Source organism: Flintibacter sp. SJQ-8, from assembly GCF_054108085.1.
In genome coordinates this window covers 55,396-109,965 of the sequence record NZ_JBPJWR010000008.1, presented here as the reverse complement: position 1 = coordinate 109,965, position 54,570 = coordinate 55,396, and the positions used below count along the sequence as shown (strand labels likewise).

At 58.7% G+C, this 54,570-nt stretch carries 56 protein-coding genes, 1 tRNA gene and 2 pseudogenes (1 of these 59 only partly in view); 26 read left to right on the top strand and 33 right to left on the bottom strand.

Annotation, left to right across the window (positions count from 1 at the left end; genetic code table 11):
* Positions 1-15: 15 nt before the first annotated feature.
* From ACSAMP_RS05350 to ACSAMP_RS05295, 12 genes are all read right to left on the bottom strand, one after another.
* A complete protein-coding gene (locus tag ACSAMP_RS05350; protein ID WP_147562119.1) occupies positions 16-795 on the bottom strand; it encodes a DUF6353 family protein in 780 nt (259 codons plus the stop codon).
* 141 nt (positions 796-936) lie between these two features.
* Positions 937-1,227 carry a C2 domain-containing protein gene (locus ACSAMP_RS05345; protein ID WP_418690840.1) on the bottom strand — a complete coding sequence of 97 codons (291 nt, stop codon included), beginning with the start codon at positions 1,225-1,227 and terminating at the stop codon, positions 937-939.
* Between the two features lie 36 nt (positions 1,228-1,263).
* Positions 1,264-1,440 (bottom strand): hypothetical protein, encoded by a 177-nt coding sequence (locus tag ACSAMP_RS05340; RefSeq protein ID WP_227109839.1) that lies wholly within the window; start codon positions 1,438-1,440, stop codon positions 1,264-1,266.
* Positions 1,441-1,488: 48 nt separating this feature from the next.
* Positions 1,489-2,310: a DUF6353 family protein gene (locus ACSAMP_RS05335; RefSeq protein WP_457799758.1), complete on the bottom strand. Its 822-nt coding sequence runs from the start codon at positions 2,308-2,310 to the stop codon at positions 1,489-1,491.
* A gap of 19 nt (positions 2,311-2,329) precedes the next feature.
* The gene (locus tag ACSAMP_RS05330) at positions 2,330-2,653 is read right to left on the bottom strand and encodes a hypothetical protein (RefSeq protein WP_418690842.1); all 324 of its coding nucleotides are present in this window, start codon (positions 2,651-2,653) and stop codon (positions 2,330-2,332) included.
* A 56-nt stretch (positions 2,654-2,709) separates the two neighbouring features.
* Positions 2,710-2,783: transfer RNA gene (locus ACSAMP_RS05325), tRNA-OTHER, on the bottom strand.
* A 52-nt stretch (positions 2,784-2,835) separates the two neighbouring features.
* A complete protein-coding gene (locus ACSAMP_RS05320; protein ID WP_147562115.1) occupies positions 2,836-3,024 on the bottom strand; it encodes a hypothetical protein in 189 nt (62 codons plus the stop codon).
* 98 nt (positions 3,025-3,122) lie between these two features.
* Positions 3,123-3,272, bottom strand: coding sequence for a hypothetical protein (locus tag ACSAMP_RS05315; protein WP_227109840.1), 150 nt, complete (start codon positions 3,270-3,272; stop codon positions 3,123-3,125).
* Positions 3,273-3,337: 65 nt separating this feature from the next.
* Positions 3,338-3,697, bottom strand: coding sequence for a hypothetical protein (locus tag ACSAMP_RS05310; protein ID WP_147562114.1), 360 nt, complete (start codon positions 3,695-3,697; stop codon positions 3,338-3,340).
* Between the two features lie 57 nt (positions 3,698-3,754).
* Positions 3,755-4,048 carry a hypothetical protein gene (locus ACSAMP_RS05305; RefSeq protein ID WP_147562111.1) on the bottom strand — a complete coding sequence of 98 codons (294 nt, stop codon included), beginning with the start codon at positions 4,046-4,048 and terminating at the stop codon, positions 3,755-3,757.
* Positions 4,049-4,222: 174 nt separating this feature from the next.
* Positions 4,223-4,654, bottom strand: coding sequence for a hypothetical protein (locus ACSAMP_RS05300; RefSeq protein ID WP_418690843.1), 432 nt, complete (start codon positions 4,652-4,654; stop codon positions 4,223-4,225).
* 49 nt (positions 4,655-4,703) lie between these two features.
* Positions 4,704-4,919: a hypothetical protein gene (locus tag ACSAMP_RS05295; RefSeq protein ID WP_418690844.1), complete on the bottom strand. Its 216-nt coding sequence runs from the start codon at positions 4,917-4,919 to the stop codon at positions 4,704-4,706.
* Between the two features lie 183 nt (positions 4,920-5,102).
* Between ACSAMP_RS05295 and ACSAMP_RS05290 the strand changes: the two genes are divergently transcribed.
* Both ACSAMP_RS05290 and ACSAMP_RS05285 read left to right on the top strand, forming a co-directional pair.
* On the top strand, positions 5,103-5,456 hold the full coding sequence (locus tag ACSAMP_RS05290; protein ID WP_457799214.1) for a transposase: 354 nt from the start codon (positions 5,103-5,105) through the stop codon (positions 5,454-5,456).
* Entirely contained in the window at positions 5,450-6,295 is an 846-nt protein-coding gene (locus ACSAMP_RS05285; RefSeq protein ID WP_457799222.1) for an IS3 family transposase, read from the top strand. The genes ACSAMP_RS05290 and ACSAMP_RS05285 overlap by 7 nt, the downstream gene beginning before the upstream one ends.
* Positions 6,296-6,412: 117 nt before the next feature.
* Here ACSAMP_RS05285 and ACSAMP_RS05280 read toward each other — a convergent pair whose 3' ends face one another.
* From ACSAMP_RS05280 to ACSAMP_RS05265, 4 genes are read right to left on the bottom strand one after another with little or no spacing between them, the layout of a single operon-like run.
* A complete protein-coding gene (locus ACSAMP_RS05280) occupies positions 6,413-6,613 on the bottom strand; it encodes a DNA-directed RNA polymerase (RefSeq protein WP_457799757.1) in 201 nt (66 codons plus the stop codon).
* A 1-nt stretch (position 6,614) separates the two neighbouring features.
* Positions 6,615-7,034 (bottom strand): hypothetical protein, encoded by a 420-nt coding sequence (locus tag ACSAMP_RS05275; protein ID WP_147562105.1) that lies wholly within the window; start codon positions 7,032-7,034, stop codon positions 6,615-6,617.
* The gene (locus tag ACSAMP_RS05270; protein ID WP_147562103.1) at positions 7,034-7,285 is read right to left on the bottom strand and encodes a hypothetical protein; all 252 of its coding nucleotides are present in this window, start codon (positions 7,283-7,285) and stop codon (positions 7,034-7,036) included. Before ACSAMP_RS05270 ends, ACSAMP_RS05275 begins: the two co-directional genes overlap by 1 nt.
* Before the next feature lie 46 nt (positions 7,286-7,331).
* Positions 7,332-7,652 carry a DUF6431 domain-containing protein gene (locus tag ACSAMP_RS05265; protein WP_147562101.1) on the bottom strand — a complete coding sequence of 107 codons (321 nt, stop codon included), beginning with the start codon at positions 7,650-7,652 and terminating at the stop codon, positions 7,332-7,334.
* A 104-nt stretch (positions 7,653-7,756) separates the two neighbouring features.
* Here ACSAMP_RS05265 and ACSAMP_RS05260 point away from each other — a divergent pair, with 104 nt between their 5' ends.
* The 6 genes from ACSAMP_RS05260 to ACSAMP_RS05235 all read left to right on the top strand — a co-directional run bounded on the left by ACSAMP_RS05260 (position 7,757) and on the right by ACSAMP_RS05235 (position 15,134).
* Entirely contained in the window at positions 7,757-8,995 is a 1,239-nt protein-coding gene (locus ACSAMP_RS05260; RefSeq protein ID WP_418690846.1) for a site-specific integrase, read from the top strand.
* Positions 8,996-9,320: 325 nt separating this feature from the next.
* On the top strand, positions 9,321-10,508 hold the full coding sequence (locus tag ACSAMP_RS05255) for a sigma-70 family RNA polymerase sigma factor (RefSeq protein WP_033121506.1): 1,188 nt from the start codon (positions 9,321-9,323) through the stop codon (positions 10,506-10,508).
* 77 nt (positions 10,509-10,585) lie between these two features.
* A complete protein-coding gene (locus tag ACSAMP_RS05250) occupies positions 10,586-11,353 on the top strand; it encodes an ABC transporter ATP-binding protein (RefSeq protein ID WP_033121505.1) in 768 nt (255 codons plus the stop codon).
* Entirely contained in the window at positions 11,343-13,415 is a 2,073-nt protein-coding gene (locus ACSAMP_RS05245) for an FtsX-like permease family protein (RefSeq protein WP_457799756.1), read from the top strand. Before ACSAMP_RS05250 ends, ACSAMP_RS05245 begins: the two co-directional genes overlap by 11 nt.
* Before the next feature lie 19 nt (positions 13,416-13,434).
* Positions 13,435-14,112 (top strand): response regulator transcription factor, encoded by a 678-nt coding sequence (locus ACSAMP_RS05240; protein ID WP_055228678.1) that lies wholly within the window; start codon positions 13,435-13,437, stop codon positions 14,110-14,112.
* Positions 14,109-15,134 carry a sensor histidine kinase gene (locus ACSAMP_RS05235; protein ID WP_055228679.1) on the top strand — a complete coding sequence of 342 codons (1,026 nt, stop codon included), beginning with the start codon at positions 14,109-14,111 and terminating at the stop codon, positions 15,132-15,134. Before ACSAMP_RS05240 ends, ACSAMP_RS05235 begins: the two co-directional genes overlap by 4 nt.
* A 49-nt stretch (positions 15,135-15,183) precedes the next feature.
* On the opposite strand, the gene ACSAMP_RS05230 is transcribed toward ACSAMP_RS05235, so the two are convergent.
* Positions 15,184-15,432, bottom strand: a complete 249-nt coding sequence (locus ACSAMP_RS05230) for a DUF6061 family protein (protein ID WP_033121501.1) — start codon at positions 15,430-15,432, stop codon at positions 15,184-15,186.
* A gap of 172 nt (positions 15,433-15,604) precedes the next feature.
* Positions 15,605-16,306, bottom strand: a complete 702-nt coding sequence (tsaA, locus tag ACSAMP_RS05225; RefSeq protein WP_457799755.1) for a tRNA (N6-threonylcarbamoyladenosine(37)-N6)-methyltransferase TrmO — start codon at positions 16,304-16,306, stop codon at positions 15,605-15,607.
* Between the two features lie 152 nt (positions 16,307-16,458).
* On the opposite strand from tsaA, the gene ACSAMP_RS05220 reads away from it, so the two are divergent.
* From ACSAMP_RS05220 to mnmE, 3 genes are all read left to right on the top strand, one after another.
* Complete coding sequence (locus tag ACSAMP_RS05220) at positions 16,459-17,754, top strand: DUF6198 family protein (RefSeq protein ID WP_457799754.1); 1,296 nt, start codon at positions 16,459-16,461, stop codon at positions 17,752-17,754.
* A gap of 133 nt (positions 17,755-17,887) precedes the next feature.
* The gene (locus ACSAMP_RS05215) at positions 17,888-19,279 is read left to right on the top strand and encodes an NAD(P)/FAD-dependent oxidoreductase (protein ID WP_441796728.1); all 1,392 of its coding nucleotides are present in this window, start codon (positions 17,888-17,890) and stop codon (positions 19,277-19,279) included.
* Between the two features lie 377 nt (positions 19,280-19,656).
* Positions 19,657-21,042 (top strand): tRNA uridine-5-carboxymethylaminomethyl(34) synthesis GTPase MnmE, encoded by a 1,386-nt coding sequence (mnmE, locus tag ACSAMP_RS05210; RefSeq protein ID WP_457799753.1) that lies wholly within the window; start codon positions 19,657-19,659, stop codon positions 21,040-21,042.
* 59 nt (positions 21,043-21,101) lie between these two features.
* On the opposite strand, the gene spoIID is transcribed toward mnmE, so the two are convergent.
* From spoIID to malQ, 3 genes are all read right to left on the bottom strand, one after another.
* The gene (spoIID, locus tag ACSAMP_RS05205) at positions 21,102-22,151 is read right to left on the bottom strand and encodes a stage II sporulation protein D (RefSeq protein ID WP_457799752.1); all 1,050 of its coding nucleotides are present in this window, start codon (positions 22,149-22,151) and stop codon (positions 21,102-21,104) included.
* A gap of 107 nt (positions 22,152-22,258) precedes the next feature.
* Positions 22,259-24,523 carry a glycogen/starch/alpha-glucan phosphorylase gene (locus tag ACSAMP_RS05200; RefSeq protein ID WP_457799751.1) on the bottom strand — a complete coding sequence of 755 codons (2,265 nt, stop codon included), beginning with the start codon at positions 24,521-24,523 and terminating at the stop codon, positions 22,259-22,261.
* 6 nt (positions 24,524-24,529) lie between these two features.
* Positions 24,530-26,062, bottom strand: coding sequence for a 4-alpha-glucanotransferase (malQ, locus tag ACSAMP_RS05195; protein ID WP_457799750.1), 1,533 nt, complete (start codon positions 26,060-26,062; stop codon positions 24,530-24,532).
* 265 nt (positions 26,063-26,327) lie between these two features.
* On the opposite strand from malQ, the gene ACSAMP_RS05190 reads away from it, so the two are divergent.
* The 6 genes and pseudogenes from ACSAMP_RS05190 (at position 26,328) to ACSAMP_RS05165 (ending at position 31,845) form a co-directional block, all read left to right on the top strand.
* Positions 26,328-26,951, top strand: coding sequence for a cytidylate kinase-like family protein (locus ACSAMP_RS05190; protein ID WP_441796733.1), 624 nt, complete (start codon positions 26,328-26,330; stop codon positions 26,949-26,951).
* Positions 26,944-27,618, top strand: a complete 675-nt coding sequence (locus ACSAMP_RS05185; RefSeq protein WP_457799749.1) for a gamma-glutamyl-gamma-aminobutyrate hydrolase family protein — start codon at positions 26,944-26,946, stop codon at positions 27,616-27,618. The genes ACSAMP_RS05190 and ACSAMP_RS05185 overlap by 8 nt, the downstream gene beginning before the upstream one ends.
* Before the next feature lie 310 nt (positions 27,619-27,928).
* Positions 27,929-28,594, top strand: a pseudogene (locus ACSAMP_RS05180) (D-alanyl-D-alanine carboxypeptidase family protein); the annotation flags it as partial.
* The gene (locus tag ACSAMP_RS05175; protein WP_457799748.1) at positions 28,545-29,252 is read left to right on the top strand and encodes a M15 family metallopeptidase; all 708 of its coding nucleotides are present in this window, start codon (positions 28,545-28,547) and stop codon (positions 29,250-29,252) included. The pseudogene ACSAMP_RS05180 and the gene ACSAMP_RS05175, both read left to right, overlap by 50 nt.
* 54 nt (positions 29,253-29,306) lie before the next feature.
* Positions 29,307-30,518 carry an ion transporter gene (locus ACSAMP_RS05170; protein WP_457799747.1) on the top strand — a complete coding sequence of 404 codons (1,212 nt, stop codon included), beginning with the start codon at positions 29,307-29,309 and terminating at the stop codon, positions 30,516-30,518.
* A gap of 76 nt (positions 30,519-30,594) precedes the next feature.
* Positions 30,595-31,845: a glycoside hydrolase family 3 N-terminal domain-containing protein gene (locus tag ACSAMP_RS05165; RefSeq protein ID WP_457799746.1), complete on the top strand. Its 1,251-nt coding sequence runs from the start codon at positions 30,595-30,597 to the stop codon at positions 31,843-31,845.
* Between the two features lie 118 nt (positions 31,846-31,963).
* On the opposite strand, the pseudogene tnpA reads toward ACSAMP_RS05165, so the two are convergent.
* From tnpA to ACSAMP_RS05140, 5 genes and pseudogenes are all read right to left on the bottom strand, one after another.
* Positions 31,964-32,425: pseudogene (gene tnpA, locus ACSAMP_RS05160) on the bottom strand (IS200/IS605 family transposase).
* 182 nt (positions 32,426-32,607) lie between these two features.
* On the bottom strand, positions 32,608-34,002 hold the full coding sequence (gene asnS, locus ACSAMP_RS05155) for an asparagine--tRNA ligase (RefSeq protein ID WP_457799745.1): 1,395 nt from the start codon (positions 34,000-34,002) through the stop codon (positions 32,608-32,610).
* Between the two features lie 192 nt (positions 34,003-34,194).
* Complete coding sequence (locus ACSAMP_RS05150; RefSeq protein ID WP_457799744.1) at positions 34,195-35,814, bottom strand: ABC transporter ATP-binding protein; 1,620 nt, start codon at positions 35,812-35,814, stop codon at positions 34,195-34,197.
* A 3-nt stretch (positions 35,815-35,817) separates the two neighbouring features.
* The gene (locus tag ACSAMP_RS05145) at positions 35,818-37,647 is read right to left on the bottom strand and encodes an ABC transporter permease (protein WP_457799743.1); all 1,830 of its coding nucleotides are present in this window, start codon (positions 37,645-37,647) and stop codon (positions 35,818-35,820) included.
* 120 nt (positions 37,648-37,767) lie between these two features.
* The gene (locus tag ACSAMP_RS05140) at positions 37,768-39,150 is read right to left on the bottom strand and encodes a hypothetical protein (protein ID WP_457799742.1); all 1,383 of its coding nucleotides are present in this window, start codon (positions 39,148-39,150) and stop codon (positions 37,768-37,770) included.
* Positions 39,151-39,360: 210 nt separating this feature from the next.
* Here ACSAMP_RS05140 and ACSAMP_RS05135 point away from each other — a divergent pair, with 210 nt between their 5' ends.
* The 5 genes from ACSAMP_RS05135 to ACSAMP_RS05115 all read left to right on the top strand — a co-directional run bounded on the left by ACSAMP_RS05135 (position 39,361) and on the right by ACSAMP_RS05115 (position 44,217).
* On the top strand, positions 39,361-40,395 hold the full coding sequence (locus ACSAMP_RS05135; protein ID WP_457799741.1) for an ABC transporter substrate-binding protein: 1,035 nt from the start codon (positions 39,361-39,363) through the stop codon (positions 40,393-40,395).
* On the top strand, positions 40,392-42,104 hold the full coding sequence (locus ACSAMP_RS05130) for a cache domain-containing sensor histidine kinase (protein WP_457799740.1): 1,713 nt from the start codon (positions 40,392-40,394) through the stop codon (positions 42,102-42,104). Before ACSAMP_RS05135 ends, ACSAMP_RS05130 begins: the two co-directional genes overlap by 4 nt.
* Positions 42,098-42,859 carry a response regulator transcription factor gene (locus ACSAMP_RS05125; RefSeq protein WP_457799739.1) on the top strand — a complete coding sequence of 254 codons (762 nt, stop codon included), beginning with the start codon at positions 42,098-42,100 and terminating at the stop codon, positions 42,857-42,859. The genes ACSAMP_RS05130 and ACSAMP_RS05125 overlap by 7 nt, the downstream gene beginning before the upstream one ends.
* Positions 42,860-42,896: 37 nt before the next feature.
* Complete coding sequence (locus ACSAMP_RS05120) at positions 42,897-43,667, top strand: HAD family hydrolase (protein WP_457799738.1); 771 nt, start codon at positions 42,897-42,899, stop codon at positions 43,665-43,667.
* A gap of 91 nt (positions 43,668-43,758) precedes the next feature.
* On the top strand, positions 43,759-44,217 hold the full coding sequence (locus ACSAMP_RS05115; RefSeq protein WP_457799737.1) for a helix-turn-helix domain-containing protein: 459 nt from the start codon (positions 43,759-43,761) through the stop codon (positions 44,215-44,217).
* A gap of 91 nt (positions 44,218-44,308) precedes the next feature.
* Here the strand turns inward: ACSAMP_RS05115 and ACSAMP_RS05110 are convergent, their stop codons facing one another.
* The 3 genes from ACSAMP_RS05110 to ACSAMP_RS05100 all read right to left on the bottom strand — a co-directional run bounded on the left by ACSAMP_RS05110 (position 44,309) and on the right by ACSAMP_RS05100 (position 46,676).
* The gene (locus ACSAMP_RS05110) at positions 44,309-44,785 is read right to left on the bottom strand and encodes a pyridoxamine 5'-phosphate oxidase family protein (RefSeq protein WP_457799736.1); all 477 of its coding nucleotides are present in this window, start codon (positions 44,783-44,785) and stop codon (positions 44,309-44,311) included.
* A gap of 134 nt (positions 44,786-44,919) precedes the next feature.
* Entirely contained in the window at positions 44,920-45,354 is a 435-nt protein-coding gene (locus ACSAMP_RS05105) for a CBS domain-containing protein (protein ID WP_441796747.1), read from the bottom strand.
* A gap of 71 nt (positions 45,355-45,425) precedes the next feature.
* Complete coding sequence (locus ACSAMP_RS05100; RefSeq protein ID WP_441796748.1) at positions 45,426-46,676, bottom strand: M16 family metallopeptidase; 1,251 nt, start codon at positions 46,674-46,676, stop codon at positions 45,426-45,428.
* Positions 46,677-46,841: 165 nt separating this feature from the next.
* Here ACSAMP_RS05100 and ACSAMP_RS05095 point away from each other — a divergent pair, with 165 nt between their 5' ends.
* Positions 46,842-47,564, top strand: a complete 723-nt coding sequence (locus tag ACSAMP_RS05095) for a peptidoglycan DD-metalloendopeptidase family protein (RefSeq protein ID WP_457799735.1) — start codon at positions 46,842-46,844, stop codon at positions 47,562-47,564.
* A 57-nt stretch (positions 47,565-47,621) separates the two neighbouring features.
* Here ACSAMP_RS05095 and ACSAMP_RS05090 read toward each other — a convergent pair whose 3' ends face one another.
* Positions 47,622-48,017 (bottom strand): hypothetical protein, encoded by a 396-nt coding sequence (locus ACSAMP_RS05090; RefSeq protein ID WP_441796750.1) that lies wholly within the window; start codon positions 48,015-48,017, stop codon positions 47,622-47,624.
* Between the two features lie 218 nt (positions 48,018-48,235).
* Between ACSAMP_RS05090 and ACSAMP_RS05085 the strand changes: the two genes are divergently transcribed.
* Together ACSAMP_RS05085 and rny are read left to right on the top strand one after the other, a co-directional pair.
* Positions 48,236-48,718, top strand: a complete 483-nt coding sequence (locus ACSAMP_RS05085) for a deoxycytidylate deaminase (RefSeq protein ID WP_441796805.1) — start codon at positions 48,236-48,238, stop codon at positions 48,716-48,718.
* A gap of 303 nt (positions 48,719-49,021) precedes the next feature.
* A complete protein-coding gene (rny, locus tag ACSAMP_RS05080; RefSeq protein WP_457799734.1) occupies positions 49,022-50,569 on the top strand; it encodes a ribonuclease Y in 1,548 nt (515 codons plus the stop codon).
* A 59-nt stretch (positions 50,570-50,628) separates the two neighbouring features.
* Here the strand turns inward: rny and lepA are convergent, their stop codons facing one another.
* From lepA to ACSAMP_RS05065, 3 genes are all read right to left on the bottom strand, one after another.
* Complete coding sequence (gene lepA / locus ACSAMP_RS05075; protein ID WP_457799733.1) at positions 50,629-52,437, bottom strand: translation elongation factor 4; 1,809 nt, start codon at positions 52,435-52,437, stop codon at positions 50,629-50,631.
* A 76-nt stretch (positions 52,438-52,513) separates the two neighbouring features.
* Complete coding sequence (locus tag ACSAMP_RS05070) at positions 52,514-52,708, bottom strand: hypothetical protein (RefSeq protein ID WP_457799732.1); 195 nt, start codon at positions 52,706-52,708, stop codon at positions 52,514-52,516.
* Between the two features lie 120 nt (positions 52,709-52,828).
* Complete coding sequence (locus tag ACSAMP_RS05065) at positions 52,829-53,215, bottom strand: helix-turn-helix domain-containing protein (protein WP_457799731.1); 387 nt, start codon at positions 53,213-53,215, stop codon at positions 52,829-52,831.
* Positions 53,216-53,430: 215 nt separating this feature from the next.
* Here ACSAMP_RS05065 and ACSAMP_RS05060 point away from each other — a divergent pair, with 215 nt between their 5' ends.
* Positions 53,431-54,570: the 5' portion of a DUF1846 domain-containing protein gene (locus tag ACSAMP_RS05060; protein WP_441796754.1), read on the top strand. Its footprint extends 348 nt past the window's final position; only the first 1,140 of its 1,488 coding nucleotides appear in the window; its start codon is at positions 53,431-53,433; its stop codon lies off the right edge, out of view.

Sequence of the window (54,570 nt, the reverse complement as noted above, 5' to 3'; positions counted from 1 at the left end):
ATTTTTGCGAAGTCGTTACTTCATGAAATCGTATCGAGGGGCTACCTGATAGTCGATCACGAGGCAGGGGGTATCGTCTTTCGCCAACTGAGAACTGAAATCCAACTCGATGTAACCGGTGTCGATGTTCCATCCGAGGTCTTCGCCGACCTTGATGCCATCCAGCCCGATCGCGTAGTAGAATTCATTGAGCGAAATATACATTTCGTCCCGCATCTGCCGGTTCAGTTCATTAGCTGCTTTTCGGATCTTATCAATGTCGGTTTTGAAATATCTTCCGGACAGTACATCGTAGCAAAGCGTATTTCCACGATCAGTGATAACGACCTCGCTGTTTTCGACAGGTTTATTTGCAATACGGTCCTTGGCGACAGAGTCGCGGATGCTGCGCTCCTTTTTATCGCCGATCGCTTCGACGACCTTCTCCTGATACTCCTTCAGAGCGGACTCGGACAAGGTATATGCCGTGGCAAGTGCGGCATTTCTGCGGATGTTGACCGAACTGGCCCCGATCAAGCAAGCGACAGAAGCACAGCCAACCGCAGCAGCGGGAATGTAACACCTCCACGCCGCTTTCACTCTCTCTGCATTCGGCAGAGGTTCGTCCGAACCATCAAACTCGGCGGCTTTTTCACGCTCATCAATCAGAATGAGCGCCTTCGGCGTGGCTCGAACCGCCATCACCGTTGTAGTGATCATTCCGGCAATTCCGATACCTGTCAGGATTTCCGGACTGTGGCGTTTCATTGCTGTTCGTACGCTTTTGACAATCGCCACAAAATCGGGTTTATTCATCAGTTTTCTCCTTTCAAATGAAATATTCTTCGTTTTCGTCATAGGCATCATAGTCGATTGGCGGTTCATATTCCACTTCACAACCCATGACGCAGCTATAAATCATTTCCATACTCTCACTTCTCCTTTCAAATTTCTGCGCTATACAAATAGCAGCATAATTTCTTCTGCAACATCGCTTGCGACCCGGAATTTCAATTTTGCTTCTTCGTCATCGGTCACCCTGGCAAATAACTCCATTTTCAAAGCAAATTCGTTGATGATGTCATCCGCCGAGGTCAAAGGGTGATCCATGACCCGTTCGAGCAATTCATAGACGGCCCAGATGGAATAGGATGCCTTGAAGTACGATTCACGGGGCATGTCCTCGTTGGGGGATATAAGGCGCTCGTTCCGAAATCGCATAATGGTGTCGATCGCAATATCGTTCATACCACCACCTCGAAGAACAAAGAGAAAGAGCCCTTGTCAGGACTCCTCCTCGTCTTCGTTTTCTTCTCTCTTAGCCAGCGCTTCATTGACTTTCTCTTCGATTTTTGCATCCATTTCTTTCTCGTCCACCCAATCGTGGAGCAATTCTGCTCCGAAACCGATAGCGGTGGCAACAAAGCCAAGGATCTTAACCATATTCGTAATATTTTTCATAAAGTGCTACCTCCTTTTCATAATAGCGCCTGTAAAATTTGCGAGGAATCAGACCGGAAAGGAATCCCATTCCTCCAGAGTGCGAGGCGTAAAGACTGGTTCAACAATATAGACCTCCATGCCGTCGTCCAGCGTGACCTTCGTATGGTTGAAATCCACCCACATCAGTTCATCGCATACGGCCCAGCCGATCGTATCTCCGCCGTCGATCGGAGCCAACCCGAGAAATTCATAGAATTCGTTGACTGTTCCGTCTCCGCCTCTGATAGCGAAATTACGGTTCAGATGGTACTCTGCCTGAAGCACCTTGCTGACCGTAGACTCGAAATACCGGTTTGAGAACTGGTCATAAAAGGTGTGATGAACTTCGGGGTCGCTTCCATCCGCGTCAAAGTCCAGTGTCGAATCATCAAGGAAGCCGGTCGTTCGGAGGGATACATCTTTGCATTTCTCCTTAACGATGGCTTCCATAATGGTCTTGTGCGTTTCTTCGCCATAGAGTTCTTTCACCTTGTCCGTATACTCCTTATACGACTGGCTGACCAGCGCATAGGCGTTTGACAACGCTGCCTGCTGTCGTCTGCTCAGCATGTTAGCTCCGAAAATGCAGGCCAAAGTGGAGGTGCCGATCAGCACAGTCGGAATATAACATTTCCATGTCAGACAGAGAATTTCCGGCTTTGACAGGTCATACTGATCGGTTTGCTTAGCATCTTCAATGAGCCTCATGGCTTTGGGGGTTGCTTTGACCGCCGAAACGGTCGTTGCCACAAGACCGAAAGCGCTAAGACAGGTGAGAATGGTCGGAGTGCTTCTTTTTAATCGCCGGGATGCCTTGCGTGCAAGGGTTTTGAGAAATTTCGGTTTCATGCCAGGGTTCTCCTTTCAATTATTTCATAGCGTTGAGCAGATCCAGAACATTCATCGCCTGCTCCCACGCTACCTTAAAATGTTTGGATGATGGATTGTTCTGAAAACCGGAATAGAGCTTCATTCTCCGTGCGAAGCAGCCGACCGCCTCGATATAGTCCTGAACCTTGCCCTCGGTCCTCGGTCTCAGCCATCCGGCAACATACCGACGAATCTCGTCGATTGCCCATTGTTGAAGACTTGTTTTCTCAAATTCTCCGCGCCATCGCAAATCGTATGGGCAGACTGTATAATCCATCTGGTAAACATCACACAGAAGCAATGAAAACTGCTCTATATCCATCAAATATCCCTCCCGTCTTAAAAACATAAGAGCCATTGCTGACTCAAAAAAGCAAGAGAACTCGTATCGGACTCGAACCGATAACCTCCACGGAAGTGTGGCGTTCTACCTATTGAACTAACGCCCGTTCTCTCATAATAGGACCTGTAATTTTTGCGAAGCTGAAAAAGAAAGAGTCCTTGTCAGGACTCCTCCTTCTTACTGATCTTTACAACAATTTCTTCTCCCTCAATCGTAGCCTCCAGTTTGAATTTCTCAGGATTATCCATAACTTCTTTCAGCAGCGACGGCTTGTGTTCAGACTTGCTCGGTTTCTTAAACCGAAGGTTTGAAACATCCATCTTGCCAATAATTTTACCGATAATACTCATATCAATTTCTCCTTTTCAGCAGGTATTTAGGTCTCATAATAGGACTTGTAACTGCTGCGAGGGCAAAAAGAAAGAGCCGTTGTTCGCGGCCCGATCTTTCAGCAAATCCAATTCTCTTTGGCAAAGAACAATGGTACGGCAATCATTCCAAATAAAACCAGCGCCGTAGCGTCGTTTTCCAGGGCAACCCCAAGGCTGCCGCAGACAAGCAATGCAATAGCATACAGTTTATTCTTCAATGTTTTCATATTCTTGTATCTCCTTTTGTAGAGTAATGCGATTTCTTCACAAAAGGAGCTGTAATTCGTGCGATTTATACCTCTTTTCTGTCAAAAACCGTCTCCCATTTGGCTTTTGGCAAGGGCTTCAGCTTCAATGCCCACATGATCTGCCGGATGGTTACGGTGGGGTACAGACCGTCCTTCGGCTTATTTGCCCGCAAATCGAAGAATTCTTTGAAACCGGGATGCAAATATAATTCATCCGTCAGCCATGGGTCTATCTCGCTCCACCAGGTACTCTTTATTTCTGCATCATACCGCTGCTGGATCACGGCAAGTCCTTTTTCGCCAATTTCAAACAAAGTGCAGCTATTATACACCGGATGGTCGCAAATATAGCGCCGTCCGTATAAGCCGAGGTATATGCTGGGTGCTTGATGATGGTATCTCATATATAACTCCGCAAAAACAAAAGGAGAAGCCCTCGTCAGGACTTCTCCTCCGCTTTATTAGTCGTCAAATAACTTGCATGACAATTTGCAATTCGGATACGGTCCACCGCACGCACGGCATCCGGCAGGCGGAATGTCGTCACCTCTTTCGTCGACATCCTCGTCGCGTTCGTACTCGTATTCCATTTCATCAATTTCCCATCCACAGGACGGGCAGGTGTAAATATCACAACCGCCTCGCGGATCTTCTCTGCGCTCCATCAGCGCGCCGCATTCATTGCAAATTGCGTAACCCCTATTCAGGTATTCGATCAATTCGATACCCTCGGGAAAGATTATTTTGTGGCTCATAAAACTTACCTCCAAATTTAATCCGAGAGGATCTTACACTCATTGTAAAATCTCCCTCTGTATTAAGTCAAGAGATAAAGCCGCTATATCTCCATAACAGGGGCTGTAAATTTCACGAAGGGTTAAAACGAAGAGACCGTGTTTTACACACGATCCCTCCGCTTTGAACCGACTTTACTTCTTCTTCGGCTTGAACTGGTTGAACAAATTTCGGAATGTTGTTGAGGTGAACGCCCCCGTTTCCTCGAACTTAAATCCTCTCTTCATCCAGACCGCATAGAATGCCAGCGGCAAGATCAATTCGGCTGCCGTAATACCGAGATTGAAGTACCGGGCTTTGACCTGCTCGTCAAGCTGTGCGTTGCGGAATGCGTCGTCGTGCTTCCAGTTGATCAGACGGTCCTGCGACTCGTTCTCATCAATCCGGCGGCGCTCGCTCTTTTCCTCAGCATCCAGCTCCAGCTTGGTTTCCTCGATACTCAACCGATAAAGGTTCGCCAAATCATCTACCGCAGATGACTTTTCCTTACTGCCCGTAGCCAGAGAGGCCAGGTCCTTAATCTGGGACTTGATTTCCTCATTCAACAGATCTCTGATTTCGCTCATAATGATCTCTCCTTTTCAAAAGTGGTTGATTGGTCCATAAAAGGGCTTGTTATTTGCGCGTAAGATAACTTTTCAGATTTACACGTAAGATGACGAACGGCTTCTTTCGGATGTCCTCGATGCTTCGCCCGACCTCCAAGAACATATACGGTCCATCCGGATCAGAACTGTCAATTCGCAGCGTGCCGTCTGATTTCGCTGTGAGCCAGATGTAAATAGCTGCGACGCCGACTGCCATACCAAGAATGAAAAATAAAAGTTCCATGTCTGCCTCCATAAAATGTTTTTTCGGATTTTCTTACCAGGGATTTTTTCAGATACCAATTTAACATGGGTTTCTGTCACCCGCGTCCTGAAAATATAAAAAGAAAGAGCCGTTGTTAAGCGTGAACTGCACCCCATTTGTTAGACAGTATGGTATACTATCTAACAAGTGGGGTGTTTTGCTATGCCAAAAGGAGTACCAAACAAACGATATACGCCGGAATTCAAAAAACTGGTGATTGAAACCATGCAGAAAGAGAAATTGAGTTACAGCGAAACCTGCCGTAGATTTGAGGTAAACAGTAGAGATCGAATCAAATCATGGGAGCGAATCTACCTGGAAGAAGGGCCGGAAGGGTTAGCCATCGAACGGCGTGGCCGCAGCAGTAAGGGTCGTCCGCCAAAGCAGCTGCCGAAGCAGGTGGAAGAAGATCTGCTGGCCGAAGTGCAGCGACTGCGTGCGGAGAACGATTACCTAAAAAACTTGCAAGCCTTGGTTTTGGAAGACGAGCGACGCCAGCGCAGAAAACGCTGGTAGTTCAGAAGCTAAGGCAAAAACACGCACTCAGTATTCTGCTCTCAATCGCTCAGCTGCCCCGTGCAACTTTCTACTATCATTTGAAGCAGATGCAGAGAGAAGACAAATATGCATCTGTTAAGGAAGAAATCGCAGCAATTTACCACGAAAACAGGGGCCGGTACGGCTATCGCCGGATCACGGCAGAACTTCGCAAGCGTAAATTCTCTGTGAACCACAAGACTGTCCAGCGGCTCATGAAGAAGCTGGGCTTAGTTTGTCGTGTCAGGATGAAAAAATATCGTTCCTACAAGGGAGAAGTAGGCAAAATTGCACCAAATTTGCTAAATCGGGATTTTCATGTCGAAAAGCCGAATCAGAAATGGGTCACGGATGTGACGGAGTTCAGCCTGTTTGGAGAGAAGCTCTATCTGTCCCCGATTCTCGATCTGTGCAGCAGCGATCTGGTCAGTTACACCATATCGGATCGTCCTGTACTCAGCATGGTAACCACCATGCTGGACGAGGCGTTTGCAAAGATCCCGGCCGGAACAAACCTGATTCTCCATTCTGACCAGGGCTGGCAGTACCAACACAAACAATACCAACAGATGCTCCGGGAGAAAGGTGTTCGCCAGAGCATGAGCCGGAAAGGAAACTGTCTGGACAACGCCGTGATAGAGAATTTCTTCGGCTTACTCAAAAGTGAACTGCTGTATTTGCAGGAGTTCCGCTCCATGGAACACTTCAAACTGGAACTGATCGAATATCTGGATTACTACAACAACCGCCGCATCAAGGCAAAGCTAAAGGGCTTGCCGCCTGCAATTCACAGACAGCAAGCCCTTTCGGCTGCTTGAACAATTTTTACTTCAAAATATTGTCTAACTTTTGGGGGTCACTTCAGCGGCTCAATCTCTTTTTTATGTTTGCTTATAAGTTATACAGACACACTCCTTTCACAATAGGAGCTGTAATCAGTGCGAACCATCGTAAACAATCTTCTTACGAAGCTCTGACCATGTGATGTATCGGTCCTTCCGACAAACGGGGCAGAAGAACTTACATACCTTTCCGCCGATATCAACCAGTTCCTGCGCTTCGGCTTCCAAGCGGCTCTGGCAATTCGGACAGTTGAAGCGGTAAACCTTGCGAACTGCGATGTCTACAATTTTCAATTCAATCACGCTCCTTGTTCAGCAGCCAGAAGAACCGTCGGTAGCAGTCATAATAGACATCCTTGCAGCAGGGAATATCAAGCTGCACTTTCAGCACGTCGTACGACCAGCCCTCCGTAACCGCTTTGAGAATGTAATTGGACAGCTCCGCGCTGGCTCCGATAGCTGCCTGCTCCACTAATTTCATGCGTTCGAGGTAGTACAATCTGGCGACAGCACACCGCTCAGTCGGACTGTTGCGCTGATTTGTTTTGGAGAACAGCATCAGCGTTTGCGGGTTTGCACCCAGATTACCAAGAGCCGCATATGCCCTTTTCCAAATTGGGTATTGCAGGCAGAAATGCTTCAACTCATAGTAGCGGTGCCGCTCGATCCAGTAAGGGCTTTTGTTTGACAGCTCCGGGCGAATGTTCGTACCCATCAGATTTTCTCTCCTTTCCAAAGAAATCCGGTCTCCTGATACAAGAGTTTCGGGGAAATGTAAAAGTTGATCCGTCCGTATTTCGAGTTCATCTCCTCGATACTTGTGACCAGCTTTCCATTGCGTGTGGCTTTTCCAATCGGCAGCCAGCCGGAGATAATGCCGGCTCGAACCCATGAGGCATCCTTGCCGTATACTCTGGCCGCTACACATACCGGGACAGAGCCGGGCCTGAATTCAGTTTCTTCCATCTGCTACGGCCTCCTTTCAACGGCTATTCTAAATTAGCAACTACCGCTAAGTACAAACAACCTCGGTGGAAAACTCGATCAACCAGCGCAGCATGGTCATCTCGCACGGATAGTCCTCAAAACCCAAAGTCTCACAGGTGATCAGCCCCTCCAGAACACCGCGTATGATCTCGGACTCATACTGCTTGTATGGAAATATAAAGTCGGGCAGTTCTCGATGAAACGCCCCACAGACCTGGCAGTGCAGCCGTCGTATTCGGATAAATTCGCTTTTACGGTTTTTCGTCCGTACAATTCTCTGCACACTGTCATAGTATTTTAAGCACCCGCCGCATCGTGGACAGGTTGATTCTGCCTTGCTGACCATATACAAATTCCTCTGAAAATATAAAGTGTAGGAGTTGACAATTCCTACACAATCATATATGATTACCAAGGGGAAATCAATGTCAAGACAGAAAGGAATGAGTTATGCTAATCAAATGCCCCGAATGCGAATTGCAGGTCAGCGATAAAGCTACGACCTGTCCTCATTGCGGTTTCCCGCTTCAACCGTCTGTCAAATCCAGAAAACCTCGTGCCAAAAACAATAAGCGCCGCCGTCTGCCTAATGGCTTCGGTCAGATAAGTGAAATCAAGAACCGAAACCTGCGTAAGCCGTTCCGCGCAATGGTGTCCGTCGGGAAGACCGAAACCGGCAAACCCATTTGTAAGCCGTTAAAGCCGGAGTCTTATTTCCTGACTTATAACGACGCCTACGCCGCTCTGGTCGAGTACAACAAGAACCCTTATGACCTTGAGCCGTCCATAACCGTTAAAGAACTCTACGAGAAATGGACTGCCGAATATTTCGACACCATCAGCGAAGAAAGCGCACGTGGCGTTAAATCGGCATGGGCGTATTGCTCGTCCGTAGCTAACATGAGAGTTAAGGACATTCGCGCCCGCCATGTGAAAGGCTGTATGGATGAAGGAACCATAACAGTTCGAGGGGAAAAGAGGACACCGAGCGCCACAACCAAAAATAAGATCAAATCACTTTTCAATCTGATGCTGGACTATGCGCTGGAGTACGAATTGGTAGACCGCAACTATGCCAGAACATTCAACCTCACGGATGATACCATCAAGGAAATCCACAATGTAAAGCGGGAACATATCCCGTTTACGGACGAGGAAATGGAAAAGCTTTGGGCTCATGTTGATGATAAAGTCGGTGTTGACATTCTGCTGGTGCAGTGCTATTCCGGTTGGCGTCCGCAGGAACTCGGTTTACTGCGTTTGGAGGATGTCGATTTGGAAAACTGGACTTTCCGAGGCGGCATGAAGACCGAAGCCGGCACAGACCGTTCTGTCCCGATCCATTCGAGAATTCGCTCCATTGTCGAACGAAAATATAAAGAAGCCCAGAGTGTTGGCAGCGAGTATCTCTTTAACTGGCTCGATTCTGGGAACCGGAGCAAAAATATAAAGCTCACCTACGCACGCTACCAACAGGCGTTTGGCAGAATACGAGATGAGCTGAATTTGAACCCGGAGCATCGCCCTCACGACGGCCGGAAACACTTTGTTACGATGGCGAAGAAATACGGTGTTGACGAGTATGCGATCAAGTATCTGGTCGGTCATAAAATCTCGGATATCACCGAAAAAGTTTATACCGCTCGCGAGTTTGAGTGGCTCCGAGAGGAAATCGAAAAAATAGGATAGAGTGTAGGAGTGAAATTGTAGGAATAGTGCATAAATAATACATGAACAACCTACATTTCTCCTCACTCTACCACTTCTAACGACTGCTTAAATCCTTGATTTTACTGGACTTTTGCGGATAGCCCCGCCTAAGTTGTTTCTATTATCGAATCTTTGTTTCTCGCACAGCAGAGTGGGGTGAAATGGAAGAAGGCATTTTGGATATGAGCACGTACTATTACGAGGCAAATCCTGCATCTGTTCTTCTGGATAATATAAATGCTGCAAGACAAACTTGGAATTATGGTTAATTATTCCCGCTGATTACTTAGAAGGGAGGTGCGCTATGCTAAATGATTTTTCGTGGAACATGACCGGATACATACCGAAGCACCAAGTTAATCCACACGGTGACGGCATCATCCCCTATGTGGCAGAGCGCATCTTCCAACTGGAACCGGAACCGCCAGCGGTGGACAGTCTGAATGAATATATCCTGTCTGCTTTGCGGGAAAAGAATTTGCTATATTTTTCGTTCTTTCTGCACCACTACGAAACGCAGCTCAACAAGCGCATCAAAGGCTTTCTCAGTGTGGACGGCGGCAATCTGTACGACACAGACCGATTTATCGATATAAAGATCTCCTGCCGGGAGCAAATGCTCCAAAAGCTGATGGACTATGATCCTGCCAAGGGTGCGGAGTATGCTACATACATCTATCCGTTCATCTGGGATTCTATGCTCCGTTTCCGCATGGGCGAAGAAAAATGGTCGGTATCCTCTCTGACCAATTACAAAATGGTGCGATCAATGGCGTGGCTGTACCATAACACCAAAGATGCGGTCAACCAGTTTTCCAAGAAGTATAACTGCGACCTTGCTCTTGCGGAAGAATATCTGAAAGTTGTCCGTGGAATCCGCAACCAGCAGCCGTTCTATATAACGGACGAGGACGGCGAGGAAACAGGCGAGGATATAGCCCTTGACGATAGCTGGAACTATACCGACATCCTCTGGAACGGCATACAAGCAGAAAAGGTACAGCGGGCATTTGAGAAGCTGAATTACCGGGAACAGACCTTGCTCGAAAAACGGTTAGCAATCTGTATGACCTGCGGGCGAGTTGGCTCATGGAAGAACCGCCCCACTTTTGAAGAATTGGCGATTATGTTTGAGGGCAGCACAGCCAGCGGTGCAGAGCGAGCCTACCGGAAAGCGGTGGACAAACTGACAGAACTGCTGGTTGCCGAAGGTGCGCTCCATGCTGTCCGGCTGAAACAGAAAACCAAAACCAAGCGCAAAAAGAAAATCGCCGCCGCAATCTACGAATATCAAGCAGACTGCGACGGCGAATGGGGCGAAATTTCAGTTGATTTTGAGAACGGCACAGCAGAGATTATCCGACTTGCTGATTGGGATACAATTAAAACGAACTGGTTTGCCAAGGAGGCGATCCGGTATATTTTATCATTGTCGCCTGATGCTCTTACAAAATATATGCTCGTCCCCCTTGAGCCGCCACTTATATCTTGAATCCTTACAACCACTGTAAGTGGTATTTGCTGTGTTCCCATGCTATCATTTTATTACAAATGATAGGAGGTATTCACATGAAACCCATTTTGAATATTGAAAATTTAACAAAAATCTATGGCAATGTGCCAAGTCAAACAAAGGCACTGAATGGGATCACCTTCCAGGTGATGCCGGGAGAGTTTCTCGGCATTATGGGAAGCAGCGGTTCCGGTAAATCCACACTGCTCAATTGTATTGCGACTGTGATTCAACCCACAGGTGGAAGCATTCAGGTGGAAGGCGATACTCTGCAATCCCTCAAGGGAAAGGCTCTTGCAGAGTACCGTGGCAAAAAAGTTGGTTATCTATTCCAGAACTTTGAATTGCTGGACAACCTGACTGGCAGGGAAAACATCCTGCTCCCGACTTCCTTGCATGGGGTATCCGAAGCAGAAAGCAGCCAGCGGCTGAAGCAGTTGGCTGACTATCTGGAAATCACTGATGTTCTGGATAAGTTTCCGTCCAAGATGTCCGGCGGCCAGCGTCAGCGTGTTGCGGCAGCAAGGGCTCTGATCTTACATCCCCAAATGATCCTTGCCGATGAACCGACGGGTGCGCTGGATTCTAAGAACGCAAGAAGTCTTATGGAGAAGCTGTCCGGCCTGAATCGTGACGAACAAGCTACGATCCTGATGGTAACCCATGATTCCAATGCCGCCAGCTTCTGTAAGCGCATCCTGTTCATCCAGGATGGCGTGATCTTTCATGAGCTTCGGCGTGGAGACGAAAGCCAGCAGGAGTTCTACGGGCGCATCCTGAAGGTGATGGCGCAACTGGGAGGGGGCAGCGCAAATGTTCTCTAATCTCATTCTTCGGAACAGCCGCCGCAGCCGAAAGGAAAACGGTCTGTTTTTCAGCTCCCTGGTGATTTCTATTGTTGCCTTTTACATGATTCTTTCCATCTCCACTCAAGATGTGATGCTCTTTTTGCAGAAAATGGAGAGTGACGCAGTTGACAAACTCCTGCTTCTGATTCCTGCGTTTTATGGAATGACCCTCGGTATTCTGTTCTTTTTGATCTATTTTGCCTGCAAGTATCAGTTCGAGCGCAGACGGCATGAGCTTGGTGTTTATCTAATGTTGGGGATGCGTAGAAGTAAACTGTTTGGTATGCTTCTGGCGGAAGATTGCCTGACCAGTATTCTTGCCATGCTCATAGGCTTACCTGTGGCTGTGGTGCTTTCAGAAATTGTCAGTCTTGTCACCGCCAAGCTGGTAGGCATGGGGATCATCGGTCATCAGTTTTCTTTATCCTGGTCTGCGATTGAATGGACGCTGGCAGGATTTCTGGCAATTAAGCTGACGGCACTTCTGATTTTGAGTGGACGAATCAGCCGCCAGGAGATCGGTACTTTGCTATCCCAGCCAACGAACCGCCCCAAAAAGCAAATGCCATCTGTTATCTATGGACTGGCTGCTATATGCGGAAGTGTGATGTTGGCAGTGGCTTACTACATGGCGATTCAGGGAATTGCATGGACAAAGGTAAGTATGATGGGACTGACTTTGCTGTTGGGCATAGTTGGTACGATGCTGCTTTTCTATGGGATGCGTGCGCTGATTGCTTTGATTGTTAAGAAAGGAAAAGGAAATAAGCAGCTTCATGTATTTACCTTCCGGCAGATTCAGGAGAATGTCATTCATCAGTCAAACTCCATGGCCATCAGCTCCCTGCTGATTCTGGCGGCGCTGTGTTGTTTTGGTGCGGGCGTAGGAATTGCAGGAACGAATAGCCTGTCTTCTGGCCATGTAATCGACTATACTTTTGAAGATCATACTGCAGAAGATTCATCGCAGGTTCTTCCGAATATAAAGGCAGTCCTGAAAGAAAACAGTTTGGAAAATCAATTTTCAGAGCTTTTTGAAATGAGGGTTGGGCGTATTCGCACCACAGAAGATTATGATAATGCCTACAGCATGGACGCTGTTATGGACTCTCTTCGGAGCCTGCCCCAGTCGGAAGACCGGGATGTCCTTCTGAACAATCTTGGTTATGCCACATACCCATATTTGATTTGTTTATCGGACTATAATCGTTTGTTGGAATTGTCCGGCAATCCGGCTCTCCAATTAGGCGAAAAGGAGGCCACTGTCTATATTGATACAGAGTTTACTACGGCAAGCCGTACCGCAATGCTGAACCAAGTATTGGCCGGGCAGCCCAAGGTGGAACTGGATGGTAGTCCGATTCATCTTACAGGAGAGGTTCAGTCTGTGAATTTGGTCACGGACCGTTCTATAACCTTGTCCTTTGCATTGATTCTTCCGGATGAAGCATTCCTATATTATAGTCAGGGAATGTATGATACCTATGTCAATGCGGTGCTCAGTGAGCAGGCTCTGGATGGAAATAGCCTTATGACTGCATATTTGGATTTGAACGAGAAGCTGGACGAAACTGGCATTGAATATGAAAGCTATCTTCAGAATATAGGTCGTCAGCTTTTCTACACCATAGCATCCAGTTATATTACCCTCTATCTTGCGATTGTTTTCCTGGTAGTTGCCAACACCATCGTGGGTGTTCAGTTCCTGATGAGTCAGCAGAAAACCGGGCGCAGATACCAGACCCTGATCCGCCTGGGAGCTACTTACGAAACCCTTTGCCAGTCTGCTGGAAAGCAAATTACCTGGTTTATGGGACTTCCTGTATTGGTTGCGGCTGTCAGCAGTCTGTTTGGAGTCAGGGCGTTATTTACAGGGATACTCTCGTCCCGAACCCGTGGGACAGTGTCTGAAATGCTGCTTGTATCTGCTGCTATGATTTTACTACTTTGCGTGATAGAATATATTTATATGAGAGTGGTCAAGCGCTCCAGTGATCGGTATTTGCTGACACTGATGCAGCCGCAGAGAGAAGAATAATTTGGAAGGAGGTGCTGTCATGAAAAGAATTGCTGTTGTGGAAGATGAAGTCTATATGCGGGAAGAACTCTGCGATATGCTCCAAAAGGACGGCTATCTTGTGGAGGCAATTACCGAGTTTGAAGATGCCGCTCGGCTCTTGGCAGCCCTCCGCCCTGACCTTGTGATCTTAGACCTGAACTTGCCGGAGATCAGTGGCTTTCAAATCTGCCAGGAGCTAAAGAATAAAACTGCTATCCCCGTCCTGGTGCTGACTTCCAGAGATCAGGTAAAGGATGAACTGCAAGCGTTCCAGTTGGGTGCCGATGAATATTTGACGAAGCCGTGCAGAAAAGATCGACTTCTTGCCAGGGTATCCAATATTCTCAAAAGGTATGAAGGCCGTACCAATCTCATAGAGGGACCAGATTTCCTGTTAGACCAGCAGACCTACACGCTTTATATTCATAATACCTCTGTGGTGCTTCCAAAAAATCAGGGAAAACTGTTGGTCGCTCTTTTGTCCGGCGGCGATGCTCTGGTCACGACGGAGCAGCTTTGCATGGCACTATGGGGAACCACGGAATACATAGATGAAAATGCCTTGCAGGTTAACCTAACCCGGCTGAAAAAAACGATGTCCGCCCTTGAAATGAAGCAGCGAATCGTTGCAGTTCGAGGAATGGGCTACCGTTTGGAAGCGGAGGTGTCTCTATGAAGCAGCTTTGGCACATGATAGAACGGTACTACCCCTGGCTTCTGTTGCTGCTGGGCGTGGATTGCTTTTGCGCTGTCATTCTTTGGATTTCTGACATTCAGGTATTTCAAACCTTGATCGGGTTAGTAGTTCTGACGAGCATCCTTTTGTTTTCAGCGATTCTGTTTGTACTAAACAAGAGGGAGAACACCCACATGGAACTGTTCCGAGATTTCCTCAGTGATCCTACCATCTGCAATGAAGAACGGCTGCTCAGTGCCATTAGTCAGAAAGAAGGAGAATCTGTCCGATTTTTGGCTTCGGTTTTACGGGAATACAAAAACGAGAGTAACAATATGGCGGATGCCCTACGGGACTATGAAGAATACGTGGAGGGCTGGGCACATGAAGCGAAAACGCCCCTATCGTTGCTGACCATGCTCTTGGATAACCGGAACGATGAAATCTCTCCTTCCCTGCAAGCAAAGCTGGATTATGTCCGCAGTCAGCTTCAGGAGGATGTCACGCAGATGCTGTACTATGCCCGGTTGAAGAGCAGTACAAAGGATTACCGATTTGAGGATGTCAATTTGAATGACTGCTTGGGTGAAGTTCTGGAGGACTATGCCCCACTTCTTGAAGAGAAGCATTTTGTCATTCTCAACAAACTGCAATCTGAAACAGTCTATACAGACCGTAGAGGACTTCAGTTTATGTTGGGACAAATCGTTAGCAATGCCATCAAATATAGCAGCGATAGTCCCATGCTTACAATTTCCGTGATACATTCGGAGACTGCAGATATCCTTTCTGTTGAAGATAACGGCATTGGCGTAAAAAAATATAATCTGCCGTACATTTTTCAAAAGGGCTTTACCGGGGATTCTACTGACAGCAGAAAGAAGGCTACCGGTATGGGACTTTACCTGGTTAAGAAGATGGCCGACGATCTAAATCTTCATCTGGAAGCAGCTTCCCAGTGGGGAAAGAGCTTCAAGATTGTCATCTTCTTTCCTAAATTGAGATCCAACGGAGGGAAATAATATAAACAGAAAAACGCCCGCAGGATTTTCTCCTGCGGGCAGCGTGTTGTCAGCTATCCCAAGGCTTGTATTCTGTTACAGTTTTCAAATAGGTTTCGGGATCGCCGTTCAAGATAAGGTCTGCATACTCCAAAGGAGCGTTGTAGATCAAATAATCCAGCTCTGACCGCTGATACATATTGTCAGCAATCTCGTTCTCAACGACGATAGTGTCAATCGCAATCATACTGCCGTCGCTGAATTTCACTTCCACACAGCAATTATCCATATTGTAGGCACAAGATATTAAGGTTTTCATGGTATGTCCTCCATAATTCGTAATATAAAGCGAAAATCCCGTCTGACTTCCTGTTAGAAATCAGACGGGATTTGTCCGTATGCACCCCGGAAACCGTCAGCTAACAGTTGATAAGTAAATTAGTTCCTTATCACTGTTAAGCCAAGGCTTTTGTGGATAATTTTTGCTTATCTCAAGATTCCCGCTCCACGCTGACCACCCGCAGCCGGTCACCCTGCACCTGAAAGCGCACCTCCAGCCCGGCAAAGGCCATGCCATACACCCGCTCCGGGTCGTGCTGATAGGAGGGGCGGGGGTCCTGACTCAGCACCCCGGTCAGGGCGGCCCGCTTGTCCTCCGGCACCCGCGCCAGCAGCTCCGAGGGGATATCCACCGCCAGCCGGGCCCCGGCGGGGGCGGGGGCAAAGCCCCCCAGGGCCTCCGGGCGGCAGTCGGCATAGGGCAGATAGGGCTTGATGTCATAGATGGGGGTGCCGTCCATCAGGTCGGCCCCCGCCACGGTGATCACCGGCCCCTCCGGGGTGTGCAGGTCGATGCCCGCCAGGCGCACGCAGCTCAGGCCGATGGGGTTGGGCCGGAAGGGGGACCGGGTGGCGAACACCCCCAGGCGCTGGTTGCCCCCCAGCCGGGGGGGACGCACCGTGGGGGACCACGCCTCCCGCCGGGCCTTGGAGAACTCCCAGATCAGCCACAGGTGGGAAAAGCCCTCCAGCCCCCGCAGGGCCGCCTCGTTGCGAAAGGGCGGGGTGAATACGATCCGGGCCGTCAGCTCGTCCACCAGACCGCTCTGGCGGGGAATGCCGAATTTGGTGGAAAAATCGCTGCGGATGTGGGCGATGACCTTTACCTGTGCCGTCTCTGTCTCCATGTCCATGGGCTGTCCTCCTGTGTTTTTGCAAATCTCTGATACCGGAATCATATCCCGCCGGGCGCGGCCCTGTCAAGAGAATAAAAATTTGACAAGTCCCTGTCAATATTTTATGCTTATTTTGTTTGTCAATCAAAAAAGAGAGAGGATCGCAGCGCATGAAGCAAAATCATCTGAAAATCAGGACCGCGCTCTATTTCGTCGGTCTCTTCGTCATGACCATCGGCATCGCCCTGTCCGTCAAGTCTAATTTGGGCGTCTCCCCGGTCAGCTCTATTCCATACACCATGACCTGCGTCTGGGGCATCGAGATGGGCAAGGCCACCATCCTGTTCCACATCGTGCTGGTCCTGCTGCAAATTTTATTGCTCCGCCGGAAATTTAAGCCCGCCCAGCTGCTCCAGGTGCTGGTGGGCGTGGTCTTCGGCTATTTCACCACCTTCTGCAACTATATGGTGTCTTTCCTGCCCACGCCGGAAAATCTGGCCATCCGGGTAGGCATGGTCCTGGCCAGCACGGTATTCGTGGCCATCGGCATCTTCTTCTACCTCCCCGCCGACCTCATTCCCCTGGCGGGGGAGGGGGCCATGCAGGCCGTCTCCTCTGTGACCGGCATCGAATTTCCCAAGGTGAAGATCGGCTTTGACTGCACCATGGTCCTGGTCTCCGTCATTACCTGCCTCACCTGTCTCCACAGCCTGGGCAGCGTGGGCGCGGGCACCGTCATCGCCGCCGTGCTGGTGGGCACGCTGGTGGGCGTGCTGAACCGGGCCTTCGGCAAGCGCCGGGATGTCATCATGGGCCGGGAGGAGGCCACCGCCCCCACCGCCGCCCCCGGCCAGAGCGGCCACTATGTCATCACCATCTCCCGGGAGTTCGGCAGCGGCGGCCGGGAGATCGGCAAGCTCCTGGCCCGTCAGCTGGGCTTTCAGTATTACGACTCTGAGCTCATCCGTCTGGCCGCGGAGAAGAGCGGCTATAGCCCCGAGTTCATTGAGCAGAACGAGCAGGCCATCAAAAACCCCATTCTCTATGACTTCTTCGCCTGGTACGCCGGTCCCTTGGAGCAGTCGGAGCAGACCAAGGTGGACCAGCTCTTCCAGAAGGAGTCTCAGCTCATCGGCGAGCTGGCCCAGAAGGGCTCCTGCGTCATCGTGGGCCGCCTGGCAAATTACATTCTGAAGGACATGCCCACGGCCTATCACGTGTTCATCTCTGCGGACATGGCCGCCAAGGCCGCTCGGGTGGCTGGGCGGGACCAGGTGTCGGAAAAGGCGGCCCTGGCCAAGATCGCCAAAGTGGACCACGAGCGGGCCGTCCACTGCAAGCACTTCACCAAGACCGAGTGGGGCAACGCCAAGCACTATGACCTGTGCATCCGCTCCAACGATCTTGGCACGGAGGAGACCGCCAGCCTCATCGCCGGTCTGTTCCGGCGGAAAATGGGCCTGTAAAAATTTTTGTTCCCTGCGGGAATGCTTTCTTTTTTCCAGTCTCTATGTTATACTTATCCTGTGTTGTTATGGGCATCGCCCTCTAAGCGGCACATTGGTTTTCCAAATGAGATTTGAGGAGGAGTTCCCTTACATGAGCCCCAATTATGATGTTGTCATCCTGGGCTGCGGCGAGGCCGGTATCTTCGCCGCCTACGAGCTGACCCACCTGCACCCCGGTCTGAAGGTCCTGGCCCTGGACCAGGGTCAGGATATCTATCACCGCAGCTGCCCCATCGTGGCGGGCAAGGTGAAGGAGTGCATCCACTGCCCCGTGTGCCATACCATGTGCGGCTTTGGCGGCGCGGGCGCTTTTTCCGACGGCAAGTTCAACTTTACCACCCAGTTCGGCGGCTGGCTCACCGACTTTATCGAGCCCAAGGAAGTGATGGACCTCATCGACTATGTGGACTCCATCAACGTGGCCCACGGGGCCACCACCCAGTGCTTCTCCACCACCACGCCCGAGGCCAAGGCCCTGGAGCGCCGGGCCCTGGCCTACGACCTGCACCTGCTCCAGGCCCGGTGCAAGCACCTGGGCACCGAGAACAACCTGCGCATCCTCACCAACATCTACGAGGGTCTGCGGGACAAGCTGGAGTTCCGCTTCAACACCGAGGTGTCCCACATCGCCCAGGCCGACGGGGGCTATCGCCTGACCACCGCCAAGGGAGACGAAATCGCCTGCCGCTATCTCATCGCCGCCCCCGGCCGCTCCGGCGCGGAGTGGTTCTCCAACCAGTGCAAGGAGCTGGGGCTGGAGCTGCTGAACAACCAGGTGGACATCGGCGTGCGGGTGGAACTGCCCGCCAGCGTGTTCGAGCACATCACCGACGTGGTCTACGAGTCTAAGCTGGTCTATCGCACCAAGCAGTATGGCGACCAGGTGCGCACCTTCTGCATGAACCCCTATGGCCACGTGGTGGCCGAGAACGTGGAGGGCATCAACACGGTGAACGGCCACTCCTATGCCGACCCCGCCCTCCGGTCTGAGAACACCAACTTCGCCCTGCTGGTGAGCAACCGGTTCACCAAGCCCTTTAACGAGCCCTATCGCTATGGCAAGCACGTGGCCTCCCTGTCCAACATGCTGGCTGGGGGCGTGCTGGTCCAGCGCTTCGGCGACCTGGTGGGGGGCCGCCGCACCAACGAGCACCGGATGAGCAAGTCCTTTGTCCGGCCCACCCTCACCGCCGCCGTCCCCGGCGACCTGTCCCTGACCCTGCCCAAGCGCCAGCTGGACAACATCATCGAGATGATCTATCAGCTGGACAAGATCGCCCCGGGCACCGCCAATTACGACACCCTGCTCTACGGCGCGGAGGTGAAGTTCTACTCCGCCCGCCTTCAGCTCTCCTCCGAGCTGGAGACCGCCCTGCCCGGCTTCTTCGCCGCCGGCGACGGCGCGGGCGTCACCCGTGGTCTGGCCCAGGCCGGAGCCTCCGGCGTCCAGGCCGCCCGGGCCGTGGTCCGCCGCATGGGTTAAGCCCGGTCATCCTTCGGCGCGCCGCCCCGTCATCCCCGGCGGGACGGCGCGCCTGCATTTTTTCCGTCATTTTCGACGGGCGGTTTTCTCTCTTTCAGAACGCCCTCTCATTTGCCTCCCGGGGGCTATGCAACTTTACCATCGCCCCCGGCAAGAACATGTCCAGGTGAAATACGCCCTGTTTGCAACGGTTATCCACATTTTCCACAGGGTTTTCCACAGTGTGTTATGTCAACAGAAATACAACTTTACCCGCGCTTAACCGACTTATTACAATTGTCAAGGGTGAAAATTCGACAAACTTTGACCGACCCCTTTTTTGCAGGACGGCCCCGGCCCTCCGTCGAAATTTTCTCCCTTTAAGATCGGAGGTCATTATGTCTCTGCCCGCTGATACCATCGCCGCTATCTCCACCCCCCCGGGCCCCGGGGCCATCGGCATCCTGCGTCTGTCCGGCCCCCGGGCCATCGAAGTGGCCCAGGCCAGCTTCCGGCCCCTGAACAAAGTGCCCCTCAGCCAGCACCGCCCCCACGAGCTGGTCTATGGCGACCTGCTGGACCGGGACGGCCAGCCCATTGACCGGGTGCTGTGTACCTTCAGCCGGGGCCCGGTGAGCTACACCGGGGAGGACACGGCAGAATTTCAGTGCCACGGCTCCCCCATGGTGCTGTCCCTGGGGCTGGAGGCCCTGTTCTCCCGTGGGGCCCGCCAGGCCCGGGCCGGGGAGTTCACCCGCCGTGCCTTTCTCAACGGCAAGCTGGACCTGGCCCAGGCCGAGGCGGTGGGCGACCTGCTGGAGGCCCGCAGCCGTGAAGGCGCCCGCCACGCCGCCGGTCAGCTCACCGGGGCCCTGTCCCGGCGCATCGGGGGGGTCTACTCCGCCCTGGTGGATATCATGGCCCACTTCCACGCCGTGCTGGACTACCCTGACGAGGACATCGACCCCTTCCGCATGGAGGAGCTGAGCGGGCAGCTGTCCCGGCAGGAGGCCGCCCTTCGCGCCCTGGCGGGGAGCTATCGCCGGGGGCAGTATATCCGGGACGGGGTGCCCTGCGCCATCGTGGGCCGCCCCAACGCGGGCAAGTCCTCCCTGCTCAACGCCCTGGTGGGCTTTGACCGGGCCATCGTCACCAACATCCCCGGCACCACCCGGGACACGGTGGAGGAGCGGGCGGAGCTGGGGGGCGTGACCCTGCGCCTCATCGACACCGCCGGTCTGCGGGACTCCGACGACCCCATCGAGCAGTTGGGGGTGGAGCGCAGCCGGGCCGCCATGGACGAAGCCGCCCTGGTCCTGCTGGTGGTGGACGGCACAGAAAAGCCCACCCAGGAGGACGCCGACCTGGCCCGCACCATCGCCGAAGCGGGCAAGCCCTTTATCCTGGTCCGCTCCAAGCGGGACCTGGCCGGGGAGCACGCCGACGAGCTGGAAGCCCTCTCCCAGGGCGCGCCGACGGTCTCTCTCAGCGCCAGGACGGGGGAGGGCCTGGAGGAACTGGGCCAGGCGGTGGCCGCCCTCTTCCCCCAGGGGAGCGAGGACAAGGCCGGGGAGCTCATCACCAACGCCCGCCAGGCCGAGGCCGCGGGCCGCGCTTTGAATTGCGTGGTCCGGGCCAATCAGGCCCTCTCCGACGGCGTCACCCCCGACGCCCTCCTCACCGACGTGGAGGAGGCCCTGGAGGCCCTGGGCGAGCTCACCGGCCAATCCGTCCGGGAGGACGTAACAGACCGCATCTTCTCCAAATTCTGCGTGGGGAAATAAATATTGTTTTTAGCCTTCCCCCTCCCAGGGGGAAGGCTTTATTTTTTTGCCGCAATTTTTTACCACAATTCCTCCACCGCCGTCCCCGTGTAGTACCACGTCAAGATCTCCCGAAAGCTCTTCCCCTCCTTGGCCATGGCGTTGGCCCCGTATTGGCTCATGCCCACCCCGTGGCCATAGCCGGTGACGGAGAAGGTGAACTTGCTCCCGTCCCAGGCTACGGTGAAGGCCGCCGAGCGCAGGGCGAACAGGCTCCGCACCTGGCCCCCGGTGAGGGTCACGCCCCCCAGGGGGATGGACCGCACCGTGCCGCCAGCGTCCCGGTCCGCCTGCCCGAACCAGCCGGAGGGGTCCCCGGACAGGTCGGCCCCGGGATAGGCGTCCAGCACCGCCTGGCGCACCTCCTGGGCCGTCTTGTCCACCTGGGTGTGATAGTTGGGCACCTCCTCCCCCTCGGGGCTGTCCACCCCGGTGAGATAGTCCACCTGGCTGCCCCACACCGCCGCCGCGTCCACCGTCCGCCCGGGGGAGGAGGAGAAGAACAGGGCCTGTATCGGCTCCCCGCCGTAGGTCACCCCCAGGCCGTCGGTGTCCGCCACGGCCCGGGCGATCTTCTCGCTGTAGCTCTGGGCGTTCAGCCCCCACCGGGCCTGGGCATCGGAGCGTTCGATGTACGCCTGACAGCAGGTGCTGTCGCCGCAGATGTCCGCGTCCGGGTGCTTGCTTCCGGCGCTCTTTTGCAGCACGGCGGTATAGGTCCGGGCGGCGCAGGTCTGGGCCTTCAGCGCCTCCTCCTCAAAGGAGGCGGGCATCTCCGCCGCCACCACCCCCAACAGATAGTCCGCCATGGTCAGCTCCTCCACCGTGCCGTCCTTTTTCAGCAGCCGCACCGTCCGCCCCCCGTCCCGTTTTCCCGTGGGGACGGCTGCCGCCGTGCCGGAGGGGGCGTTCTCCCCGCCGACGGCGGCCTGTCCGTCCCCCTTGGCCTCCGGCCCCGGCACCAGCAGGCCGGGCAGCAGAAACAGCAGCCCCGTCACCGCCAGGGCCGCCGCCGTCCCCCGGACGGCGCTCATGGCCCCGCCCCCCGTCTTCTTTCGTTCTCCTCCCATGGTCCCGCCCTCCTTGTCCAGATGGTACAGGATATGCGCTCCCCCCAAAAATAAGACCGGCGCGCCCAAACCTAAGGCGCGCCGGTCTTATTCGTCTCTTCAGCTTATCAGGTCAGGTGCCAGATGTCCTCGTTATACTGGCGGATGGTGCGGTCAGAGGAGAAGTAGCCGGACTTGGCGATGTTCACCAGCATCTTCTTCCCCCAGGCCAGACGGTCCCCATAGTCGCCGATGGCCCGGGCCTTGGCCTGGATATAGTCCTCCACATCCAGCAGAGCCATGAACCAGTCCTTGCTCTTCATGTCGTGCCACAGGGTGGACAGACTGGCCGGGTCACCGATGGCCAGCAGCTCCGGCGAGACCAAAAAGTCCACCAGCCGCTCCACCTGGGGCCGGTGATAGCAGGCCCGGGGGTCATAGGCCTTGTCCCGATACAGGGCGATGACCTGGTCGCTGGAGGCCCCGAAAGTATAGATGTTCCCCTTGCCGACGAGACCGGCGATCTCCACGTTGGCCCCGTCCATGGTACCCAGGGTCACGGTCCCGTTGGCCATGAACTTCATGTTCCCCGTGCCGCTGGCCTCCTTAGACGCCAGAGAGATCTGCTCGGAGATGTCGCAGGCGGGGATCAGGGCCTCGGCCCAGGTGACGTTATAGTTTTCGATCATCGCCACCCGCAGCCAGGGGCGGACCTGGGGGTCCTGCTCGATGAGTTTTTGCAGGCACAATATCAGGTGGATGATGTGCTTGGCCATCACATAGGCGGGGGCGGCCTTGCCGCCGAAGAGCACCGTCACCGGGCGCTGGGGCAGACGGCCCGCCTTGATCTCCAGATACTGATGGATCACGGCCAGGGCGTTCATCTGCTGGCGCTTATACTCGTGGAAGCGCTTGATCTGCACGTCGAACACCGAGGAGGGGTCCAGATCCAGCCCCTGCTCCGACCACAGCAGGCGGCACAGGCGGTCCTTGTTCTGCTGCTTCACCTCCAGCAGGCGGGCGAGCACCGCCGGGTCGTCTTTATACTTCAGCAGGCCCTCCAGCTTTTGGGCGTCCCGCCGCCAGTCGGGGCCGACGCAGTCGTCGATAAGGGCCACCAGCGACTGGTCGCAGGTCTCCAGCCACCGGCGGAAGGTGACGCCGTTTGTTTTGTTGGAGAACTTTTGGGGATAGATGTCATAGAAGGGTTTCAGCTCCGTGTGCTCCAATATCTTGGTGTGCAGCCGGGCCACGCCGTTGACGGAGAAGCCATAGTGGATGTCCAGGTGGGCCATGTGGACCCGATCCTGATCGTCGATGATGGCCACCCTGGGGTCGGGGTGGGCGGCCTTGGCCCGCTCATCCAATTTACGGAGAATAGGCGTGAGCTGGGGAGCCGCGGCGTCCAGATAGGACATGGGCCAGGTCTCCAGGGCCTCGGCCAAAATCGTGTGGTTGGTATAGGCGCAGGCCGCCGTCACCTGGTCCGCCGCCTGGTCAAAGGTCAGGCCCCGGTCCATCAGCAGCCGCACCAGCTCCGGGATGACCATAGAGGGGTGGGTGTCGTTGATCTGGATGACCACGTGGTCGGCCAGGGTGTCAGGGGCAAAGCCCCGCTCCTCCAGCTCCGCCAGAATGAGTTGAGCGCCTGCGGACACCAGGAAATATTGCTGATACACCCGCAGCAGCCGCCCGGCCTGGTCGCTGTCGTCGGGATAGAGGAAGGAGGTCAGGTTGTGCCCGATGTCCCCTTTGTCAAAGTCGATGCCCACCCAGGGGGCGTGGGCGGGGTCGGCCAGGTCGAACAGGTGCAGCCGATTGGCGCAGCCGCTGCCCGCCCCGGGGATGGCGATGTCATACATGACCGCCGTCACCTGGGTATCCCCCAACGAGACGGGGAACGTGCGCTCCGTTTGGATGAGCCAGCCGTCCGGTTGGAGCCAGGGGTCCGGCTCCTCCGTCTGCTTGCACCGGGAGAACACCTGGCGGAACAGGCCGAAGTGATAATTTAGGCCCACGCCGTCCCCGGGCAGCCCCAGGGCGGCGATGGAGTCCAGAAAGCAGGCGGCCAGGCGGCCCAGGCCGCCGTTGCCCAGGGACGGCTCCGGCTCCATGGACTCCAGCACGCCTAGGTCCCGGCCCATCCCGGCCAGATAGTCCTTCACCGGCTGATACAGCCCCAGGGCCAGCAGCTGGTTGGACAGCAGCTTGCCCAGCAGGAACTCTGCCGAGAAGTAATAGAGCTTCCGGTCCCCCGTGGGGGCGGGCCGCGCCTGCGCCCGCTGCCGGGCTAAAATCAGCAGGGCCTGATACAGCTGGTGGTCGTCGCACTGGTCGGGGGCACGGTCAAAGTGCTGCCGGGTCAGGCGGGAAATTTCTTCTTGCAGTTGCATAAGTGGTCACTCCTTGTCGCAAGCCGTGCCGCCCTGGGGGCGGGGCAGGCGCTGATAGATGGCGGTCTCCTGATGCAGCCGGCGGGCCAGGCGGGCATTCATGGCCTCCGGCCGCGCCCGCCACTGCCAGTTGCCCCCCAGGGTAGAGGGGGTGTTCATCCTGGCGGAGCTGCCCAGGCCCAGCAGATCCTGCATCTGCACCACCGTCAGACAGGCGGGGCTGGCCCAAAGAGCCCGCAGCACCCCCCAGTGCAGCCCCTCGTGGCCGGACAGGCGGAGATAGTGCCGGGCGAACTTCTCCTGCTCCGGGGTCAGGCTGTCCAGCCAGCCCAGGATCGTGTCGTTGTCGTGGGTGCCGGGATAGGCCACGCTGTGGACGGGGTAGTTGTGGGGCAGATATTCGCTGTCCTCCTCCGGGTCGCCAAAGCCGAACTCCAGCACCTTCATGCCGGGAAAGCCCGTGTCCGCCAGCAGCTGATATACCGCCGGGGTGAGAAAGCCCAGGTCCTCGGCGATGATGGGCCGGGGGCCCAGGCTCCGGCGGAGGGTCTTGAAGAAGTCCATCCCCGGCCCGGGCAGCCACCGGCCATTCCGGGCGGTCTCCTCCCCATAGGGGATGGCGTAATAGGATTCAAAGCCCCGGAAGTGGTCCAGCCGCAGCACGTCGTAAATTTCAAACTGAAAGGCCACCCGGTCCAGCCACCAGGCATAGCCGTCCTCCTTCATCCGCTCCCACCGGAACAGGGGGTTGCCCCACAGCTGGCCGTCGGCGGAATAGTCATCCGGGGGCACCCCGGCCACCAGAGTGGGATAGCCGTTTTCATCCAGCTGGAACTGGTCCGGGGCGGCCCACACGTCGGCGCTGTCCCCGGCGACATAGATGGGCAGGTCGCCCACGATGGAGATGCCCTTCTCGTTTACATAGGTCTTGAACTTGTGCCACTGGCGGAAGAAGAGATACTGCACCCCCTGCCAGAAGCGGATCTCCCCCTTCAGCTCTCTTTTCGCCCGCTCCAGGGCCTGGGGGCGGCGGAGACGGACGTCCTCCGGCCACTCCAGCCAGGGGGCGCCGCCGTACTGCTCCTTCAGGGCCATAAACAGGGCATAGTCATCAAGCCACGCCCCGTGGGCCCGGCAGAACCGGGCAAAGCCGGCAGAGCGCCGGGACAGCAGCCGGTCACAGGCCAGGCGCAGCACAGGCAGCCGCAGGCGGTACAGGGCCTGATAGTCCACCCGCTCCGGGTCGTCCCCCCAGGGGAGGGAGGCATACTCCTCCCGCTCCAGCAGCCCCTGTTTTTCCAGCTCGTCCAAATCGATGAAATAGGGGTTGCCCGCCCGGGAGGAGAAGGACTGATAGGGGGAGTCCCCATACCCCGTGGGGCCGATGGGCAGGATCTGCCAATAGCTCTGCCCGGCCTGGGCCAAAAAGTCCGCAAATTCCCGGGCCTGCCGCCCCAGGGTGCCCACCCCGTAGGGGGAGGGCAGCGAGAAGATGGGCATCAGAACGCCCGCGCTTCGTGCCGCGTTTCGCGCAGACATGGATATCGCCGCCTTTCCAAGGGGCGCAGAAAGCGCCCCTGACCAGATCTGTTTCTATGGGTTTATCATACCCGCTCCGCCGCCATGATGCAAGGGCCGGGGGGATTTTATGAACTGTTCCGAAAATCGCCGCCCCCCGGCGGGGGAAAATTGCCTGAAATGCCGGAAAAGTGGACAGATTTTCGTTGTCATTTTTCATCCGGTCCGCTATAATATATGAAAACCGGGCCATGCCCGGCAACTGGTATCAGCAGGAGGGAATCGCATGAGCAACTATGTCATCTCCATCAGCCGGGAATTTGGCAGCGGCGGACGTCTGATCGGAAAGCAGCTGGCGGCCCGCCTGGGCATCCCCTGCTATGACCGGACCCTGATCTTAAAGACGGCGGAGAAGAGCGGCCTGTCCCCGGACTTTATCGCCCGGGCAGAGGAGCGGGCCCGCAGCCGCTTTCACATGTCCATCGCCCCAATCGGCATCGGGGCCCCCACCATGTCCAGCCACGGCATCCCCGTCAGCCACCAGGCCTTCTTCGCCCAGTCCGACGTGATACGGGAGCTGGCCGACCAGGGTCCCTGCGTCATCGTGGGCCGGTGCAGCGACTATGTCCTGGGAGACCGGGAAAACTGCCTGAAGGTGTTCATCCACGCCGACCTGCCCAGCCGGGTGCGCCGGTGCGTGGAGGAGTATCACATCCCCCAGGACGACATGGAGCGCCGGGTGGTGCAGATGGACCGGGGCCGGGCCAACTATTATAACTACTACACCGGCCACAACTGGGGGGAGATGCGCCGGTATGACCTGACCATCAACTCCTCCACCGTGGGGGTGGAGGGGGCTGTGGACCTGATCGCCGACATGGTCCGCCACCGGGAGGCCCAGCATGTCTGACCCCAAACCCCGCATCCAGCTCTCCTGTGAGCGGGGGGCCTCTGCCGCCTATGCCGATGCGGTGACGGCGGCGGGCGGTCTCCCCTGCCCCGGTTACGCCCCGGAGCCCGACCTGAGCTGCGCCGGCCTGGTGCTGTGCGGCGGCGGAGACCTGGACCCTGACATGTTCGGCTGGCCCCAGGCGGGGGGCGATCCCCCGGACCGGGTCCGGGACCTGGCAGAGGTGAACCTCTTCCGGGCCTTCTATCTGGCGGGGCGGCCCATCCTGGGCATATGCCGGGGGATGCAGGTCATCGCCGCCGCCCAGGGCGGCGGACTGATCCAGGACCTGCCGCCGGAACAGTGCGTCTTCCACAAGGGGACCAAGCGGGACGACGCCCGCCACCCGGTGCGCACCATGCCCGGCTCCCTGCTGGAGCGGCTGTATGGCCCCATTCTCCACACCAACAGCTTCCACCACCAGGCGGTGGCCGACCCCGGCTTTGGCATGACCGTCACCGCCTGGAGTGAGGGCGGCGTGGCCGAGGCCATGGAGCACCAGCGCCTGCCCATCCTGGGCGTCCAGTTCCACCCCGAGCGCATGTCCTACGCCCGCCGCCGCCCCGACTGCGACGACGGCGGGGCCATTTGGGAATATTTTTTGAAGCAGTGCAACGAATATAAATAATCATATGATCGTGATTGCGCCAGACGTCTTGTCATTGCGAGGAGGGCGAAGCCCGACGTGGCAATCCGTTTCCCTCGTCCATCAGCCTCCCTTGTCAAAGGGAGGTGGCACGGCGAAGCCGTGACGGAAGGATTCCGACTACCGGAAAGCTATCCTAAAAACGGAATCCCTCAGTCAGCTTCGCTGACAGCCCCCTTTCACAAGGGGGCCAAGGGACGTGGATCACGGATTCCCACGTCGCTGCGCTCCTCGGAATGACATACCTTGCTCAACCCTGTGATATCAGCATAACTAGAGAGGTCTTTTCAGCATGTCCACATCATCCAAGCGTATTCTGGCCGGGGCGGTGGCCCTGGCCCTGTGTTTGTCTCCGGCGGCCCTGGCCGCCAAAACGGAGGAGCCGCCCCTTGTGGCGGCGGTGGAGGGGCTGTCCCCTCTGCTCTATGAACCTGACCCCGCCGCGGGCTATCGCGCCGCCCTGTCGGCCCTGACCGAGCTGGGCTATTCCAATGACCAGGCCGAGCAGCTCTGGTCCCGGCTGGGGGAGCGCTCCCTGGGGCTGGACGCCCGGCTGCTGGCCTGTCTGGCTCTGGATAACAGCCGCCTGGACCGGGAGGCCCGCTATCTCTCCTATGCCCAGGCCCACCCGGAGGCGAGCGCCCAGGAGATCGTCACCCAGGTCAACCTGGACCAGGACCTTGCCCCCTATGATGACGCCCGGCCCATCGATGACCCGTCCGACCCCCTGGTGCTGGTGAACAAATACCACGGCCTGCCCGAGACCTACGTGCCGGAGCTGGAGAAGCTGGGCGGGCGCTATGGCGTGGGCAGCATGGTCCCCGACGCGGCGGCGGCCTTCCGGGCCATGGCCGACGCGGCCAAGGCGGACGGCATCAGCCTGCGCAGCGTGTCCGCCTACCGGTCCTATGAGACCCAAACAGGACTATACAATCGTTATGTGTCTATCGACGGCAAGGCCAATGCCGAAGCGCTATTCCGCCCGGCCCGGCTACTCCGAACACCAGACCGGCCTGGCCCTGGACATCAACACCGCCAGCATCAGCGCCCACTTCGAGAACACGGTGGAATACGCCTGGCTCCAAGAAAACTGCGCCAAATTCGGCTTTATGCTGCGCTATCCCCAGGACAAGGAGTCCATCACCGGCTATCGCTACGAGCCCTGGCACTACCGCTATGTGGGACAGGCCATCGCCCAGACCTGCATGGACCAGGGCCTGACCTATGAGGAGTATCTGGCCGCCCAGGTCCAGCCGGGGGAGAACCAGGCCCCCGCCCTGTTCTGGCAGGGACAGGCCCTGGACCTGGGGGACAAGGTGACCCGGCTGTCTGGCGTGACCTATGTGGACGCCGCCGCTCTGGCCGCCGCCCTGGGCTGGGCGGGAGAGACAGGCGAGGACGGGGTGCTCCGCCTGTCTGACGGCCGGCATAAGATCGAGCTGCCCGTGGGCCGCCGGGCCCTGCTGGACGGGATGACCATCCGCCTGTCCGGCCCCACGGTGGAGCGGGGCGGCGGGCGGTGCCTGCCCCTGAGCGACCTGTGCCCCCTGCTGGGGGTGCAGACTGCGGTGACGGACCGGGGGGTGGAGCTCTCCCCCATCCAGGCCGCCCTGTAACACCAAAGGCCCCGCAGCCTGATCCAATCGGCGGGGCGTCTGGAGGAGAGAAAAATGGAGTCTGAGTGGGACGATCGGCGCAAGCGCCTGTTCGAGATCATCGAGATCGGTCTGCCCGGCGACGTGGCCAGCCAGGTGTACGACGCCTTCAACATCCTGTCCATCGTCATCAATCTGGTGGTCAGCGTCATGTATACCTTTGACGACCTCCACGTCAAGTTCGGCCCCTGGCTGGTGACGGTAGAGGCCATCACCGTGGCCTTTTTCGCCCTGGACTACTGCCTGCGGCTGTGGACGGCCAAATTCCTGCGGCCCAGCCTGTCGGAACCAAAGGCGGTGCTGCGGTATATCTTCTCCTTCAGCGGCCTGGTGGATCTGCTGTCCTTCCTGCCCTATTATCTGCCGGTGTTCTTCCCCAGCGGGGCGGTGGCCTTCCGCATGTTCCGGGTGGCCCGGGTGTTCCGCCTGTTCCGGGTGAACGCCTATTACGACTCTCTGGGTGTCATTACCGAGGTCATCTCCAGCAAGCGGCAGCAGCTCTTCTCCTCCGTGTTCATTCTGCTGGTGCTCATGCTGGCCTCCAGCCTGTGCATGTACAGCCTGGAGCACGAGGCCCAGCCCCAGGTCTTCACCAACGCCTTTTCCGGCATCTGGTGGTCGGTGTCCACCCTGCTGACCATCGGCTACGGCGACATCTACCCCGTCACCACCATGGGCAAGCTGTTCAGCATCGTCATTACGTTCCTGGGCGTGGGCATGGTGGCCATTCCAACGGGTATTATTTCCGCCGGATTTGTGGATCAGTATACCCGCATCAAGCGCATCAGCGAGTACGCCGACGAGGACGAGGTCCACTTCATCCGGGTGGCCCTCACCGAGCACGACAGCTGGTCGGGCAAGACCATCCAGCAGCTGGGCCTGCCCCACGGCGTGATCGTGGTGGCCATCCAGCGGGGACATGAAGTGGTGGTCCCCCGTGGCAGCGTAGAGCTGATGGCCGACGACGTGCTGGTCCTGGGGGCCGAGTCGGTGGGCAGCAGCGACCAGCACCACATTGAGCTGAAGGAGCTGGAGCTGCGCCAGCACAACCCCTGGAACGGCCAGCGCATCCGGGACCTGGACATCTCCCGCCAGACCCTCATCGTCATCGTCAAGCGCAAGGGCCGGATGCTCATCCCCAACGGCGATTTGACCCTCCACCAGGGGGACCGGGTCATCCTATACACCCGCACCCGCATGGCCCACGCCAGCAGCATTTGGCTGTGACCGGGCGCGTAGGGGCCGCTGTCCCCAGCGGCCCGCCGACACGGCCCATAAATACTGCATTCAGGAGGAACCACACATGAAACAGTGGATAAACCGCAGCCTTGCCGCCCTGCTCGCCCTGTCTCTCCTGGCCGGTTGTTCCCAGACGGCTCCGGGAGACGCAAGCTCTGTACCCCAGCAGGAGACGTCAGCTTCAGAAGCAGAGCCGACGATACCCGAACCGCCCCAGCCGGAACCGGAGCCTCCCACTGAGACGGACGCGGTCTCGCTTCTCTTGCAGAATATGACCCTCCGAGAAAAAGTGGGACAGCTGTTCCTCGTCCGCCCAGACGCATTGGACTTATCCCAGACCGAGGACCAGATCGAGGACCCCGCCGGGGCTGGCGTGACCGAATTGTCCGGCGCCATGGCGGATACGCTGGCCCAGTACCCCGTGGGCGGGCTTGTCCTGTTCGGAAAGAATATCGCATCGCCCGAACAGACCACCAATTTTATCCGCGATATGCAAGCTGCCAGCGGCACGCCCCTTTTTATAGCGGTGGATGAGGAGGGCGGCCTGGTCGCCCGGCTTGCCAACGACCCCGCCTTTGCGGTCCGGCAGTATCAAAGCGCGGCCTCCGTGGGGGAGAGCGGCGACCTCGCGGCGGCCATGGACATGGGTGCGACCATCGGCGCGTATCTGCGTCAATATGGATTCAATCTGGACTTCGCCCCGGTGGCCGACGTGAACTCCAATCCGAAGAATACCGTGATCGGGACCCGGGCCTTTTCATCGGACGCCGACGTCGCCGCAGGTATGGCAAAGGCCATGGCGGAGGGGCTGAAGCAGGAGCAGATCATCCCCACCTTCAAGCATTTCCCCGGACACGGAGACACCGCAGAAGACAGCCACGTGGGCATCGCGGTGAGCTACAAGACAAAGGCGGAGATGGAGGCCTGCGAATGGCTCCCCTATGCGTCGCTCACCGCCCAGGATTGCGTGATGGTCGGGCACATCGCGGCCCCCGCGATCACAGGCGATCTGACGCCCGCGTCTATGTCGGGGGAGATCGTCGGCGGCATTTTAAGGCAGCAACTGAACTTTCCGGGGGTGGTGATCACCGACTCCCTGGAGATGGGCGCGATCACCCAGGAATATTCCCCGGCGGAAGCCGCCGTGACGGCCATAGAGGCGGGCTGTGACATCCTCCTGTGCCCCGAGGACCTTCAGGCGGCCTTTGAAGCGGTGATGAACGCCGCCGAAAACGGGACCATCAGCCAAGCCTGCATCGATGAGAGCGTCTCCCGCATCCTGCTGCTGAAGCAGAGCTATGGGCTGCTGAAATAAATCCCAGTAATAAATATCCCCCGGCAAAGCCGGGGGTATTTCATATGCGGGCAAAGCCCTTTGTTCCTCGCATAACGCGTTAACGCGTAAGTACGGTCTGCCAGCCGCGTCAGGCTTGTTACTTGCGACCCGTAAACGGGCTGCTTCCGCCTATCGTCAGCTGCTCACCCATCTCGTCTTCCTTCAGCTGATTCTTAATGTACTCTTTGATTCGGTTCGCATTCTTCCCTGCCGTGTCCACATAGTACCCACGGCACCAAAATTCACGGCTCCGATACTTGTACTTCAATTCTCCGAACTGCTCGTACAACATCGTACTGCTCTTCCCTTTCAAGTATCCCATAAAGCTCGACACCGAATACTTCGGCGGAATCTCTACCAGCATATGCACATGGTCCGGGCACACTTCTGCCTCTATGATCTTCACATGCTTCCACTCACACAGCTGCCGCAGAATCTTTCCCACCGCCAGCCGCTTTTCTTTTTAAAATACCTTTCTCCTATATTTCGGGGCAAATACTATGTGATACTTGCAGTTCCACTTCGTATGCGATAAACTGTTTATGTCATTCAGTCCCATCCTGAATGTCCTCCTTTTGCTTTCGATTGCAGTTGGCAGACCGCAATCTTACTTTAGCAAAAGGAGTTTTTTCGTCTACTCTCCGCTTAAGCTTTTTGGAACCACTCGCCTAGCGAGTGGTTTTCGGGCTACAAAAAAACGGAGCCGATCCCGGCTCCGTTTTTTTACGTCTTTATTTGATGTTAGAACTCCGCGTTGCCCACCGTTCTGGGGTGCAGCTCCACGTCGCGGATGTTGCCGATGCCGGTGAGGTACATGACCATGCGCTCGAAGCCCAGGCCATAGCCGGCGTGGCGGCAGGAGCCGTACCGCCGCAGGTCGCAGTAGTACTTATAGTCCTCGGGGTTCATGCCCAGCTCCTTGATGCGCGCCTCCAGCACGTCCAGCCGCTCCTCACGCTGAGAGCCGCCGATGATCTCGCCGATGCCGGGGACCAGGCAGTCGGCGGCGGCCACCGTCTTGCCGTCCTCGTTCTGGCGCATATAGAAGGCCTTGATCTCCTTGGGATAGTCGGTGACGAACACAGGCTTTTTGAACACCTGCTCGGTGAGATAGCGCTCGTGCTCGGTCTGCAGGTCGCTGCCCCACTCCACCGGATAGTCAAACTGGTCGTTGACCTTCTTCAGGATCTCCACCGCCTCGGTGTAGCTCACCCGGCCAAAGTCAGAGGAGGCCACGTGCTCCAGGCGCTCCTTCAGGCCCTTGTCCACAAAGGAGTTGAAGAAGTTCATCTCGTCGGGGCAGCGCTCCATGACATAGCGGATGATATACTTGATCATGGCCTCGGCGGTGTCCATATAGTCGTTCAGGTCGGCAAAGGCCATCTCAGGCTCCACCATCCAGAACTCGGCGGCGTGGCGGGCAGTGTTGGAGTTCTCTGCCCGGAACGTGGGGCCAAAGGTGTACACATTGCCAAAGGCCATGGCGAAGTTCTCGGCGTTCAGCTGGCCGGACACGGTCAGGCTGGCCTTTTTGCCGAAGAAGTCCTGGCTGTAGTCCACCTGGCCGTCCTCCGTCTTGGGCACGTTGGCCAGGTCCAGGGTGGTCACCTGGAACATCTCCCCCGCGCCCTCGCAGTCAGAGGCGGTGATGATGGGGGTGTTCACATAGACAAAACCCCGGTCCTGGAAGAAGCAGTGGATGGCGTGGGCGGCCACCGAGCGCACCCGGAACGCCGCGGAGAACAGGTTGGTGCGGGGGCGCAGGTGCTGGATGGTGCGCAGGAATTCCACACTGTGGCGCTTCTTCTGAAGGGGATAGTCGGGGGCGGAGGGGCCCTCCACGGCGATGGAGGCGGCCTTCACCTCCAGGGGCTGCTTGGCCTGGGGGGTGAGGACCACGGTGCCCGTGACGATCAGGGCCGCACCCACGTTCTGCCCGGCGATTTCCTTATAGTTGTCCAGGGTGTTGGCGTCCATGACCACCTGAAGATTTTTAAAGCAGGAGCCGTCGTTCAGCTCGATAAACCCAAAGGTCTTCATATCCCGGATGGTGCGGGCCCAGCCGCAGACGGTGATGGTCTGGCCGCTGAGCGCCTCCTGGTCGGCGAACAGGGCGGCAATGGCAGTGCGTTCCATAAAAATGATCCTCTCTGTATATAAAGTTTAATTGAAAACAAATTGGCCTGGCCGGAAGACGGCCAGATGAATCTATTATAATGATTTTTTCCACATTTACAAGGGTCACGGGGGATTTTATCCCGGCCCGGCGCGAAAAAAGCGCGGCTCCCGCAGGTCAGGGAGCCGCGCTTTTGCACAAAGAGGGAAAAATCAGAAGCTCAGGGAGCCAAAGGCGATGCAGCACCCGCTCTTGCGGTCAAAGAGCATGATGTTGTCCCCGGAGATGGACAGGGGAACCTTGGCCCCGATGGTGAACAGGGAGCTGCCGAAGATCACGCCGGTGAGCAGGAAGTCGCCCACCCGGACCTTGATGGTGGACTCCATGCCGGTGGGCATGGCGCCGTAGATCTCGCCCTCCAGGGCGCTGGAGTCGGCGATGTCCAAAAACTCGGGCCGGATGCCCAGCACCAGGTCGGCGTCGGTGAGGACGGGCTCCTCCTGGAGGGAGTCGTCCTCCTCCACCACCTTGGCGATGTGATAGCGGAAGGTCTCGTCCTTGTTGCTCTTCTCCACATAGGACTTCTGGGCGGCCTTCTTCTGGTGCTCGGCCTCCTGGCGGGCGATGTCCTCGTTCCGGGCTTTGAACCAGTCGGGCAGACTGACGGGGCTGGCGGGGCGGAACACGGCCCTGCGGCCCCCCAGCAGGGTGAGGGGGATGGTGCCGTCGGGGTCCTGGGCGCCGGTGGCCTCCACAAAGTTGATGGAGGGGTTGCCCACAAAGTCGGCCACGAACAGGTTGTTGGGCTTGTTATACACGGTGAGGGGGGCGTCGTACTGCTGGAGCACGCCGTTGTTGATGAGGCAGATCTGGGTGGCCAGGGTCATGGCCTCCATCTGGTCGTGGGTGACGTAGACGAAGGTGGAGCCCGTCTCCACGTGGAGGCGCTGAAGCTCATAGCGCATCTCCAGGCGGAGCTTGGCGTCCAGGTTGGACAGAGGCTCATCCATGAACAGCACGGAGGGCTCCGGGGCCAGGGTGCGGGCGATGGCCACCCGCTGCTGCTGGCCGCCGGACAGCTCGGCGGGATAGCGGTCCATGAACATGCCGATCTTCACGATGCGAGAGACCCGGCGCACGGACAGGTCGATCTCCTCCTTCGTCAGCTTGCGCTTTTCCACCACGGGCTGGCCGTTCTGCACCACCCGGAACTGGTCATCCAGGGTCTGGTTCTTCTGGGCGGCGGCCACCTTGCCCTCTAACGCGGCGATGTCGGCGGCGGGGTCCTTGCCCGACTCCAGGTGATAGCCAAAGAGCTTTTTGGCCGTGTAGATGGAGATGGTAAAGGCGTCGATCAGCTTGATATAGGCCTTCTTCTCGTCGATCTTGCCGTTCTTGTCCCGGCAGTCCTCTAAAATCTTCACCACCTCGCCGGGGTTCTTCAGGATCTGGGCCAGGCGGGCGGCGTTTTTCGCCTCAAAGTCGATCTTGGGCAGGTTGTCCTTCACGTTGCTCAGACCAAAGGCGATGTTGTCATACACCGTCATGTTGGGCCACAGGGCATAGTTCTGGAACAGAAAGCCCACTTTCCGCTTGTTGGGCGGGACGTTGATGCCCAGGTCAGAGTCAAAGACCACCTGGTCGCCGATGGTGATGCGCCCGCTGGTGGGGGTCTCCAGCCCGGCGATCATGCGCAGGGTGGTGGTCTTGCCGCAGCCGGAGGGGCCCAGCAGGGTGACGAAGGAGTTATTCTCGATGACCAGGTCCAGGTCGTCCACGGCATAGAACTTGCCCCAGCGCTTGGTCACGTGCTCTAATTTGATTTCAGGCATGATTTAACCTCCAATTCCCTTGTCCAGACTGGCCCCTGTCACCTTGTTGACCAGGGTATTGCAGACCAGAATGGTGATGATCAAAATCAGGTTGATGCCGCTGGAGAAGGCGTACAGGCCCATCTCGTCGAAGTAATCCAGGGTGGTGGACAGGATGAAGCCCTGGACGCACAGCAGCATGAACAGGGACAGCTCTCTCAGACAGGTCATGAAGGGGAGGAGATATCCGCTGATGATAGAGGACTTTTGAATGGGGATGATGATGCGGGTCATGCGCTTGATCCAGGGGATGTCCTGGATGATGGCGGCCTCTTCGATCTCGCCGGAGAGCTGAAGCATAGAGTTCAGCGAGCTGCGGCTGGCGAAGGGGATGTATTTGATGGTGCCCACGATAATCAGGATGGTATAGGTGTTGAACAGATTCACATGTTCGTTGGAGAACAAAATGAAGAAGGCCACACCCACGGCGATGGAGGGCATCAGATATGGCAGAAAGGCCACACTGTTGACATAGTTTGCCCATTTACTTCGCCTGTTTTTGGACACGGCATAGCCGATGAGGGTGCCGATGGTGCCCGCCAGCAGGGCGCAGCACACGCTGACCCAGATGGTCCCCCGGAAGGCGTGCCAGATGGTCTCGTTATGCAGGATGCCCTTCTGGCCGTACATGCCGTTTTCGGTGACGTTCTCGCTGGTGACCCACCACTTGGTGGTGAGATTTTTGGTGTCCCCGGTGTACAGGAAGGAGTAATCCCCGGGGTTGGGCAGGAAGGTCTCAAAGGCGAAGGAGACAATGGGGAAGATGCTGGTGAAGAAGGTGACCACCACCAGGATAAGGGCGATGACATAGCGCCCCACCCGGCCCAGGTTGATCTTGGAGATCTGGCCGGACTTGCCGGTGACGGTGGTGTAGTTTTTGCGGGATTGCAGGCTGAGCTGGTTGAGCAGCATGATGGCCACGCCGAAGATCATCATGATGATGGCCAGGATGCTGGCCTCGCCGGTGTACTTGGAGTTCATGGACACATACTTGGTGGCCAGGGTGGTCAGGCCCAGGTAGTGGGGCACGGGGTAGGAGCCCATGGCGCTGCCGAACACCAGCAGGATGGTGGACAAAATGGCGGGCTTGACCATGGGCAGGGTGACCCGGCACATGATCTTCCACTTGGGGGTGTCCAGAATGGTGGCCGCCTCCTCCAGGTTAGCGTCCATGTTGCGGAAGATGCCGCCGATGAGGATATAGGCGAAGGGGGCATAGTGCAGTCCCAGCACCACCACGCTGGGGAACAGGCCCTTGCACCACCAGATGGGCATGGTGATGCCGGCGGTGGCGGCCAGCAGACCGTTGGACGTGCCGGTGACGGCGTTGGAGTTGAACAGGTTCTGCCACACCACGGCCAGGGTCCACTGGGGCATGATATAGGGGAAGATGAAGATGGAGCTTAAATACTTTCGCCAGGCCAGATTGGTCCGGGTGATGAGAAAGGCGAACAGGCCGCCGAACAGGATGGACACCACACAGGTGCCCACCGCCAGCCACACCGTGTTCAGCAGGGGGTTCCACAGGTTGGACCGGGCCATGGAGCTGGTGAACAGGTCGATGTAGTTCACGGCGGTGTAGCCGCTGGACTGGCCGGTGAGATAGGCGTCTATGGTCCCGGCGTGGATCTTGAACGTATCCTCCACAATGGCGATGATGGGGGCGACGGTGGTGACCGTGAGGACCAGGCCCATCAGCAGGAGGATCACGTTATGGGGTTTGGAAAAAAAGGTCTTCACCTTGTTCAGGCGAATGGCGGACCGGGAGGCCCGGGGGGTAGTTGTCTGATCCATGGAATCTCTCCTTCATGTTACCGGAAAAGCGCCCTTGGAGGCGGGGCAAGCCGGGCTCCAAGGGCGCTTGTTCATGCGGTGCTCAGGGCCGGTCAACAGCGCCCGATGGGAAAAGGGAGCTTAGCTGGCGCTGTACTTTGTGAGCATCTCCACCCAGCTGCCCACGGTAAAGGCAACAGAGGCGCAATACTCGGGGTCCTCCAGGACCAGCTTGCCGTCGGTGGTCCACCACTCATAGCCCCGGTCATTCTTGGCGGGGAACTGCACGGTCACGCCGTCCTCGGCCATGCCGCCGGTCTGGTGGTGATAGGTCTCCTCGTTCTCAGCCATGACGGCGGGGTTGGAGGAGTAGCCGCCCATGTCCTTGCCCCAGGCGGAGAAGCCGTCCTCGGTGCAGGTCATATAGGCGATGAAGGCGCAGGCGGTCCAGGGCAGGGGGCTGTTGTCGGTGACGAACAGGTAGTGGCAGTAGCCGTAGCCGCCGATGCCCTGATAGCCGTCGTCATAGGCGGCCACGTTCACGTTGTTCACGGAGACGGAGGAGGACTCCTCCACGCTGCGCAGCTTGGAATACACCAGCAGGCCGAACTGGTCGGTGGCGGACTTGTCCACCAGGGTGTTGCAGATGGGGCCGTCGTCGGTCTGCTCGTTATAGCTCTCCACCCACAGCTTGATCCAGGCCAGGGAATACTTGGCGTCGGCGCCCAGGCCCAGGTCGGCGGCCTCAGACTCCATGGCGTCGATGGTGGGCTGGAAATAGGCCTGCTCGTCGGCGGACAGGGCCTCAAAGGCCTCCTTCAGCCAGGCGGCATAGTCGTCGCGGGTCAGCATGTACAAAAAGTTCTTGCCCACGATCTCAGAGTCGATGTCCATGAACAGGCCGTGCTCGCCCTCGGCCACAAAGTCCCAGCAGTTGTCATAGGTCTTGCTGCCGGTGTTGTTGTACATAAACACCTTGTTCAGGGTCTGAAGGGGCAGGAAGCCGTCGTAATCGGCGGCGGTGGTGTTGTTGGCCTCGGCCCACTCCTTGGGGATGAAGGTGTCCAGCACGCCGGGCTGCACCATCTTCGACTCGATCTGGTTGCCGTCCTGGATCAGGGTCATGGCAAAGGTGCCGGTATCCTTCAGGGAATCGGCGGTCAGCTGGTCGAAGATCTTGTTGTTCTTGGGCTGCTGCCACTCAAACTCCATGTTATAGCTGGGGTCGATGGACTGCAAATACTCGATGAACAGGGGCAGGGCGCTCTTGCCGCGGCTGGAGTTGCCCACGCCATAGAACATCTTGCCGTTAGACTCCTCAATGGCTTTCTTGGCAAGCTCCTCCATGGTCATGCCCTGGGCCTCCTGAATGATCTGCTGGGTGGGGGTCAGGTCGCCGGACTTGCTGGAGCTGCCGCCGGCGCTGCCGGAGCCATTTCCGGCGCTGTTCCCGCCGCAGGATACCAGAGCCAGGCTCAGGGAAGCGGCCAGGACCAGAGAGATCAATCGTTTCAGCTGTTTCATGTTTTGTCCTCCTTTAAACAATTTCCATAAAAACGAAACGCCAGATAGCATTTCTTACAGCACTTTTATTATATGGGAGACAGAAACGAAAAAACAGGGGACAAATCTGCGCTTTCTTTGAAACGGCTGATATCTATGGTGAAAATGATGACAAATTTCGGGGCAGCTGTGTTATAATTAGTGGGATTTTAAAAGAAATGGGGGATGACCATGGGACTTGCGCGTCGGCTGGCGGCTTTGGGCACAGCCCTGGCCCTGTGCCTTGGACTGACCGCCTGTTCCCGGCAGGAGCAGACGGAGAGCGATTTTGCCCCGGAGGAGGCCGAGCGCTTAGTCATCTATACCTCTCACAAGGCGGAGGTGTGGCGGCCCATCGTCCGGGAGTTTGAAGAGCGCACCGGCATCTGGGTCACCGTGGAGACCGGCGGCAGCAGCGAGCTGTTAGAGCGCATCGACCAGGAGCAGGACGCCCCCCGGGCCGATGTGATGTTCGGCGGCGGCGTGGAGGGCCTGGCGGCCTATGCCCACTGCTTCACCCCCTATACCGCCCGGGATGCGGACAAGATCGACCCCCGCTTTGCCCGGGCGGACGGCCTGTGGACCCCCTTCTCCACCCTGCCGGTGGTGCTCCTCTATAACAACAAGCTGCTGTCCTCCTCCCGGGTGACGGGGTGGCGGGACCTGCTCTCCCCCGCCTTTCGGGGGCACATCGCCTTTGCCGACCCAGAGATCTCCGGCTCCTGCTTCACCAGTCTGGTGACCATGGCCGCCGCCCTGGGGGGCGACTGGCAGGAGGACGTCCGGGCCTTTGCGGAAAATCTGGACGGGCGGCAGCTGGACAGCTCCGGCGCCGTGCTGGACGAGGTGGCCGACGGCGGGGCCTGGCTGGGGGTGGCCCTGGAGGAGACCGCCCTGAAATATGTCTCCGACGGGGCGGACGTCTCCCTGGTCTATCCCAAGGAGGGCACCAGCGCCGTGCCCGACGCCAGCGCCCTGGTGAAGGGCGCGCCCCATGAAGATAACGCCAAAAAATTTTTGGACTTTACCATCAGTCAGGATGTGCAGCAGCTGCTGGGGGAGCGGTTCTACCGCCGCCCGGTGCGGTCTGACGTGTCTGGGGACGAGAGCCTGCCCGATCTGGCGGGCATCCGCCTGGTGGACTATGACGTGGACTGGGCCAGCAAAAACCGGGAGGGCATCCTGATGACCTGGGCCTTCTATCTGGACGGGGAGGGAGCGGCATGAAGAAGATCTGGTCCGGCTCCTTCCGGCGGCGGCTGTTCTGGGCCTTTCTGGCGGCGGCCATGATCCCCCTGCTGCTGTGCGCCGGGTCCCTGCTGCAAATTTTCCGCCTGCGCCTGACTGACGCCGCCCGCACCGAGGCCCAGGCCCATCTGAACAGCGCCCTGTACGCCGTGGAGTCGGCCTACGACGGCTTTGACCGGGCGGCGGAGCACCTGGCGGGGGACGACGTGGTCATGGCGGCCCTGGCCGGGGGGCAGGCAGACAGCGCCCAGGTGTATAACAGCCTGTTTCAGGCGGTGCGGGAGGTGCGCAGCTATGCCCGCTTCGACCTGTACGACCGCCAGGGCCGCTGGCGCTACTCCACCCAGGCCCTCCCCTCCCAGCGGGCTATCCCGGTGAACTGGGGGGTGCTGCGGGCGGCCCGTCAGGCGGGCAGCCTGCGCTTTGTGGCCTGCGAGGACGTGAACGCCCAGGGGGAGCCATTGCTCCAGGGGGCGGCCCCCCTCTATGGCCCAGAGGGCGGCCTGGACGGCTATCTGGTGGTCAGCCTGTATCAAAGCGGCCTGCGCCAATTGGTGGCGGGGAAATACGGGGTGCAGAACAGTCTGCTGGTGGTGGACCGGTTCTGGCAGCCGGTATACTGCGACCAGCCCTCTCAGGCCGCCGCCCGGGCCGAGGGCCTGCGGCAGCATCTGCTGGCGGGGGGCAGCCTGGAGATGGCGGAGGAGGACTTTATCTGCACCGCCGCCCAGCAGCCGGACACGGGGCTCTATCTGGTCCTCCAGCGGCCCCAGGTGTTCAACCGGAACACCCTGGACCTGCTCTACACCGTCAGCCTGGGCTGCGCGGCCCTGGGGCTGCTCATCTGTGTGGGCCTGAGCTGGAAGCTCAGCCGCCAGATGTTCCGGCCCATCCAGCGGCTCCACTCGGCCATCCAGGCGGTGGGACAGAACGACCTGAACGTGCGGGTCCAGCTGGACCAGGATGACGAGCTGGGGGAGCTGGCAAAGCGCTTCGACGGCATGGTGGCCGCCCTGAAGCTCAACCAGGCCCAGCTGGTGGAAAATCAGCGGGAGCTGAACCAGGCCCAGATCAGGATGCTCCAGGCCCAATTAAATCCCCACTTCCTGTGCAACACCCTGGACACCATGAAGTGGATCAGCAAAATAAACCAGGTGCCACAAGTTGCCGTGATGTCCACGGACCTGGCCGACATCCTGCGCTTTTGCATCTCCCCGGATGAGTTCGTCCCCCTGCGGCGGGAGGGGGAGATCTTGCAGCGGTATATGGAGATACAGCGCATCCGCATGTCCGGGGCCATCTCCTTCCGCCTGGACCTGCCGGAGGAACTGGCCGACTGCCTGACCCCCAAGATGATCTTGCAGCCTTTGGTGGAAAACGCCGTGCTCCACGGCGTGGACGGGGCGGAGCACGGGGAGATCTGGGTCCGGGCCCGGGAGCAGGACGGCAAGCTGCAAATTCAGGTGCTGGACAATGGCCGGGGCCTGCCAACGGAGCTGCTGGGACCCTACGCCCGCCGGGACCGGGAGCTGTCCCGGGGACATTTGGGGCTGTACAACGTGGACACCATTCTGATAAAATACTACGGTGAGGGCTTTGGCCTGTATCTGGAGAACCGAACGGACGGGCCGGGGGCTGTGGTCACGGCCACCCTGCCCATACGAAGGGAGGAGAAGGCGCAGTGCTGAAGGTGCTGGTGGTAGAGGACGAGGAGATGATCCGCAAAGGCATCGTGCTGGCCGTGGACTGGGCCGCCCTGGACTGCGTGGTGGTGGGCGAGGCGGCCAACGGCGTCCAGGCATTAGAGGCCGTGGAGCGCTATGACCCCAGCCTGATCATCACCGACCTGAAAATGCCCGTCATGGACGGGCTGGAGATGCTGCGCCAGCTGCGGGAGCGGGGCAACAACGCCTTCGTCATCATCCTCACGGCCTACGACAGCTTTGCCTATGCCCAGACCGCCCTGCGCCTGGGGGCGGTGGACTTTTTGCTCAAGCCCTTCCACGACGGGGAGCTGGAGCAGGCCGTCACCCGCCTGAAGCAGCGCATGGACCGGGCCGGTCAGGGGGGAGAAAAGGGTCCCGCTCCCCTGCCATTGCCCGAGCTGAAAAAGGGGGACAAGAGCAAATACGTCCTGGAGGCCATGGCCTACATCGGCGAACACTATCACGAGCCAAACATCGGCGTGGCCGCCATCGCCCAGCATCTTGGCATCAGCGAGGGGCACTTGAGCCACACCTTCAAGAAGGAGACCGACTATACCCTGCTGAACTATCTCACCCGATATCGCATCCACCGGGCCATGGAGCTGCTGCGGGACTGCCGGTTGAAGGTATACGAGGTGGCCGAGCAGGTGGGCTATCGGGACATCGCCTATTTTTCCGCCACGTTCAAAAAGTTGGTGGGCATGAGCCCGTCGGAATATCAGGACGTGAGCCATTAAAGCAACTACATGAGCCATATCCAAGGAGGAACGACATATGATCCGGCTGATCGCCAGTGACATAGACGGGACGCTGCTGCACAATGGGGCGGCGGAGATCGACCCGGTGATCTTTGAAGAGATCCACCGCCTGAAGCAGAAGGGCATTCTGTTCTGCCCCGCCAGCGGGCGGCAATACCACAGCCTGCGGCGGCTGTTCGCCCCGGCGGCGGACGAGCTGACCTATCTGTGCGAAAACGGGGCGGTGCTCTTCGGCCCGGGCAACCCCGGCCAGCTGCTGGGCAAGACGGTGATGGAGCGGGAACGCGCCCTGGCCCTGGCCCACCAGATCATGGACATCCCGGCGTGCGAGGTGCTCATCTCCGGGGTGAACACCAGCTATCTGTGCCCCAAAAAGAGGGACGTGGTGGACCACATCCGCTATTTTGTGGGCAATAATCTGGCCATCCTCCCCACGGTGGAGGACATGCCGGAGGACATCGTAAAGGTCTCCGCCTACTGCCCCCAGGGGGCGGTGGAGGTCCAGCCCGTGCTGGGCCCCAAGTGGGAGAACACCTTCCACCACGCCATCGCCGGGGAGGCCTGGCTGGACTTTAACCTGGCCAACAAGGGCACCGGCCTGCGGCAGCTGTGCAAAGCCCTGGACGTAAAGCCGGAGGAGGTCATGGCCTTTGGGGACAACTTCAACGACCTGCCCATGCTGGAGGCCGCCGGCTGCCCCTTTATCATGGACAACGCCGCCCCTGAGCTGCGGGCAAAATTTCCCAACCACTGCCGCAGAGTGGAGGACGTATTGCGGACGCTGTAAGAGGCAAACAACGCGGGCGGCCACAGGCCGCCCGCCGTCGGCGAAACGCTTTGTAATATCAACAACTCAACCATCCAAGGAGGAATTCATCATGATAACCATGGCACAGCGCATTGAGGAACTGCGCACGGAGAAGGGGCTCAGCCGCCCCGCTCTGTCTGCCGCACTGGGCTTTCCCAAGACGGCGGCGGAGAAATTCGAGACCGGCCGGGCCACCCCCACGGCCGAGCAGCAGAAGAAAATGGCCGACTTTTTCGGCGTCTCCCTGTTCTATCTGAAGGGGGAGAGCAACGATAAGACCCGCCAGGAGACCTGGATGGACGGAGACTTCGTGGATGACGACGAGCCTGTCCGCCCCGCCCCCAAGCGGGCCGTGCGCATCGCGCCCCAGCCCAAGAGCGGCGGGGACCAGGGCACCGTCTTCGGCTCTCTGCTGCGCACCCCCGCCTTCCAGGACATGGTGCGGGAGACGGTGCTGGAGGTGCTCCGCTCCCCCGAGGGGCAGGAGCTGCTGTCCCGCACCGTGCGCCGGGAGCTGGACCGGCGATAACGAAGCATGATCTGACCGGCAAAAGAAACGATAAACCACAAAAGCACAGCCCGCGCCGCTTGAGATCTAAGCTGCGCGGGCTGTATGTTCTTTACCGGCGGTAATATTTCCCCGTGATATGCTCCGCTGTGATCTTCACCACTGCGGTGCCTCTCACTCTGGCCTCTGGCAGGCCCTTCTCCACCAGCTGGGGCGTATACTTCTGGACGATGGCCATTAAGGCCCTTTCTTTTTCCACCAGGTCGGTGAGCAGCGCCGCCGTTCCCTGGATGACCACGCTGGTATAGGCCGTGTCCGTAAAGCAGGGCCGCTCCTCCAGGTCCATCAGCAGCTGGTGCAGCTCATACACCGTAAAGCACACCTTGGGGTCCGCCCGTATGTAATCCAGCTTCTGCCCCGCGGGCAGACCGTGGAAATAGACGGCCCCGTCCACATAGACAAAGTGGACCGGAACGCAATAGGGCACGCCGTCCGGCCCCACGGTGGCCACGGTCCCGGCCTGGCTCTCCGCCAAAAACTTTTGGATCTCCTCCAGGGACAGAGGATAGTCCCGCATCCGGTGCTGCATGTCCCTTCCCTCCATTCAAACTTCGCACCACGTTAGTGCGTGAAACTGATGCAGTCAGTATACCACAGCCGCCGCCTCCCCCGCAACCAAAATCGGACCGGAGCAGGGTCTCTCCCCCGCCCCGGTCCCGTAGCTTATTTGCCACCCCACACGATGTTCTCCGAGATCTCGCTGAGGGCCTGGGCGGCTTCCATGTCATAGCGGTGGCTGCGGGCCAGGTCGGCCAAGGACAGCATCCCCACCAGGCGGCCCTCCTCCACCACGGGCAGGCGGCGCACCTGCTGCCTTGACATGAGCTGGGCGGCCTGGCGGCAGTCGGCGTGGGGAGAGACGGCGGCGCAGCTGCGGGTCATGATGTCCCGCACCATGGTCTGAGCCGGGTCGTCCTCCGCCGCCACGCACCGCAGCACGATGTCCCGGTCCGTCACCATCCCCCGCAGCCGTCCGTCCCCGGCGCACACGGGCAGGGCCCCCAGATTGTGGCGGCTGAGCAGCCGGGCGGCCAGGGCGGCGGTGGCCGTGGGCTCCACCCACACCACGCCCGGGTTCATCAGCTCCTTCACTTCCATAAAAAATCACCCCTCCGGCTTGAAGTTTTCTGTCTTCAGTGTGCCCGGAGGGGCGCTTGTTTATTCTCTTCTCACCGGCCCAGCCAGGCGGAGTAGTCGGCGGCGGCCTTCACCCGGCCCACAGCGGACAGGGAGGCCCGGTCCATCTGGAAGATCTCCTGGGCCAGCTCCCGCAGCTGCTGCCGGGTGACGGCGTCGTATTGAGCGAGCAGCTCGTCCGTCTCCCGCACCTTGCCATACAGCAGGGCAGAGGCCCCAAGCTGGCTCATGCGGCTCTGGATGGACTCGGCGCCCATGAGCAGGTTGGCCTTGGCCTGCTCCCGCACCCGGTCCAGCTCCTCCTGGGTGGGGCCGTGGTCGGCCAGGTCGCACACCAGGGCCCGCATGGCGTCCAGGGCCTGGCCCTCCTGCTCCCGGTTCAGGGCGGCGTATACGCCGAGAAAGCCCGCGTCGGCGTGGTCAGATACATAGGAGTACACGGTGTAGCACAGGCCCCGTTTCTCCCGCAGCTCCTGGAACAGGCGGGAGGAGCAGCCCCCGCCCAGCAGGGCGTTGAGCAGCAGCAGCTGGGGCCGCCGCTCATCCAGATAGGTGAGGGAGGGGAAGGCCAGGATCAGGTGGTTCTGTTCGATGGCCTTCTTCCGGGCGGTGACGGCGGGGCGATAAGCCGCGGGCTTGGTCTGGGCCACGGGGCCGGGTTCCAGCTGGGCCAGGCAGTCGCGCAGGCGGTCCACCTGCTGTGGCGTAAAGCTGCCCGCCAGGGCGGCCACCAGAGCGCCGGGGCGGTAGTGCTCCCGCTGCCACTGGGCCAGCCACTCCCCCGTCATGGGGGCCAGGGTGGCCTGGGTGCCCAGAATGGGCCGGGCCAGGGGGCTGCCCTTGTATACGGCGGCGGCCAGCCGCTCAGACACCAGGTCCTCCGGGCTGTCCTCATACATGCCGATCTCCTCCAGCACCACGCCCCGCTCCGTCTCCACGTCCTCCTGGGCAAAGCGGGAGTGGAACAGCATGTCAGACAGGATGTCCAGGCTGATGTCCAGGTGCTTGTCCAGGCTGCGGGCATAGAAGCAGGTGTGCTCCTTGGTGGTATAGGCGTTCACCTGGCCGCCGATGGCGTCCATATCCCGGGCCAGCTGGGCGGTGGACCGCCGCTGGGTGCCCTTGAAGAGCATGTGCTCGATGAAGTGGGCCGCGCCGTTCTCCCGGGGAGCCTCGTGGCGGGAGCCCACCCCCACAAAAAAGCCCAGCGCGGCGGAGCGGGCCCCGGGGACCTCCTCCGTGAGCAGCCGCGCACCGTTGGGCAGAGTGATCTGCTGATACATGATAAAAAACCTCCAATGGGGCCATCACAGGCCCGTCCAGGTCAGCATAGCACAAATATTTCTCCCCGTCCAGAACGGGCCAGCCTCCCGGCAGTGAAAAAGTTTTCCACGGGGTATATTCTGGCCCAGAAAGGGACATGCTTTCACCACGGAGGTGGTTTTCCCGTGAAAAAACGAAGCAGACTGGAACAGCTGGGCGACTTTGTGCTGGGGAAGGGCTTTTACATCGTCCTTTTGCTGTGCGTCGCCACCATCGGCGTCTCCGGCTATGCCCTGGTCCACAACTTCACCGCCAAACCGGCGGCGTCCTCCCCGGCGGGGGGGAGCGCGTCGGTGGTGCTCCCCGACCTGCCCCAGGTGCCGGAGGAGCCTACCCCGGTGGCGCAGCAGGAGACCCCGGCCAAGCAGGCCGACCCGGCTCCCGCGCCCGCTACCGGCTCAGACGACCCCCAGCCCGCCGTCCGGGGACAGGAGCCGGTGGTGTATACCCGCCCGGTGAAGGGGGAGGTGCTGCGGCCCTTCAGCGTGGAGACGCTGACCCTGGACCCCACCCTGGGCGACTGGCGCACCCACGGCGGAGTTGACCTGGCCGCCGCCGTGGGGACGGAGGTGCTGGCCATGGGGCCTGGCACAGTGGCCGAGGTCAGCCAGGACGGCCTGATGGGCGCCACGGTGGTGGTGGACCAGGGGGACGGCCTGCGCACGACCTATGCCAACCTGGCCGCCAAGCCCACGGTGAAGGAGGGGGACACGGTGCGCACCGGGGACATTCTGGGCGCGGTGGGGGACACGGCCATCGCCGAGAGCGGCCTGGCCCCCCACCTGCACCTGGAGACCCGCATGGACGGCCAGCCCGTGGACCCCATGAGCTATCTGGACCAGGCATAAGAAAAGACCGCTGCATGGACGAACGAGCGTCCGCGCAGCGGTCTTTTTGTGTGATCTTCAGCTGTTTTCCTGAAAGCTGGCTCCGCAGCCCCGGCAGGTGACGGTGATCTTGCCCTTGCCCCGGGGCACCCGCAGCATCTGGCCGCAGTTGGGGCATTTGAAATAGCGGTGCTCCTTGTCCCGGCGGATGGTGCGGCGCAGCCGCATCCAGCGCACGGCGGGGTCGATAAGACGCAGGAACTTGGCGTTCTCCTCCCGGCGGCGGGTCAGATTCCGGGACAGGGTGCGAAACAGCGCCGTGATGATCAGCACCACCGTCAGCCAGTACAGGGGCACAAAGCGGGTGGCGGCAAACAGCAGATAGAGCGCCAGATACAGCACGACCAAAAACAGGTTCAGCTGGTCGTTTCCATATCGGCCATACATAAATCGCCGGATGGCGTTTCGGATCATAAAAAGGGCCCCCTCTAGTGAAGAGCGGCAGGCGAGACACGCCTGCCGAATGACTAAAATAATGATAGCGCGTTGGCCGGGATGCGTCAAGGAGACATTCGTAAACAAAATGTAAATTCACCCCCGTCTCCCCGTTGCGTCCGGGGAAAAGATGGGCTATACTGGTCTAAATCAAAAAAATCCACTCCGGGAAGGGGTATTTTTCCATGATAAAGCGAATGGACCGCATCGACAAAGAGAATTACTATCTGGACATCGCCGAAACGGTGCTGGAGCGCTCCACCTGCCTGCGCCGGTGCTATGGGGCCATCATCGTCAAAAACGACGAGATCGTCTCCACTGGCTATAACGGCGCGCCCCGTGGCCGGAAAAACTGCATGGACCTGGGCTATTGCGCCCGGGAGGCCATGAACGTCCCCTCCGGCCAGCGGTATGAGCTGTGCCGCTCCGTCCACGCGGAGATGAACGCCATCATCTCCGCCGCCCGGCGGGACACCCTGGGCTCCACCCTCTATCTGGCCGGGCGGGAGGCCAAGGACGGCAGTCTCCTCCACGACGCCACCTCCTGCTCCATGTGCCGCCGGGTCATCATCAACGCGGGCATCACCCGGGTGGTCATCCGCAACACCCAGCGGGAATACTCCGTGGTCCAGGTGGAGGACTGGATACGGGAGGACGACTCCCTGCCCCAGCAGGTTTGAGAAAACGGGCCTTTGTTTTGAAATGCAGAACGAACCGGGCGGTTTTTTGGAGAAAATCGCCCGGTTTTTTCCGTTCCGGCGGCGGGTTTGCCCGGGAATTGTCCTTGACAGAAATGCCCTGTGCCCTTAAAATATATGTTAGGACAAAAGATGAAAAACCTGGGGATGTTTTTCAGCGGCCGCAAGGGCGCACCGTCGCTTGCGGCTCATTTTTATGTACAAGCCCCGTGGGGGATGTTGTCCACACACGGGCGCTGGGGCGGTCCGCCCCAGCTAAATTTTTCTGGAGGTGTAAATAACGCGATGTTTCCCTATCTTATCGGAGCGATCATCGGTATCGTGATCGGTCTGGCGGTGGGGGTCCCTGTTGGCATCCAGCAGCGGAAGAAGTCTGCCGAGCGCGAGATCGGCTCGGCAGAGGACGAGGCCAAGCGCATCATCAACGAGGCGTATAAAAGCGCCGAAAGCAAAAAGCGCGAGGCCATGGTGGAAGCAAAGGAGGAGATCCTCAAGGCCCGGAACGAGCACGAGCGCGAGGTAAAGGAGCGCCGGGCCGACCTGCAGCGCCAGGAGCACCGCCTTCAGCAGAAGGAAGAGACCCTGGACCGCAAGACCGACAATATCGAGAAAAAAGAAGAACAGCTCACCGCCCGCCTGGCCAAACTGGAGACCACCCAGGCCGAGGCCGAGCAGGCCAAGCAGAACCAGCTGGAGATGCTGGAGCGTATCTCCGGCTTTACCGCGGAAGAGGCCAAGAGCTATCTGCTCAAGCAGCTGGAGCAGGACGTGACCCATGAGTCCGCCATGAAGATCAAAGAGATCGAGGCCCGCTTTAAGGACGAGGCGGACACCAAGGCCCGTGAGATCATCTCCCTGGCCATCCAGCGCTATGCCGCCGACCACGTGGCCGAGGCCACCGTGTCTGTGGTCCCCCTGCCCAACGACGAGATGAAGGGCCGGATCATCGGCCGGGAGGGCCGGAACATCCGCACCCTGGAGACGCTCACCGGCGTGGATCTCATCATCGACGACACGCCCGAGGCCATCACCGTCTCCTGCTTCGACCCCGTCCGCCGGGAGATCGCCCGGCTGGCCCTGGAGAAGCTCATTCTGGACGGCCGCATCCACCCCGCCCGCATCGAGGAGATGGTGGAGAAGGCCAAGCGCGAGGTGGATGCCGTCATCAAGTCCGAGGGCGAGCGCGCCATCTTCGAGACCAACGTCCACGGCCTGCACCCGGAGCTGGTCAAGCTGCTGGGCCGCATGCGCTACCGCACCAGCTATGGCCAGAACGTGCTCAACCACTCCATCGAGGTCTCCCACATCGCCGGGCTGCTGGCCGCCGAGATCGGCGCCAATGTGGCCGAGGCCAAGCGGGCCGGCCTGCTCCACGACCTGGGCAAGTCGGTGGACCACGAAGTGGAGGGCTCCCACGTCCAGATCGGCGTGGAGCTGGCCCGGAAGTATCACGAGAGCGAGAACATCATCCACGCCATCCAGGCCCACCACAACGATGTGGAGCCCCGGACCATCGTCGCCTGCCTGGTCCAGGCCGCCGACGCCATCTCCGCTGCCCGCCCCGGCGCCCGGCGTGAGAACGTGGAGAACTATATCAAGCGGCTGGAGATGCTGGAGGAGATCACCTCCTCCTTCCCCGGCGTGGAGAAATCTTTCGCCATCCAGGCCGGCCGCGAGGTGCGCATCATGGTCAAGCCCGAGGTCATCAGCGAGGACCAGATGGTCCTGCTGGCCCGGGACATCGCCAAGAAGATCGAGGACGAGCTGGAATACCCCGGCCAGATCAAGGTCCACCTTCTCCGCGAGACCAAGGCCATCGAATACGCCAAGTAATATATACAAAAAAGATTCCCGGATGCTTCCCCAGCATCCGGGAATTTTTGTGCCTATCTTTACTCCTCGTCCAGTTTCAGCACGGCCATGAATGCCTCGGTGGGCAGCTGGACGGAGCCCAGGGAGCGCATTTTCTTTTTGCCCTCTTTTTGCTTCTCCAGCAGCTTCTTCTTCCGGCTGATGTCGCCGCCGTAGCACTTGGCCAGCACGTCCTTGCGCATGGCCTTCACCGTCTCACGGGCGATGACCTTGCCGCCGATGGCGGCCTGGACGGGCACCTCGAACAGCTGGCGGGGGATGTTCTCCTTCAGCTTTTCGCAGATGCGCCGGGCCCGGGCATAGGCCTTGTCCTTGTGGACGATGAAGGACAGGGCGTCCACCTGCTCCCCGTTGAGCAGCAGGTCCACCTTCACCAGCTGACTGGGCTGATAGCCCTCCAGCTCATAGTCCAGACTGGCATAGCCCTTGGTGCGGGCCTTCAGGGCGTCGAAGAAGTCATAGATGATCTCTCCGATGGGCATGGAGTAGTGCAGCTCCACCAGGTTGGTGTCCAGATACTGCATGTCTTTAAAGATGCCCCGGCGGTCCTGACACATGGGCATGATGTTGCCCACATAGTCGGGGGGCGCGATGATGGTCACCTTGGCAAAGGGCTCCCGTGCCTCGGAAATGGAGCCGGGGTCGGGGTAGTTGTGGGGGTTGTCCACCCGTACCACCTCGCCGTCGGTCTTGGTCACCTCATAGATGACGGAGGGCAGGGTGGTCACCAGGTCCAGGTCAAACTCCCGCTCCAGCCGCTCCTGGATGATCTCCATGTGGAGCATCCCCAAAAAGCCGCACCGGAAGCCAAAGCCCAGGGCCACGGAGGACTCAGGCTCGAAGGACAGGGAGGCGTCGTTCAGCTGCAATTTCTCCAGGGCGTCCCGCAGGTCGGGGTATTTGCTGCCGTCCTCGGTGTAGATGCCACAATAGACCATGGCCTGGGCGGGGCGATAGCCGGGCAGGGGCTGGGCCGCCGGGGTCTCCACGCCGGTGATGGTGTCGCCCACCCGGGTGTCCTTCACGTTTTTGATGGAGGCGGTGAACCAGCCAACTTCCCCGGCGGTGAGCTGGCCGGAGGACTCCATCCCTAAGGGCCGGAGATAGCCGCAGTCCAGCACCTGATACTCCGCGCCGGAGGCCATCATCTTCACGTTCATGCCCTTTTTGATGGTGCCGTTCATCACCCGGAAATAGACGATGACGCCCTGATAGGGGTCATATTGGCTGTCGAAGATCAGGGCCTCCAGCGGGGCGCTGGGGTCCCCCTCCGGGGCGGGGATGTTCTGCACGATGTCCTCCAGCACGGCGGGGATGTTGATGCCCTGCTTGGCGGAGATCTCCGGGGCGTCCTGGGCGGGCAGAGCCAGAATATTTTCGATCTCGTCCTTTACCCGCTTGGGGTCGGCGGCGGGCAGGTCGATCTTGTTCAGCACGGGCAGGATCTCCAGGTCGTGCTCCATGGCCAGATAGGTGTTGGCCAGGGTCTGGGCCTCGATGCCCTGGCTGGCGTCCACGATGAGCACCGCGCCCTCGCAGGCGGCCAGAGACCGGGACACCTCATAGTTAAAGTCCACGTGGCCCGGGGTGTCGATGAGGTTCAGGTGATAGGTCTCCCCGTCCTGGGCCTTATACTCCAGGCGGACGGCCCGGGCCTTGATGGTAATGCCCCGCTCCCGCTCCAGGTCCATGTTGTCCAGCAGCTGAGACTCCATCTGCCGCTGCTCCACGGCGTGGCACTGCTCGATCAGCCGGTCAGACAGGGTGGACTTGCCGTGGTCGATGTGGGCAATGATGCTGAAATTTCTGATCTTATCTCGTTCGGTCATAGATATCCTCCAGAAGTTGAAACAAATCCCGATCTCTCACCCCCAACGGGGGGAGAAACACAGCATATTTTGGCCGTTACTTTTTGCCGCTCTGACGGGGGGGCAGCAGGGCGGCCACCCGCTCTCCGGCGCTGTGGACCACCTGGAGCAGAGAGGGATACAGGGTGGGACAGCTCTTCACCAGGTCGTCGTTGGACATGGCGGGCATGGGGCCCTTCTCCTTCACCCGGGCGGCCAGGGCGTCCTCCAGCTCGGCCTGGGAGCACTTCATGTCCGCGTCGGCCAGTCCGGCGTGGAAGTGCTGGGGGAGACGGAGAAGAAGTCCGGGTTGTTGTCGGGGTTGGCCTGATACAGGTGGCGATAGACCACATACAGGGCGGTGGACAGATAGTTAGACGCGGCCCAGAATGGCGTCCCGGCTGCCCGTTTTGGCCAGCAGGTCGAACAGGGCGCCCACCGAGTTCACCAGCAGCTTTTTGGACAGCAGGGCCAGCACGCCTCCCCGCACGGAGTTGTCCTTCTCGTCGCTCAAGTCATAAAGCTCGTCCGGGGCGATGGTGGTGCCCTGGCGGCTGAGGGTGCGGCCCAGCAAAAAGTCGGCGGACACCCCGTAATAGTCACAGGCCTTTACCACAAAGGACAGGCCCGGCTCCCGGATGCCGTTTTCATAGTGAGACAGCAGCGCCTGGGAGATGCCCAGCACCCCCGCGGCGGTGCGCTGACTGACCCCTTTCTCCTGCCGCAGCAGGGACAGGGTGCGGGAAAATTCTTCGTTCACAAGCAGTCACCTCAAATTGTTCACAATACACTTGGTATAGTATACCTGAAAGCATTACCAGCAGTAAAGAGGAAAACGGAAAAATCATCGAAATTTTCCCGGAAATCCCGCCGCACTTTGGCCCCCGACCGGCGGAAAACCTCTTGACGCTGTTCCCAAGGCGGGGTAGAATATTTGATGATTGTGTAGTTTTTTGTTAAGAGGGGGAGATCGCCTTGGCAAAGGTTGGCTTTGATAACCAACAGTACCTGCAAATGCAGTCTCAGCACATCCGTGACCGGATCGCCCAGTTCGGCGGCAAGCTGTATCTGGAGTTCGGCGGCAAGCTGTTTGACGATTACCACGCCTCCCGGGTGCTGCCCGGGTTCGAGCCTGACAGCAAGATCCGTATGCTGGAGCAGCTGAAGGACAAGGCGGAGATCATCATCGCCATCAACGCCGGGGACATCGAGAAGAACAAGGTCCGGGGCGACCTGGGCATCACCTATGACAGCGACGTGCTGCGGCTGATCGACATCTTCCGGGGCCGGGGCCTGCTGGTGGGCGGCGTTGTCGTCACCCGGTACACCGGCCAGCCCGCCGCCGACCTGTTCCAGGCCCGTTTAGAGGGCCTGGGCATCAAAGTCTGCCGCCACTATCCCATCGACGGCTATCCCCACAACATCGCCAAGATCGTCAGCGACGAGGGCTTTGGCAAAAACGAGTATCTGGAGACCAGCCGCCCCCTGGTGGTGGTCACCGCCCCCGGCCCGGGCAGCGGCAAAATGGCCACCTGCTTAAGCCAGCTCTACCACGACCACAAGCGGGGCGTGGTGGCGGGCTACGCCAAGTTCGAGACCTTCCCCATCTGGAACCTGCCCCTCAAGCACCCGGTGAACCTGGCCTACGAGGCGGCCACCGCCGACCTGGACGACGTGAACATGATCGACCCCTTCCACCTCCAGGCCTATGGGGAGACCACGGTGAACTATAACCGGGACGTGGAGGTCTTCCCCGTCCTGTCTGCCATGTTCCAGCAAATTTTAGGCCGCTGCCCCTACCAGTCCCCCACCGACATGGGGGTGAACATGGCGGGCAACTGCATCGTGGACGACGAGGCCTGTCAGCAGGCCGCCCGGCAGGAGATCATCCGCCGGTATTACGACGCCCTGTGCGAGCGCCGCCAGGGCAAGGGCAGCGACAGTGCCGTGTACAAGCTGGAGCTGCTGATGCAGCAGGCCGGCGTCACCGCCGACATCCGCCCCGTGGTCACCGAGGCCAACCGGGTGGCCCGGGAGACGGGCGCGCCCGCCATGGCTATCCAGCTGCCCGACGGCAGCCTGGTGTGCGGCAAGACCTCTGATCTCATGGGCTGC

Excerpts from the sequence above, each read along its gene's own strand:
- ACSAMP_RS05350 (WP_147562119.1), bottom strand. The coding sequence starts at position 795 with ATGAATAAACCCGATTTTGTGGCGATTGTCAAAAGCGTACGAACAGCA.
- ACSAMP_RS05345 (WP_418690840.1), bottom strand. The coding sequence starts at position 1,227 with ATGAACGATATTGCGATCGACACCATTATGCGATTTCGGAACGAGCGC.
- ACSAMP_RS05340 (WP_227109839.1), bottom strand. The coding sequence starts at position 1,440 with ATGAAAAATATTACGAATATGGTTAAGATCCTTGGCTTTGTTGCCACC.
- ACSAMP_RS05335 (WP_457799758.1), bottom strand. The coding sequence starts at position 2,310 with ATGAAACCGAAATTTCTCAAAACCCTTGCACGCAAGGCATCCCGGCGA.
- ACSAMP_RS05330 (WP_418690842.1), bottom strand. The coding sequence starts at position 2,653 with ATGGATATAGAGCAGTTTTCATTGCTTCTGTGTGATGTTTACCAGATG.
- ACSAMP_RS05320 (WP_147562115.1), bottom strand. The coding sequence starts at position 3,024 with ATGAGTATTATCGGTAAAATTATTGGCAAGATGGATGTTTCAAACCTT.
- ACSAMP_RS05315 (WP_227109840.1), bottom strand. The coding sequence starts at position 3,272 with ATGAAAACATTGAAGAATAAACTGTATGCTATTGCATTGCTTGTCTGC.
- ACSAMP_RS05310 (WP_147562114.1), bottom strand. The coding sequence starts at position 3,697 with ATGAGATACCATCATCAAGCACCCAGCATATACCTCGGCTTATACGGA.
- ACSAMP_RS05305 (WP_147562111.1), bottom strand. The coding sequence starts at position 4,048 with ATGAGCCACAAAATAATCTTTCCCGAGGGTATCGAATTGATCGAATAC.
- ACSAMP_RS05300 (WP_418690843.1), bottom strand. The coding sequence starts at position 4,654 with ATGAGCGAAATCAGAGATCTGTTGAATGAGGAAATCAAGTCCCAGATT.
- ACSAMP_RS05295 (WP_418690844.1), bottom strand. The coding sequence starts at position 4,919 with ATGGAACTTTTATTTTTCATTCTTGGTATGGCAGTCGGCGTCGCAGCT.
- ACSAMP_RS05290 (WP_457799214.1), top strand. The coding sequence starts at position 5,103 with ATGCCAAAAGGAGTACCAAACAAACGATATACGCCGGAATTCAAAAAA.
- ACSAMP_RS05275 (WP_147562105.1), bottom strand. The coding sequence starts at position 7,034 with ATGGGTACGAACATTCGCCCGGAGCTGTCAAACAAAAGCCCTTACTGG.
- ACSAMP_RS05270 (WP_147562103.1), bottom strand. The coding sequence starts at position 7,285 with ATGGAAGAAACTGAATTCAGGCCCGGCTCTGTCCCGGTATGTGTAGCG.
- ACSAMP_RS05265 (WP_147562101.1), bottom strand. The coding sequence starts at position 7,652 with ATGGTCAGCAAGGCAGAATCAACCTGTCCACGATGCGGCGGGTGCTTA.
- ACSAMP_RS05260 (WP_418690846.1), top strand. The coding sequence starts at position 7,757 with ATGCTAATCAAATGCCCCGAATGCGAATTGCAGGTCAGCGATAAAGCT.
- ACSAMP_RS05255 (WP_033121506.1), top strand. The coding sequence starts at position 9,321 with ATGCTAAATGATTTTTCGTGGAACATGACCGGATACATACCGAAGCAC.
- ACSAMP_RS05250 (WP_033121505.1), top strand. The coding sequence starts at position 10,586 with ATGAAACCCATTTTGAATATTGAAAATTTAACAAAAATCTATGGCAAT.
- ACSAMP_RS05245 (WP_457799756.1), top strand. The coding sequence starts at position 11,343 with ATGTTCTCTAATCTCATTCTTCGGAACAGCCGCCGCAGCCGAAAGGAA.
- ACSAMP_RS05240 (WP_055228678.1), top strand. The coding sequence starts at position 13,435 with ATGAAAAGAATTGCTGTTGTGGAAGATGAAGTCTATATGCGGGAAGAA.
- ACSAMP_RS05235 (WP_055228679.1), top strand. The coding sequence starts at position 14,109 with ATGAAGCAGCTTTGGCACATGATAGAACGGTACTACCCCTGGCTTCTG.
- ACSAMP_RS05230 (WP_033121501.1), bottom strand. The coding sequence starts at position 15,432 with ATGAAAACCTTAATATCTTGTGCCTACAATATGGATAATTGCTGTGTG.
- tsaA (WP_457799755.1), bottom strand. The coding sequence starts at position 16,306 with ATGGACATGGAGACAGAGACGGCACAGGTAAAGGTCATCGCCCACATC.
- ACSAMP_RS05220 (WP_457799754.1), top strand. The coding sequence starts at position 16,459 with ATGAAGCAAAATCATCTGAAAATCAGGACCGCGCTCTATTTCGTCGGT.
- ACSAMP_RS05215 (WP_441796728.1), top strand. The coding sequence starts at position 17,888 with ATGAGCCCCAATTATGATGTTGTCATCCTGGGCTGCGGCGAGGCCGGT.
- mnmE (WP_457799753.1), top strand. The coding sequence starts at position 19,657 with ATGTCTCTGCCCGCTGATACCATCGCCGCTATCTCCACCCCCCCGGGC.
- spoIID (WP_457799752.1), bottom strand. The coding sequence starts at position 22,151 with ATGGGAGGAGAACGAAAGAAGACGGGGGGCGGGGCCATGAGCGCCGTC.
- ACSAMP_RS05200 (WP_457799751.1), bottom strand. The coding sequence starts at position 24,523 with ATGCAACTGCAAGAAGAAATTTCCCGCCTGACCCGGCAGCACTTTGAC.
- malQ (WP_457799750.1), bottom strand. The coding sequence starts at position 26,062 with ATGTCTGCGCGAAACGCGGCACGAAGCGCGGGCGTTCTGATGCCCATC.
- ACSAMP_RS05190 (WP_441796733.1), top strand. The coding sequence starts at position 26,328 with ATGAGCAACTATGTCATCTCCATCAGCCGGGAATTTGGCAGCGGCGGA.
- ACSAMP_RS05185 (WP_457799749.1), top strand. The coding sequence starts at position 26,944 with ATGTCTGACCCCAAACCCCGCATCCAGCTCTCCTGTGAGCGGGGGGCC.
- ACSAMP_RS05175 (WP_457799748.1), top strand. The coding sequence starts at position 28,545 with ATGAGACCCAAACAGGACTATACAATCGTTATGTGTCTATCGACGGCA.
- ACSAMP_RS05170 (WP_457799747.1), top strand. The coding sequence starts at position 29,307 with ATGGAGTCTGAGTGGGACGATCGGCGCAAGCGCCTGTTCGAGATCATC.
- ACSAMP_RS05165 (WP_457799746.1), top strand. The coding sequence starts at position 30,595 with ATGAAACAGTGGATAAACCGCAGCCTTGCCGCCCTGCTCGCCCTGTCT.
- asnS (WP_457799745.1), bottom strand. The coding sequence starts at position 34,002 with ATGGAACGCACTGCCATTGCCGCCCTGTTCGCCGACCAGGAGGCGCTC.
- ACSAMP_RS05150 (WP_457799744.1), bottom strand. The coding sequence starts at position 35,814 with ATGCCTGAAATCAAATTAGAGCACGTGACCAAGCGCTGGGGCAAGTTC.
- ACSAMP_RS05145 (WP_457799743.1), bottom strand. The coding sequence starts at position 37,647 with ATGGATCAGACAACTACCCCCCGGGCCTCCCGGTCCGCCATTCGCCTG.
- ACSAMP_RS05140 (WP_457799742.1), bottom strand. The coding sequence starts at position 39,150 with ATGAAACAGCTGAAACGATTGATCTCTCTGGTCCTGGCCGCTTCCCTG.
- ACSAMP_RS05135 (WP_457799741.1), top strand. The coding sequence starts at position 39,361 with ATGGGACTTGCGCGTCGGCTGGCGGCTTTGGGCACAGCCCTGGCCCTG.
- ACSAMP_RS05130 (WP_457799740.1), top strand. The coding sequence starts at position 40,392 with ATGAAGAAGATCTGGTCCGGCTCCTTCCGGCGGCGGCTGTTCTGGGCC.
- ACSAMP_RS05120 (WP_457799738.1), top strand. The coding sequence starts at position 42,897 with ATGATCCGGCTGATCGCCAGTGACATAGACGGGACGCTGCTGCACAAT.
- ACSAMP_RS05115 (WP_457799737.1), top strand. The coding sequence starts at position 43,759 with ATGATAACCATGGCACAGCGCATTGAGGAACTGCGCACGGAGAAGGGG.
- ACSAMP_RS05110 (WP_457799736.1), bottom strand. The coding sequence starts at position 44,785 with ATGCAGCACCGGATGCGGGACTATCCTCTGTCCCTGGAGGAGATCCAA.
- ACSAMP_RS05105 (WP_441796747.1), bottom strand. The coding sequence starts at position 45,354 with ATGGAAGTGAAGGAGCTGATGAACCCGGGCGTGGTGTGGGTGGAGCCC.
- ACSAMP_RS05100 (WP_441796748.1), bottom strand. The coding sequence starts at position 46,676 with ATGTATCAGCAGATCACTCTGCCCAACGGTGCGCGGCTGCTCACGGAG.
- ACSAMP_RS05090 (WP_441796750.1), bottom strand. The coding sequence starts at position 48,017 with ATGATCCGAAACGCCATCCGGCGATTTATGTATGGCCGATATGGAAAC.
- ACSAMP_RS05085 (WP_441796805.1), top strand. The coding sequence starts at position 48,236 with ATGGACCGCATCGACAAAGAGAATTACTATCTGGACATCGCCGAAACG.
- rny (WP_457799734.1), top strand. The coding sequence starts at position 49,022 with ATGTTTCCCTATCTTATCGGAGCGATCATCGGTATCGTGATCGGTCTG.
- lepA (WP_457799733.1), bottom strand. The coding sequence starts at position 52,437 with ATGACCGAACGAGATAAGATCAGAAATTTCAGCATCATTGCCCACATC.
- ACSAMP_RS05070 (WP_457799732.1), bottom strand. The coding sequence starts at position 52,708 with ATGAAGTGCTCCCAGGCCGAGCTGGAGGACGCCCTGGCCGCCCGGGTG.